The sequence below is a fragment of the Nocardia sp. alder85J genome, assembly GCF_020176955.2.
Taxonomy (GTDB): Bacteria; Actinomycetota; Actinomycetes; order Mycobacteriales; family Mycobacteriaceae; genus Nocardia.
Genome location: NZ_JAIUCZ020000005.1, coordinates 1 through 57,671, shown reverse-complemented (window position 1 = coordinate 57,671; position 57,671 = coordinate 1). Strand labels below are relative to the sequence as shown.

Annotated in this window: 45 protein-coding genes and 1 pseudogene (1 of these 46 running past the window's edge); 25 read left to right on the top strand and 21 right to left on the bottom strand. The window is 70.5% G+C overall.

Annotation, left to right across the window (positions count from 1 at the left end; all coding sequences use genetic code 11):
* A protein-coding gene (locus LBW94_RS19960) for a LuxR C-terminal-related transcriptional regulator (protein WP_416276934.1) crosses the window boundary here: on the top strand, positions 1-59 show its 3' portion. Its footprint begins 202 nt before the window's first position; only the last 59 of its 261 coding nucleotides appear in the window; the start codon falls outside the window, past its left edge; the stop codon is at positions 57-59.
* A 217-nt stretch (positions 60-276) separates the two neighbouring features.
* On the opposite strand, the gene LBW94_RS19955 is transcribed toward LBW94_RS19960, so the two are convergent.
* The 4 genes from LBW94_RS19955 to LBW94_RS19940 form a co-directional block, all read right to left on the bottom strand.
* Positions 277-3,162: a tetratricopeptide repeat protein gene (locus tag LBW94_RS19955; protein ID WP_266271632.1), complete on the bottom strand. Its 2,886-nt coding sequence runs from the start codon at positions 3,160-3,162 to the stop codon at positions 277-279.
* The gene (locus LBW94_RS19950; protein WP_225059213.1) at positions 3,159-4,019 is read right to left on the bottom strand and encodes a toll/interleukin-1 receptor domain-containing protein; all 861 of its coding nucleotides are present in this window, start codon (positions 4,017-4,019) and stop codon (positions 3,159-3,161) included. Before LBW94_RS19950 ends, LBW94_RS19955 begins: the two co-directional genes overlap by 4 nt.
* A gap of 314 nt (positions 4,020-4,333) precedes the next feature.
* On the bottom strand, positions 4,334-6,670 hold the full coding sequence (locus LBW94_RS19945) for a hypothetical protein (RefSeq protein ID WP_225059214.1): 2,337 nt from the start codon (positions 6,668-6,670) through the stop codon (positions 4,334-4,336).
* Positions 6,667-7,359 (bottom strand): GTPase family protein, encoded by a 693-nt coding sequence (locus LBW94_RS19940; RefSeq protein ID WP_266271629.1) that lies wholly within the window; start codon positions 7,357-7,359, stop codon positions 6,667-6,669. Before LBW94_RS19940 ends, LBW94_RS19945 begins: the two co-directional genes overlap by 4 nt.
* Before the next feature lie 217 nt (positions 7,360-7,576).
* Between LBW94_RS19940 and LBW94_RS19935 the strand changes: the two genes are divergently transcribed.
* The 3 genes from LBW94_RS19935 (at position 7,577) to LBW94_RS19925 (ending at position 9,824) form a co-directional block, all read left to right on the top strand.
* Positions 7,577-8,758 (top strand): helix-turn-helix domain-containing protein, encoded by a 1,182-nt coding sequence (locus LBW94_RS19935; protein WP_225059216.1) that lies wholly within the window; start codon positions 7,577-7,579, stop codon positions 8,756-8,758.
* Between the two features lie 201 nt (positions 8,759-8,959).
* Positions 8,960-9,502 (top strand): hypothetical protein, encoded by a 543-nt coding sequence (locus tag LBW94_RS19930; RefSeq protein ID WP_225059217.1) that lies wholly within the window; start codon positions 8,960-8,962, stop codon positions 9,500-9,502.
* An 85-nt stretch (positions 9,503-9,587) separates the two neighbouring features.
* Entirely contained in the window at positions 9,588-9,824 is a 237-nt protein-coding gene (locus LBW94_RS19925) for a helix-turn-helix domain-containing protein (RefSeq protein WP_225059218.1), read from the top strand.
* Between the two features lie 162 nt (positions 9,825-9,986).
* On the opposite strand, the gene LBW94_RS19920 is transcribed toward LBW94_RS19925, so the two are convergent.
* Entirely contained in the window at positions 9,987-12,599 is a 2,613-nt protein-coding gene (locus LBW94_RS19920; RefSeq protein WP_225059219.1) for a tetratricopeptide repeat protein, read from the bottom strand.
* A 157-nt stretch (positions 12,600-12,756) separates the two neighbouring features.
* On the opposite strand from LBW94_RS19920, the gene LBW94_RS19915 reads away from it, so the two are divergent.
* Together LBW94_RS19915 and LBW94_RS19910 are read left to right on the top strand one after the other, a co-directional pair.
* Positions 12,757-13,614 carry an alpha/beta hydrolase gene (locus LBW94_RS19915; RefSeq protein WP_225059220.1) on the top strand — a complete coding sequence of 286 codons (858 nt, stop codon included), beginning with the start codon at positions 12,757-12,759 and terminating at the stop codon, positions 13,612-13,614.
* A gap of 56 nt (positions 13,615-13,670) precedes the next feature.
* Positions 13,671-16,736, top strand: coding sequence for a tetratricopeptide repeat protein (locus LBW94_RS19910; protein ID WP_225059221.1), 3,066 nt, complete (start codon positions 13,671-13,673; stop codon positions 16,734-16,736).
* On the opposite strand, the gene LBW94_RS19905 is transcribed toward LBW94_RS19910, so the two are convergent.
* The gene (locus LBW94_RS19905) at positions 16,711-17,109 is read right to left on the bottom strand and encodes a nuclear transport factor 2 family protein (RefSeq protein ID WP_225059222.1); all 399 of its coding nucleotides are present in this window, start codon (positions 17,107-17,109) and stop codon (positions 16,711-16,713) included. The two genes, LBW94_RS19910 and LBW94_RS19905, sit on opposite strands and share 26 nt — an antisense overlap.
* Positions 17,110-17,384: 275 nt before the next feature.
* Positions 17,385-17,597, bottom strand: coding sequence for an EF-hand domain-containing protein (locus tag LBW94_RS19900; RefSeq protein WP_225059223.1), 213 nt, complete (start codon positions 17,595-17,597; stop codon positions 17,385-17,387).
* Positions 17,598-17,748: 151 nt separating this feature from the next.
* On the opposite strand from LBW94_RS19900, the gene LBW94_RS19895 reads away from it, so the two are divergent.
* The gene (locus LBW94_RS19895; RefSeq protein ID WP_225059224.1) at positions 17,749-18,534 is read left to right on the top strand and encodes a helix-turn-helix transcriptional regulator; all 786 of its coding nucleotides are present in this window, start codon (positions 17,749-17,751) and stop codon (positions 18,532-18,534) included.
* A gap of 229 nt (positions 18,535-18,763) precedes the next feature.
* Here the strand turns inward: LBW94_RS19895 and LBW94_RS19890 are convergent, their stop codons facing one another.
* From LBW94_RS19890 to LBW94_RS19880, 3 genes are all read right to left on the bottom strand, one after another.
* Positions 18,764-19,093, bottom strand: coding sequence for a DUF3759 domain-containing protein (locus tag LBW94_RS19890; RefSeq protein WP_225059225.1), 330 nt, complete (start codon positions 19,091-19,093; stop codon positions 18,764-18,766).
* Between the two features lie 214 nt (positions 19,094-19,307).
* Complete coding sequence (locus LBW94_RS19885; protein WP_225059226.1) at positions 19,308-19,781, bottom strand: DinB family protein; 474 nt, start codon at positions 19,779-19,781, stop codon at positions 19,308-19,310.
* Positions 19,782-20,088: 307 nt separating this feature from the next.
* Entirely contained in the window at positions 20,089-20,721 is a 633-nt protein-coding gene (locus LBW94_RS19880; RefSeq protein WP_225059227.1) for a TetR/AcrR family transcriptional regulator, read from the bottom strand.
* Between the two features lie 85 nt (positions 20,722-20,806).
* Here LBW94_RS19880 and LBW94_RS19875 point away from each other — a divergent pair, with 85 nt between their 5' ends.
* Entirely contained in the window at positions 20,807-22,288 is a 1,482-nt protein-coding gene (locus LBW94_RS19875; RefSeq protein ID WP_225059228.1) for an FAD-dependent monooxygenase, read from the top strand.
* Positions 22,289-22,397: 109 nt separating this feature from the next.
* On the opposite strand, the gene LBW94_RS19870 is transcribed toward LBW94_RS19875, so the two are convergent.
* Positions 22,398-22,769 (bottom strand): hypothetical protein, encoded by a 372-nt coding sequence (locus LBW94_RS19870; protein ID WP_225059229.1) that lies wholly within the window; start codon positions 22,767-22,769, stop codon positions 22,398-22,400.
* Between the two features lie 270 nt (positions 22,770-23,039).
* On the opposite strand from LBW94_RS19870, the gene LBW94_RS19865 reads away from it, so the two are divergent.
* The gene (locus tag LBW94_RS19865) at positions 23,040-23,339 is read left to right on the top strand and encodes an ArsR/SmtB family transcription factor (protein WP_225059230.1); all 300 of its coding nucleotides are present in this window, start codon (positions 23,040-23,042) and stop codon (positions 23,337-23,339) included.
* A gap of 152 nt (positions 23,340-23,491) precedes the next feature.
* Positions 23,492-24,412: a DUF5996 family protein gene (locus tag LBW94_RS19860; RefSeq protein ID WP_225059231.1), complete on the top strand. Its 921-nt coding sequence runs from the start codon at positions 23,492-23,494 to the stop codon at positions 24,410-24,412.
* Here LBW94_RS19860 and LBW94_RS19855 read toward each other — a convergent pair.
* Both LBW94_RS19855 and LBW94_RS19850 read right to left on the bottom strand, forming a co-directional pair.
* Positions 24,364-24,675, bottom strand: coding sequence for a hypothetical protein (locus LBW94_RS19855; RefSeq protein ID WP_266271622.1), 312 nt, complete (start codon positions 24,673-24,675; stop codon positions 24,364-24,366). The two genes, LBW94_RS19860 and LBW94_RS19855, sit on opposite strands and share 49 nt — an antisense overlap.
* A 26-nt stretch (positions 24,676-24,701) precedes the next feature.
* Positions 24,702-25,403, bottom strand: coding sequence for an NAD(P)-dependent oxidoreductase (locus LBW94_RS19850; RefSeq protein WP_225059232.1), 702 nt, complete (start codon positions 25,401-25,403; stop codon positions 24,702-24,704).
* A 96-nt stretch (positions 25,404-25,499) separates the two neighbouring features.
* Between LBW94_RS19850 and LBW94_RS19845 the strand changes: the two genes are divergently transcribed.
* A complete protein-coding gene (locus LBW94_RS19845; protein WP_225059233.1) occupies positions 25,500-26,222 on the top strand; it encodes a TetR/AcrR family transcriptional regulator in 723 nt (240 codons plus the stop codon).
* Positions 26,223-26,229: 7 nt separating this feature from the next.
* Here LBW94_RS19845 and LBW94_RS19840 read toward each other — a convergent pair whose 3' ends face one another.
* On the bottom strand, positions 26,230-26,586 hold the full coding sequence (locus tag LBW94_RS19840; RefSeq protein WP_225059234.1) for a hypothetical protein: 357 nt from the start codon (positions 26,584-26,586) through the stop codon (positions 26,230-26,232).
* A 403-nt stretch (positions 26,587-26,989) separates the two neighbouring features.
* Between LBW94_RS19840 and LBW94_RS19835 the strand changes: the two genes are divergently transcribed.
* The 6 genes from LBW94_RS19835 (at position 26,990) to LBW94_RS19810 (ending at position 31,832) form a co-directional block, all read left to right on the top strand.
* The gene (locus tag LBW94_RS19835) at positions 26,990-27,574 is read left to right on the top strand and encodes a TetR/AcrR family transcriptional regulator (protein WP_225059235.1); all 585 of its coding nucleotides are present in this window, start codon (positions 26,990-26,992) and stop codon (positions 27,572-27,574) included.
* Positions 27,575-27,630: 56 nt separating this feature from the next.
* A complete protein-coding gene (locus tag LBW94_RS19830) occupies positions 27,631-28,419 on the top strand; it encodes an SDR family NAD(P)-dependent oxidoreductase (RefSeq protein WP_225059236.1) in 789 nt (262 codons plus the stop codon).
* 73 nt (positions 28,420-28,492) lie between these two features.
* Positions 28,493-29,518, top strand: coding sequence for a LacI family DNA-binding transcriptional regulator (locus tag LBW94_RS19825; RefSeq protein ID WP_225059237.1), 1,026 nt, complete (start codon positions 28,493-28,495; stop codon positions 29,516-29,518).
* Between the two features lie 121 nt (positions 29,519-29,639).
* Entirely contained in the window at positions 29,640-30,722 is a 1,083-nt protein-coding gene (gene rutA, locus LBW94_RS19820) for a pyrimidine utilization protein A (protein WP_225059238.1), read from the top strand.
* A gap of 11 nt (positions 30,723-30,733) precedes the next feature.
* Positions 30,734-31,381, top strand: coding sequence for an isochorismatase family protein (locus LBW94_RS19815; protein ID WP_225059239.1), 648 nt, complete (start codon positions 30,734-30,736; stop codon positions 31,379-31,381).
* Positions 31,382-31,454: 73 nt separating this feature from the next.
* Positions 31,455-31,832, top strand: coding sequence for a VOC family protein (locus LBW94_RS19810; RefSeq protein WP_225059240.1), 378 nt, complete (start codon positions 31,455-31,457; stop codon positions 31,830-31,832).
* Between the two features lie 6 nt (positions 31,833-31,838).
* Here LBW94_RS19810 and LBW94_RS19805 read toward each other — a convergent pair whose 3' ends face one another.
* Positions 31,839-32,294, bottom strand: coding sequence for a pyridoxamine 5'-phosphate oxidase family protein (locus LBW94_RS19805; protein ID WP_225059241.1), 456 nt, complete (start codon positions 32,292-32,294; stop codon positions 31,839-31,841).
* Positions 32,295-32,342: 48 nt separating this feature from the next.
* On the opposite strand from LBW94_RS19805, the gene LBW94_RS19800 reads away from it, so the two are divergent.
* The 3 genes and pseudogenes from LBW94_RS19800 (at position 32,343) to LBW94_RS19790 (ending at position 34,884) form a co-directional block, all read left to right on the top strand.
* Positions 32,343-32,861 (top strand): hypothetical protein, encoded by a 519-nt coding sequence (locus LBW94_RS19800; protein WP_225059242.1) that lies wholly within the window; start codon positions 32,343-32,345, stop codon positions 32,859-32,861.
* A gap of 44 nt (positions 32,862-32,905) precedes the next feature.
* Positions 32,906-33,040: pseudogene (locus tag LBW94_RS19795) on the top strand (AraC family transcriptional regulator); the annotation flags it as partial.
* 317 nt (positions 33,041-33,357) lie between these two features.
* Complete coding sequence (locus LBW94_RS19790; RefSeq protein ID WP_225059243.1) at positions 33,358-34,884, top strand: fatty acyl-CoA synthetase; 1,527 nt, start codon at positions 33,358-33,360, stop codon at positions 34,882-34,884.
* 6 nt (positions 34,885-34,890) lie between these two features.
* Here the strand turns inward: LBW94_RS19790 and LBW94_RS19785 are convergent, their stop codons facing one another.
* A complete protein-coding gene (locus tag LBW94_RS19785) occupies positions 34,891-35,250 on the bottom strand; it encodes an SRPBCC family protein (RefSeq protein WP_225059256.1) in 360 nt (119 codons plus the stop codon).
* A 3-nt stretch (positions 35,251-35,253) separates the two neighbouring features.
* Complete coding sequence (locus tag LBW94_RS19780) at positions 35,254-35,592, bottom strand: ArsR/SmtB family transcription factor (RefSeq protein ID WP_225059244.1); 339 nt, start codon at positions 35,590-35,592, stop codon at positions 35,254-35,256.
* Between the two features lie 180 nt (positions 35,593-35,772).
* Here LBW94_RS19780 and LBW94_RS19775 point away from each other — a divergent pair, with 180 nt between their 5' ends.
* Positions 35,773-36,591 (top strand): SDR family NAD(P)-dependent oxidoreductase, encoded by an 819-nt coding sequence (locus LBW94_RS19775; protein WP_225059245.1) that lies wholly within the window; start codon positions 35,773-35,775, stop codon positions 36,589-36,591.
* A gap of 3 nt (positions 36,592-36,594) precedes the next feature.
* Here the strand turns inward: LBW94_RS19775 and LBW94_RS19770 are convergent, their stop codons facing one another.
* Positions 36,595-38,304, bottom strand: a complete 1,710-nt coding sequence (locus LBW94_RS19770) for a FadR/GntR family transcriptional regulator (protein WP_225059246.1) — start codon at positions 38,302-38,304, stop codon at positions 36,595-36,597.
* A 287-nt stretch (positions 38,305-38,591) separates the two neighbouring features.
* On the opposite strand from LBW94_RS19770, the gene LBW94_RS19765 reads away from it, so the two are divergent.
* Both LBW94_RS19765 and LBW94_RS19760 read left to right on the top strand, forming a co-directional pair.
* The gene (locus LBW94_RS19765) at positions 38,592-39,425 is read left to right on the top strand and encodes an SDR family NAD(P)-dependent oxidoreductase (protein WP_225059247.1); all 834 of its coding nucleotides are present in this window, start codon (positions 38,592-38,594) and stop codon (positions 39,423-39,425) included.
* 45 nt (positions 39,426-39,470) lie between these two features.
* Positions 39,471-40,823, top strand: coding sequence for a cytochrome P450 (locus LBW94_RS19760; protein ID WP_225059248.1), 1,353 nt, complete (start codon positions 39,471-39,473; stop codon positions 40,821-40,823).
* A 13-nt stretch (positions 40,824-40,836) separates the two neighbouring features.
* On the opposite strand, the gene LBW94_RS19755 is transcribed toward LBW94_RS19760, so the two are convergent.
* Positions 40,837-41,532, bottom strand: coding sequence for a TetR/AcrR family transcriptional regulator (locus LBW94_RS19755; RefSeq protein WP_225059249.1), 696 nt, complete (start codon positions 41,530-41,532; stop codon positions 40,837-40,839).
* Positions 41,533-41,994: 462 nt separating this feature from the next.
* On the opposite strand from LBW94_RS19755, the gene LBW94_RS19750 reads away from it, so the two are divergent.
* Positions 41,995-42,612 (top strand): TetR/AcrR family transcriptional regulator, encoded by a 618-nt coding sequence (locus LBW94_RS19750; RefSeq protein WP_225059250.1) that lies wholly within the window; start codon positions 41,995-41,997, stop codon positions 42,610-42,612.
* Complete coding sequence (locus LBW94_RS19745) at positions 42,609-43,118, top strand: hypothetical protein (RefSeq protein WP_225059257.1); 510 nt, start codon at positions 42,609-42,611, stop codon at positions 43,116-43,118. Before LBW94_RS19750 ends, LBW94_RS19745 begins: the two co-directional genes overlap by 4 nt.
* 99 nt (positions 43,119-43,217) lie before the next feature.
* Here the strand turns inward: LBW94_RS19745 and LBW94_RS19740 are convergent, their stop codons facing one another.
* Positions 43,218-44,345 carry an NDMA-dependent alcohol dehydrogenase gene (locus LBW94_RS19740; RefSeq protein WP_225059251.1) on the bottom strand — a complete coding sequence of 376 codons (1,128 nt, stop codon included), beginning with the start codon at positions 44,343-44,345 and terminating at the stop codon, positions 43,218-43,220.
* 204 nt (positions 44,346-44,549) lie between these two features.
* Complete coding sequence (locus LBW94_RS19735; protein ID WP_266271610.1) at positions 44,550-57,635, bottom strand: non-ribosomal peptide synthetase; 13,086 nt, start codon at positions 57,633-57,635, stop codon at positions 44,550-44,552.
* Between the last annotated feature and the right edge of the window lie 36 nt (positions 57,636-57,671).

Below are 57,671 nucleotides of genomic sequence, written 5' to 3'. Positions count from 1 at the left end.
AAGCCGCACTGATGGCGCGTGCGGTGCAGGACGGGCTCATCGATGTGAACGACCTGTGAATCCGTCAAACATTCCGGACGGTCGATAGATGGGCACATTGGCGCGCCCGGGAAACCGGCGCCGGGAACGGTTGTTCCCGGTTCCGGCCCGGCGTTTCCGTGCGTTACGCTTCGAAATCCCGGACCTTCTCGTCCGTGGAAAGGTTGATTGCCCGGCCTCGGCCGACGGCTGTGCCGTTCGGCCCTCAGCCGGCAAGTAGGTTCGAATGCGGCCCGTTCACGACGGCGCCGGGCCGGCGGTGGGGGTGTCCGTGGTCCCCGGCTCGGCGTCGCCGGATCGGCCCAGCGCGTCGCGGATGTCGGTGAGGGTGGTGCGGGCGCCGGCGAGGTCGGCGGTGAACAGCTCCGGTTGCGCCGTGTGCAGGCGCCGGAACCTGTCGACGGCCTCGCGGGCGATGGTGTGGGCGTCGGTGAGCCGGTCGGCGCGGTACAGCGCGGTCGCGTATCGCCACAGCGACCTCGCGAGCGCGGGTTCGTATGCGGCCGGGCTGGTTTCGGCCAGTCGGCGGCGGTGGGTGACCGCCTCCGCCAACGGGCCCAGCGCTTCTTCGTACCGGTTCATCGACGACGACAACTTTCCGAGAATGCCCAGTGCGGCGGCGAAATACGGTGTGTTGTAGGCCGGGTCGACGGCGGTCAGGCGGCGATACGATCGGACCGCCGCCACCGCGTGCGGCAGCCCCTCCTCGTGCCGCCCCGAATTCGACAGCAGATCGGCGAGATTCATCAGCGCGAAGGGGAGATCGCCGGGATACGACGCCGGGTCGGCCTCGGTGGACCGGCGGTAGAGCGCGGTCGCCTCCCGCATGGCGCGCAGGGCGTCCTCGTGCCGTTCGGCGGCCGACAGCGAAATCGCGAGATTGCTGAGAGCGGTGGCGAGTTCACGCTCGAAGAATCCCGGACTGCCCGCGGCCTGCCGGCGCAACAGCTCCACCGACTCCTCCGCCACGATCAGTCCCTGCTCCGTTCGCCCGAGATCCGACAGGATCAGCGCGAGGTTGTTCAACGACTCGGCGAGATACGAGTTGTAGGCGCCGGGATCGGCGCTCGCCATCCGCCGATACACCGCCACTGTCTGTTCGACCGCTGCCAGCGCCTCGTCCCGGCGATTCGCGGCGGCCAGCCAGTTTCCGAGATTCATCGTGGCGGTGGCGAGTTCGAGTTCGTGGGCGGGATCGGCGGCGGCCAGCCGCCGATACCACGACACCGCCTCGGTGCCGGCGCCCACCGCGTCGTCCGGCCGTCCGAGTTCGGCCAGCCGGTTGCCCAGATTGTTCAGCGCCACAGCGAGTTTCCGTTGACGGGCGGCGGGACCGGTGGCAGCCGGTCGCCGCCATCGTGCCACCGCGTCCTCGGCGGGGCCCAGCGACTCCTCCGACCTGCCCGCGCCGGCCAGTCGGATCGCGAGGTTGTGGAGCGACTCGGCCAGGGCCGCTTCGTGGGTCACCGGGTCGGTGGCGGCCAGCGCGCGCTCGAGCTCCACGGCCTGTTCCGCGGCGGCCAGCGCCTCACGATGCCTGCCGGCCCGCTCCAGCCGGCGGCTGCGGCGGGACAGGACGGCGGCCTGTTCGGCGGGCCCGGTGGCCGCCGCCAGGTGATACGGCAGCAGTGCCGAATCGACCGCGGCCGTGGCGATGTCGAAGTCGACGTGCCAGCTGTCGGGTAGTAGCGGGTCGACGGCTTCGAGGGTGGCGGGGTCGAGGTCGGGGAGTTCGGTGAGGCGGGTGAGCGCGGATCCGCCCGCGGCGATGGCGAGGTGGGGCTGTGCTCTGAGGAGCGTTTGGGTGGCGGTGGAAATGTGCGGCCAGCGGTGTGCTGTTTCGATGAGGACGGTGAGGGTGGTGGGTGTCCACGGGAGCGTGGGATCGGATTCGGTGGGGCCGATCAGCAGGCTCGCGGGTGCGGTGGTGGTCCAGGGGTCGGGTGTCCAGGTGTCGTGATGGCTGTGGCCGGGCGTCGAGAGGGCGATCATGTCTTCGCCGAGCCGGTCGGGGTGCAGTGGTTGCAGTGCGGTGGTGTCGTGTTCGGGTGGGTAGTGGTAGCGGTGGTCGTCGATGAGGTGGTCGGCGCGGGACGTGGTGGTGGCGAGGCGGACCCGGGTGAGAGCGGTGCGGGCATGGGCGCGCGACAGGGCGCCGGTGAGGGTGGCCGTGTAGGCGGTGCGGGCCATGGTCCGCGGGGGTGTCGGGCGCGGATCCTCCGACCGGGTGTGCAGCCGCACCCACTGCTGCTGCTCCCGGCGCAGCAGATATCCCGACAGCGCGTGCGGCTGAGCCGGAGCCCGGGCGCCGCGCAGTTCGGCGTCGACGGCGACCAGTGCGGCCATATGGATCGTGAGCACCGATTCGAAATCCGGATCATCCAACGCGGCCGGTGCCTGCGGCGGCGGCCCGGTGCTGTCCATGGCAGCGGCGAACGCGGCTGCGGCATCATCGAACAGCGCTGCGCGACCGAGCCTTTCGCCATCCGATAGGAGCGGTCCGTTCGTCGGGACCGGGTCGGGCGCGGGGGCCAGCGGTGGCAGGAATCGGGCCGCGGTGTCCATCCGCAGCTCCTCGTCCAGTCGCTCGGCCAATGCATGCCACCAGAATCCGGCTGAACGCGCCAGCAGCATTGCCCGTACGGTCGCACCCGACCACAGCGCCGCCCGGTACATCTCCAGCAGCAGGGCGTACAACCGCGAGAACGCCCAGCGATCGGCGTAATCGACCACCAGCAGTGCCCTGCGTGCGGATTCGGCTGTGCTGGAAAGGAATTCGTTGATCGGCCGCGGACCGGCGGCCTGCGTCTGGAGCGCCTGGCCCACCGTCCATCCGGCGCGGGCGCACTGTGCCGCAACATGTTCGGCGAGCCGGGTCTTGCCGTGGCCCGCCGGGGCGTGCCACAACCGCGCCGACACCGTGCCGACGCCGGAGTCCAGCCATTCGGCGATATCCGCCTGTTCGGCGCCGCGACCGGCGAACGGCACCACGCGGTGTCGCGACAGCAGCAGGCGCGCGGGTTGGTCCCGCGCCTGCTCGCCGGTCAGGGGCGGCGCCACGAGGGGCAGCGGTTCGACCGCGTAGGCCGTCGGCGACTTGTGTAGTTCCCGTACCGGATTCATGAGATCTCCACGTCGCCGCCCACGCCGTCGAGCTGCGTCACACCGTCGCCGACACGGGAATCGGTGACCACCTGCCCGGCGTCCGGCGAGGGCGGCACCGCGGTCATCCGGGGCGGCTCCGCGCCGGGCAGGTCGGCGCCGGGCAGGTCGCTCGCCGGGATCCCTACCGGCCCGCCGCCGCGGGTGAACCGCACGCTGCCGTTCACATTCCTGATCTGGACGACGCTGCCGTGCACGGTCGATCCGGTCACCGATTGGGCGGACGGGCCGGGCGCACGGCGTGTGGCGGGCGCGCTGCCGGGATCCGGCGGCGCGTCCGGGCCCGGGTCCCGCGCGGGTGGCAGCGCCGGAATCGTGCCCAGCGGCGGCCGCGGGTATTTGGGCTGATTCGTCAATGCCCGCAGCAGCGGTTCCAATCCCGCCGCCGTGAACGAGCGGAGTTCGTACCGGGTGCCGCCGTATCGGCCGAGAAATGCCGGAATTCCGTCGGGAGTTTCGCCGGGGAGCAGTACCGGCAGAAATCGCCGCGAGTTTCCCGGATTCTCGTAGACCAGCTCGCGCAGATAGGCGGATTCGTGTGCGACGCCGCGTCCGACGCCGCGCTCGATCCGTTGTTCGGCCCGGTCGCGGTAGGCCGTGGAGGCCACCACGATCACGTAGTCGGCCGCGTCGATCTGCCGCTGCATCCACAGCGGCCAATCCTGGCGGTTGTCCTGATCCTCCACGTCCAGGTAGGCGCCGATGCCGTGGGCGATCAGGCTGCGCCACAACCGGATCACCGCCTCCGCATGCGGTCCGTGGTCGTTGGCGTAGGAGATGAACACCCGAGGCCCGCCCGTCGGAACTGGTTCGTGCATCGGCCACCTTCCTCGACTCGGTATTCCCAGTGTCGCCCGAATGCCGATCGGTAGCACAGATGCCGCGGGCCGTTGCCTGTTGCCTGTCCGGTTGGGTCTGTGGCAACCGGTCGTGCGACCGCCGAATGGCCGCCGAGAATGGAGATATCGCGCACCGCACCGGAGTTCGCGGATGACCTCGAGCCATTTCGACTCCGCCGGCCACGACTGCACAGGATCCGGAGGGGAATCGCCGGGAGACGGCTCGCACCGCCTCCCGGCGATCACCGGTGCGGGCCCGGCTCCCTCCTTCCGGACCCGCCGCCGGTGGGGATTCACAGTCTGGTCAGCACGGCCGCGGTGGCCCGGGTCACCGCACGCGCCGCCTCGACGGCCCGATCCAGCGCCACCGCCGACGAGGCCACCCGGTCGTCGAAGTCACCGGGCCAGATCCGGCCCTTGTACGGTTCGCACAGGTCCTCGTACTCCCGGGTCACCAGTGGGCTGAACACGATCTTGTCCCGCAGCAGGATGGTGGCCGCGGCGAGCACCGACCGCATCACCGCGCTCTCGGCGGCCATCGCGGCGTCGAGGCGGGCCACCGCGTCCAGCGCGCTCTCGGTGAGCCAGGTGTAGAGCCCGGCGAGGTCGACCGCACCGGGCAGGCTCACCCGGCCGATGTCCGGGTGCGCCGACCCGTTGCGGTGCCCGGCCATGGCGAACGGAGTGTCGTGCGGCGACAGCGAATTCTGCGCATCGATGCCCTGGATGATCGGCCCGCCGACCCGCAACAGCACACTGCCGTAGGCGATGTCGATGTTGTCGATCTCGTGCAGGCCGTCGGCCAGGGTGGGCGCCACGTCACGGGCGGCGTGCTCGAGGACGCGCAGCGCCTCGCCGCCCTCGGGGACGAGTTCCGCTCCCAGCAGCGGGCGCAGCCGGTCGGCGATGTCGGAGCGCAGGGTGCGCGCGATCTCCGCCACGGACACGTCGACGGCCCGGTAGGCGCCGGTGACCATGGCGCGGGCGTCGACGAACGCCTCCTCGATCGTGCGCAGCGGCTCCTGATCGAATTTGTCGTGGTGGAGTTGCTGCCAGCGCTGTTCGCTGCCCGCGCCGAGCCCGCCGGCGACCAGGGCCCGGACCGCGTCGCCGGCCTGCCGCAGCGAGACCCCCAGGGAATTCGGTTCGTGCCGGGCCGATTCCGGGTCGTCGGCGTACTGCCGGGACAGCTTCGTCAGTTCGGTGCCGACGGCCAGCCGCAGTTGGTCGGCCCGGACGGCGAGTGTGCGCTTCTCGCTGGGCAGCGCGGCCAGACAGGCCCGCGCCGCCGTGAGCACCCGGGCGGCGTAGGCGTCGATATCGGCGCGGAGTTCACGCACATGTTCCTCGGCCTTGTCCAGCGCCTGCCGGTCCATCTCGGCGATGTGCTCGCCGAGGTGGGTCAGCAGCGGGATCAGCAGGTGGTCGTGTACCCGTTGCGGCCGCAGCGCGTCCACCTCGTAGCATTGCGCGCCCCATTTCTGGGACAGTTCGGCGCGCATATTGGCCACGGCCCGCTGATAGGCGTCGCGCTCGGTGTCGGAGGGGGTGTCGCCGAACGCGAAATTGGCGACGCCGACCAGGAAGTGCCGCAGTCGCACGCCCGCGGCCGCCTCCTCGGCCTGCACGCTGGGTGTCCAGTCCTCGGCCTGGAAGGCGGCGTTGTTGAACTGCCCGTCCGGCTTCTTCACCAGCATCAGCAGGTCGACGTCGTTGGTGAGGCCCTGGACGAGTCTGCGATCGATCAGGCCCGCCTCGCCGGGGCCGGGCAGGTCGACGATGCCGATGCGCGCGTTGCCGTCGAGGAAGTCGGTCCAGATCCGGACCTCGCGGACGGCATGGAAATACGCCCGGTCCTCCGGATGATCCTGCCGCGGATAGGCGAGGTACGGCCGCAGTTGCGCGAGGTCGACCGCGATGGTCGAGGCGCCGCGCAGCAGGGGCAGATAGTCGTCGAGCGTCTGCTGTGCGGTGCGCAGTTTCCGGAGGAACTGCTCGTACTTCAGATCGGAATCGTCGAGCCGCTGCCGGGCCGGATCCTTGTAGGGGAAGTCCCGGAACTCCTCGGGGGTCCGCGGCAGCCGCTGCGGATCGACGCCGGCGTGCTGGTGCAGCGGGCGCAGGTAGAAATCCCGGAACTGTACCCAATCATGCAGCAGCACTTGCACTTCCGGCGGTCCGCTGCGATGGAAGATGCGGCTGACGGTGGCCGTGGTCGGTTCCGCCTGTTCGGCGGGCAGCACGTCCCGGTCCAATCCGGTGATGCTGCGCAGCAGGGTCGTCTTGCCCTGCCGGGTGCGGCCGATCGCGCCGATGACGAGATACTCCCGCCGCACCCGCTGCCGGACGCGCCGCACCTGCGCGATGGTCCGATCCAATTGCACTGCGGGCGCGGTGGTTCCGCCGCTGTGAGCGGCGGCGTCGCGCAGGAACTCCCGGACCTCGCGGGGCGCCCTGGAGGTGTCCAGCGCCTCCCACGGCACCGCCGCGACCCGTTCGGTCAATGCCGTGTACTGCGCGCGTAATTCGCCGAGCGCCGCCACCAGACCGTCCACCGCCGGGCGCAACTGCCGCCGGTGCTCCAGCGCGGTGTCGATCCGTCGTTCGATGTCGTGATCCAGTGTGGTCACAGCGCGCCCTTTCGATCGATGTGCCGAACCTGGTCGACCCCGAAATCCCGATGGCTGAAGTTCTTGAGGCCGGCGAACATCCATTGCCGATTCGACGGGCACACCGTCAGCAGCGCGTGGAACAGTTGTTCGAGGTGATAGCCGTGCCGGGACGAATAGCCGATGACCGTCGGATCGGGACCGACAATGGCGCTCAAACGGACCGTTCGGTCGTCCAGTATTTTCCGGATGTTGGATTCCTGGCGTGGCGACGGACGATTCGGCGCCCGCCGCCAGTCGGCGGGCTCGACCACGTCGATCTGATTGACGCCGAACACCATCCGTTCGCTGAAATCTGTGAGTTCGGTGAGATAGTGCCGGTCCGGTGTCAGTGCGCGATTTCGTGCGGCCAGCACCCAGAGAATTGCGTCGCAGCCCGGCAGGTGCCGTCGATAGGAACATAGATGTTTCTCATCGGAATCGGCGTTATCGCCCAATCCGGGCGCATCCATCACCCGCAGCCGAACCTGCGGCGCGAACGCGCTGGGCGAGATCGCCGTGACCCGGTCGTCACCCCGCGGTGGATCGAATCGCACCGACAGGTCGACGGCCTCGAATTCCTTGGTCCGAGCAGCGGTGTCGCCGACCGGGAGGTCGGTTTTGAACAGCGCGTTAATTGTCGACGTCTTTCCGGCACCGGAAACACCCACAACCCCGATTGTCGGTGGCGCACTCTCGATATGTTGTGCAAGAGTACGAAGGATGGCATCGCCAAGGTTTTCGTCGAGTTCGTGGTTTTCCTTACCGCGGCTCACGGTTACAGGGTGCGTCGGGGGACGGTGTCATCGGAATCGGTTGCCAGTGGCCTCTGTCCGGAGGCAACGGGCAACGCGAGCCACGAACTGCCGCACCCTACAGGAAGTCGCTATGAGTGCACCACGATTCGGATTCGAACTGCGCCGGCAACGTGAGGCGGCGAAACTCTCGCTGGCTCAGCTGGCCCGGAGAATCCACTACGACAAGGGATATCTGAGCCGAGTCGAGCGCGGTGAAAGACAGCCCAGCGTGGATTTCGCGCGGCGGTGCGATGCGGCCCTCGGCACCGACGGCATGTTGAGCGCGCTGGTACCCGGCGCCGAACCGGAGACGAGCGCACCCGGCGCGGATCAGGACGACGTACCGGTCGAGCCCGATCGGATCGAATTCCAGCCGGAGAAGTTCGCGGCCCCGCTGGACGACGATGTGCTGGGCGGATATACGGCGATCTACGACGAGCTGCGCCGGCTCGGGCAGGGCACCTCGGCCTCGCATGTGCTGCCGATGGCGGCGACCCAGGCGCGCGTGCTGCGCCGTGCCGCCGAGGAGCGGGGCCTGCTGTTGCTGGCGGCCCGCTGCGCCGAGTACGCGGGCTGGATGGCACAGGAACTCGGCGATGTCGCCTCCGCGAGCCACTGGACCGACGAGGCCGCCCGGATCGCCGCGGACGCCGGTGATCACGGGCTGGCCGCGTACGCGTTGGTGCGGCACGCCGAATTCGCGCTGTACCGCCGCGATGCCCGCGCCGCCATCGAACTGGCCGCGCTGGTGCGTGACGACGGCACCGCGCCCGCGCAGGTGCGGCGGCTGGCCGCGCACCGCGAGGCGCAGGCGTACGCCCTGGTCGGCAATCCCGGCGCCTGCGAGCGGGCACTCGCGCAGGCCGGCGACTTCGATCCCGGATCCGTGCATCCCGCAGCGCGTTTCGGCTCGTCCATCGGCGGGCTGGACCGTGCCATCGCGGGCTGGTGCTATTACGATCTCGGCCGCTTCGACGAGGCCGCCGATCTGCTGGAACGGGTCACCCTCGGCATCCCGGGCCCGGCCCGGCGGGCCCGGGGCCGGCACAGTATCCGCCTCGCGCGGGCACTGGTCGCCTCCGGTCAGCTCGGCCGGGCGGAATCGGTGGTGCGCTCGGGTCTCGAGGACGTCCGCCACACCCGCTCGGCCACGGCCTACGAGGAGATCCGGATGCTGTCCGGGGATCTGCTGCGGCAGCACCATCATCCGTCCTCCCGGCGGCTGCGGCTGTCGCTCATGACGGCCCTGCACGGGGCTCCGATCACCGGGTGAGCGGCGTATCGGCCGGTGGCGTATCGGCCGGTGGCGCGGCCGGTCCGTGCGGGCCCGGCCGCGGTCGTCGTGGTCCCGCTGACCCGTTGCCCGGCAAGACATCCGGGCCGGTGCACCTCGTCACCGGCGGCGCTGTGTGGGGGCGCGCGACGGTGCTAGCGTGGTTCCGAGGAGGATCCGGCCAGATGCCGGATGCAGGGGATGGTCTACGAACAGCGGTACCGATTCGATCCGAAGACCGTGCTCCTACTGGTGTTCGCAGGGGCGATCGTGGCGGGCGCCCTACTCGCGCCGCATCTTTCGATCAGCGCCCGGACCGGACTGGTGCTGTTCTTCGGCGCCGGCGGCCTACTGGGGCTGGTGACCTCGTTGTCGCGCCGGGTGGCGTTGCGCGTCGACGCCGACGGAATCACGTTCGGCGGCACCCTGTTGCGCTATCGGGCGTCCACGCGGCGGTTCCCGTGGGCCGATGTCGAGGCGGTGGTGCTGTGGCGCCAGCAGACCGCCGCCGGGGTGCCGTGGATCGGAATCCTGCGCCACCGGTACGCACCGCCACTGCCCGGCGCCCTCACCGGCGCCGGGGGCCGCGGCCTGACCACCGCGTTCACCGCGCTGATCGGCGCCCCCGACGAGCGTCTGCTGGAGTGCGCCAAGGGAATCGACGGGTGGAGCCTGGACACCGCCCGGCTCGCCACCGTCCTGGGTTCCGTCGCACCCGGGGTCCGGTTCGTCGACCATCGCTGAGAGGCGCTGCGCCCCAAGGTATCCCGCTGTCAGCCCTCCGGATAGCACAGGAACAGCCTGCACCCGGTGGTCGTCGCCGGGGCTGGTGCCGGCCGGAGTGTGCACCCGCCGCTTCGACGACCGCCTCGGCATCAGCCCCGGCGCCCGGCTCCTGTCCCGCCGCATCGCCGAAGCCCGCACCCTCCTCGAACAGACCGACCTGCCCATCGAGGCCATCGCCACCCGAGTCGGCCTCACCTCCGCGGTAAACCTCCGCCGCCGCTTCCGCGCCCGAGTAGGCACCACCCCCGGCGCCTACCGCCGCACCTTCCGAGCCGGATGATCCGTCGCCTGCGGTTCCACGTACGGCGGCCGCCGTGCCCGGGCTGGTACCACTGCGGTGCCTTCCGGGCCGGATGATCCGGGGCACGTGGTCGCCGGGCGCTGTGGCCGCCGATCGGATGGCCGGTTCGAGCAGTCGGCACGGCTGTCCCGGGTCGTCCGATCAGTCGTTTCCGAGTTGCCCGGCTTCGTCGTCGCGGCCGAGCGTGCGGAGGGCGGCCGCGAGGGTGGTGCGGATGGCTGTGATCTCGGGTCGGTCGGTACGTGCGTGGGATTCGGCGAAGTTGCGGAACAGCGTGAGGGATTCCCGGAGCGGGCCGATCGCGTCGCCGGGGCGTTGCAGTTCGGTCAGGCGGAGGCCGAAGTCGCCGAGGGAGGCCGCGAGATCGGGCAGGTAGGCGCGTGGATTCGCCGCGGCCAGTGTGCGGTCGATCTCGACGGCTTCGGCGGTCGCCGCCAGCGCCGTGCGGTAGCGCCGCGTGCGGGCGCGGGCGGCGCCGAGGTCGCGCAGGGCGATCGCGAGGCCGGGAAGCCTTGTGGCGGGGTCGCTCTCGGCGAGGGTGCGGTACAGGGTGGCGGTTTCCTCGGTGTCGTGCAGGGCGCCGTCGGCGTCGCCGAGTTCGGTGCGGAGTATGCCGAGTGTGCGCAGGGATTCGGCCAGATCACCACGATGTGCCGGATCATGCTGTGCCAGTTCGCGATACAGGGCAACCGCCGATGCGGTGGCGGTGGCCGCCGCGTCGCGGTGGCCGAGGTCCGCTCGGTGCCGGCCCAAGGCGTGCAGCGCGGCCGCCAGCGCGGCGGTGTCCGGGTCGGCCGCGCGACGCCGGATCGCCACGGCCTCCTCGGCGGCGGCCGCCGCCGCGTCGAGCCGCCCGGCGTCATCGAGGCAGGCGGCCAGGAGGGTGAGCGCCGCCGCGAGTTCGGGGAGCCGGTCGGTCGAGCCCGTATCGACCAGTTCGCGGTATCGGGCCGCTGCTTCCCGGGCGGGGTCGAGTGCGGCCTCCGACCGGCCGGTTGCGGACAGCAGCGTCGCCAGATCGAGCAGTGCCGCAGCCAGTTCGGGGCCGCCGCCCATCGCGCCGGAGCCGGGGCGCCGGGCCATGGCGGCGCGGCGGAGGGTCACTGCTTCGCACGCCCAGTCGACGGCCTCCGCGGTGTGGCCCGCGGCGTGCAGGGCGGTGGTGTGGTGGGTGAGGAGGTCGGCGCGTTCGGCGGGATCTGCGGTGGCGGTGAGCCGGGAGGTGATCAGTGCGGTGCTCAGAGCGGCGGCCGCGACCTCGAGGTCGGCGTCGCGGGTGGTGGGCAGGGCGGCGTCGACGGCGGCGAGGATGTGGTGGTCGATGCCGGGCACCTGGGTGAGCCGGACGATGGCCGGTCCACCGGCCCGGACCGCTACTTCCGGGTGGCGCCGCAGCAGTTCGCCGAGGGTGCGGGTGCGGACATGCTCCCAGCGGCAGGCGGTTTCGATCAAGGTGGTGAGCACCGGGCGGGCCCAGGCCGTGGCCTGGGCGTCCAGCGGGTCCAGCAGTTTCTCCGGGGCGTCGGCCGTCCAGTCGTCCGACAGCCAGGCCGCCGGGTCGCTGCGGTGGGTGTGGCCCGGAATGCTCAGCGCGACACAGTCTTCGCCGAGCCGGTCGGGTTGCAGCGCGTCCAGCGCGGTGTCCGGACCGGCCGGCGGATAACAGAATTCGTAGTCGTCGACGAGTTGATCGGCGGCGGAGGCGGTATCGGCCAGTTCGAGCCGGGTCAAGGCGGCGTGGGCCCGGCGGCGGTCGAGGGTTCCGGTGAGCGCGGTGGTGAAGACCGCGCGGCGCATCACCTCCGGGCGGGTGCCGAAATGGTCCTCGCCGCGGATCCAGAGTTGATACCAGCGCGAGAATTCGCGCCGCAGCAGATGATCGGACAGCGCGTAGGGAGTGGCCGGGGCCCGGCTCCCGCGTCGCTCGGGATCGACCGACACCAGCGCCGCCATGTGGATCGGCAGGATCGAGGCGTAATCGGAGCCGTGCAGCGTGCCCGGCGCGGGCGGCAGGGTGGTGACGGTGTGGCCGAGCGCGGCCGCGAAGGCCCGTTGTGCGTTCTCGTGGAGGACCTTCCGGTCCACGTCGGCATCGAGCGGGCCCAGCGGCATCGCCCTCGGATCGACGCCGAAATCGGCGTCGAGGTGTTCGGCCAGTGCGTGCCACCAGAATCCGGCCGCGCGGGCCGCGAACAGGACGCGCACGACCACGTTCGTGCGCAGGGTCAGGCTCTGGAGATCGGTGAGCAGTGCGACGAGATGTGAAGGCGCCCACCGGTCGGCCTGATCCACGGTGATCAGCGCGCCGCCGCCGGGCGGGGTCGGCACCGCGGCGGCCGGGGTGGGGGTGGGCGTGTACTGCGCCCGCCACCGTGACCACCCGGCGGGACGGCAGCACGCGCCGAGCTGATCCAGCAGTCGGGTCTTGCCGTGGCCGCCGGGCGCGTGCACCAGGTACGCGGAGAACGTCGCCGATTCGCCGAGCCAGTCGAGCAGCCTGCGCATCTCGGCATCGCGCCCGGCGAACGGCACCACGCGATGCTGCGGTAGCAGCAGCCGGCTCGGCTGGGCCCGCGCGATGTCGACCGCCAGGGGCGTGGGCTCGCCCGGATACTCCTCGATCCGATACGGTGGCCGTCGAGTGCCGAGGGTGACATCGCCGGTGACTCCGGCGACCTGGACGACATCGCCGATGACGACGGTCCCGTGGACGACTTGGGCGATGGGAACAGGCGCAGGCGCGGGATAACTCACTGGATGCCGATCGGGGTGTCAGTGTGCCGGGAATGTGCCGAAGCGAATTCTGCGCACACCCCGGTTCGCCGTCAACCCCTGATCGGCGAGTCTGCGCGCGCAACGCGGGTAGGGTGGTGGTGGATTCGTCCGGCGACCGATCGACAGGGGGAACGCTGTGACCGAGGCGACGCTGGCATTCGTCCACGGACTCTTCTCCGGCGCCCATACCTGGGATGAATTCCTGCGGGTATTGGCGACCGACGAGGAGTTCGGCGGGTCGGTGACGGCACGGCGATTCGAGTACGCGACGCCGGTGCTGCGATCGAGTCCGCTGCGGCGGATACCCGACCTCGCCGACATCGCGTCCAACCTGCGTGAATGGCTGCGCGGCCTGCCGCCGGACCGGCCGGTCGTCCTGATCACCCACAGTATGGGCGGCCTTGTCGTACAACGGTTTCTGGCGGAGCGGGTGCGGGCCGGCCGGCTCGACGAATTGTCCGGTATCGCGGGGGTCGTCATGTTCTCGTGCCCGAATCAGGGTTCGGAGATCTTCCTGGCATTACGGCGCAACATGCCGTTCTGGCGGCATCCCCAGGAACGCCGGCTCCGGCCGCTCAGCGCGGAAGTGGCCGAGGCGCAACAGATCGTGATCGAGCGGATCGTGCACGCGGCCACCGCCGCCGCGCCCGCCCGGCGAATTCCGATCTGGGCGTTTGCTGGTGACTCGGATCGCGTCGTCCTGCCGCAGTCGGCGAAATCCGTTTTCGCCGACGAATATTGCTTCACCCTCCCGGGTGACCACTCGTCGATCATCCGCCCCGGCTCCACCGCGCATCGCGGCTACAGTGCCGCCCGCCGGTCGGTGCTGGCCGCCCTGGCGATGTATGCCGCCGGTACCCGCGAGCAACCCGCTCCGCCCGCCGTCGTACCCTGTCCGGCGGTGGGCGGCGTCGTGCAGTCCGTCCGGGATTCACTGGTGGACGGTTCGGTGTACCAGATCACCGGCGTCGGCGATGTCACCATCGAACGTTGAACGCGGTGCCCGGGTAAGCGACGGCACCGCACGGTAATTCGACGAGGAGTCGATGTATGACCACCGCGGGTGCGGCCACCGCCGGGTTTTCGCCGTACGCGGTCGAGCCGATCCCGGTCGCGGCTGTCCCGTTGACCGTCGAGCGGGCGCGAGCGCAGCCGTCGAGTCTGCTGCTGTCCCGATATCGGATCGTGCCGTTCACCGGCCGCGACGACACGATGACCGAGATCGGCGAGTGGCTGAAGCGCGATGCCCCGATGTCGGTGCGGTTGCTGCACGCGCCGGCCGGTCACGGTAAGAGCCGGCTCGCCGAGCACGTCGCCACGCGGTACGAGCTCAGGGGCTGGGCGGTGTGCCGGGTGCGGGAGACCGCCGCGGCGCCGCACGCGGGTGCCGAATTTCCTTCCGCCGCACGCATGCTGGTGGTCATCGACTATGCCGACCGCTGGACGCACTCGCACCTGCGCATGGTGATGATGCAGCTGTACTCGGCGGCGGTGGCGGCGGGCCGCGTCGTGCGGGTGCTGCTGCTGGCCCGCTCGGCCGGATTCTGGTGGCATGCGCTGGAGGAGCCGCTGGGCGCCGATCTGGGGATCGACATGGGGGCCTGGTTCCTGGAACCGCTGGCGCGGCATCCGGATTCGGCTCCGGCTCCCGGCGGCGGGCTCGACAGCGCCGCGCCGTTCACCGATGCCCTCGCCGCGTTGTCGGCATCCGGCAGCGGGTTCGACCGGAAGACGATGTTCACCGAGGCCGCGGCCGCGTTCGCCAAGACCCTGCGCGTGAAGCACCGGACGACACCGAAGCCACCCGCCGAACTGGCGGATCCGGCCTTCGAATCGATCCTCGCCATCCACATGGCCGCCCTGGTCGCCGTCGACGCGCGGCACCGGGGTGTCCGCACCGCGATGGACCCGCACGCCCTGTCCGGATATCTGCTGGATCGGGAGTACGCCGGATGGGAGTCGCTGCACGGCCGTTCCGAGGATCCGCGGCGCACGCCCCCGGAAACCATGCGCCGCACCGTCTATACCGCCACCCTGACCGGCGTCCTCACCCGTGCCGACGCCCGCGAGGCCCTCGCCCGGTCGCAACTGGCGACCACCACGTACCACGCCGACCACATCATCGACGACCACCGCTACTGCTATCCGCCCGAAGACGACACCACCGCACTGCAACCCCTGCGCCCCGACCGGCTCGGCGAGGACCTGATCGCCCTCACCACACCCGGCCATTCGTATACCTCGGCCGTGACGCCCGACCTGTGGGCCGCCGCCGTGCCCGCGTTGCTCCTCACCGACCCCGCCCCCTGGGCAGCCACCACCGTCATCGTCCTCGTCGAAACCGCGCACCGCTGGCCGCACATCTCCACCGCGCTGCAAACGCTGCTCCGCGAGCAGCCCGAACTCGGCGTCGCCGCCGGCGGACCGGCGCTCACCCGCCTCACCGAACTCGCCGACCTGGACCCGGCGATTCTGGAGGCCGTCGACCCGCTGCTGTCCTACAGTCCGAACGTCGATTTCGACGCCGCGGCCGCCGCGATCAGCACTCGATTGTTCGACCGCCGCATGGCGGCGACGGGCGACCCGGCCGAGCACGCCCTGATTCAGCTGCGGCACACCATCCGTCTCGCCATCGCCGGTCGCTACCGCGACGCACAGGCCGTCGCCGAGCCCTGTGTGGCGACGCTGCGCGGGCTGCGCGCGGTGGGCCAGATACCGGAGTGGGGGGAGGCCGGGCTGGCCCTCGCCCTGGTGAATCTCGGTGCCTGTCTGGCGTCGACCGGGCAGCGGCAGCAGGCACTGGAGTACACACAGGAGGCCGTGGACATCCAACGCCGCCTCGCCGCGGCCGATCCGCTCGGGATCGAACCGGATCTGGCCCTGACGCTGACGAATCTCGGGGCCTGGCTGGCGGAGGCGGGGCGGCACGAGGAGTCGGCGGTCGCCCTGGACGAGGCCATGATCATCCGCCGGCGGCTGGCCGCGGCGGATCCGGACGCGCACGAGCCCGGTCTCGCCGTGTCGCTGGCCAATCGAGGTTCGCTGTGGTCCCGGATCGGGCACCACCGGAAGGCGCTGGGTGCGACTCGGGAATCCGTCGCGATCCGGCAGCGCCTGGCCGAGGCCGACCCGGCCGCCCACGCCCCCGAACTCGCTCGGGCGCTGACGCTGTTCGGTGTTCAGTTGCGCGAGGTCGGGCAGCACGAGCAGTCGGTGCGCACGACCACCGAGGCCGTCGCGATGTGGCGTCGCTTCGCCCTCGGCAATTCGGTGGCCTACGAACCGGAACTCGCGGCGGCGCTGAACAATCTCGGGGTGATGCTGCGGGAGGTGGGCCGGCTCGACGATGCCCTGAGCACGACGGCCGAGGCGTTCGAGATCGGGCGCAGGCTCGCCGCCACCGACCCCCTGCGGCACAGTCCGACGCTCGCCGCGTCCGCGACCAACTTCGCCGCCTGGTTGTCGACCTCGGGCCGGGACGATCTCGCACTGGCTCCGGCCGCGGAAGCCGTTGCCATCCAACGGCGTCTGGCCGCCGAGAATCCGGTGGTCCACGAGCCGGAGCTCGTCGCGGCGCTGAATCACTACGGCAGCGCGCTGTCCGGGCTCGGCCGGACGGAATCGGCGCTGCGCGTGCTCCGTGAATCAGTGGTCATCCAAAGTGACTGGGCCGCACATGATCCCGTGGTCCACGAGCCCGCCCTCGCAGTGACGCTGAACAATTTCGCCGCCCTGCTGACCGCGGTGGGCCGCGTGGAGGAGGCGCTGGCGGTGGCGCAGGAGGCCGTCGGCATCTTCCGCCGGCTGTTCGCGGCCCTGCCGGAGGCTCACGCCGCCGGACTCGCCAAATCCCTGCGCAACCTCGGACTCGCCCAGGCGCTGGCGGGACGCCGCACGGAGGCGCTGGCCGCGGCCAAGGAGGCGGTCGAGCGCTATCGCTTCCTGGCGCGCCGATCTCCGGCGGCCTTCGACGCCGAACTGACGACGGCCTACACCGTGTTCGCCTACGCCCAGAATCTCCCGCGACGCCGAATCCGCTCGGCGGCAATGCGATTGGCGCAGAGCGCCACCGCCGGGACCCGCGCGTTGCTCAGCGGCCGCGGCCAGGAGGGATAGGTTCGGCCAGCGCCGCGCGCGCGGGCGCCGCCGGGAAAGGATCCGCGAAGTACTGGGTTTCGTGCGCGACGAACCCGTCGGCGAACTCCATGATGCTCACCGTATCGGTGGGCACGCCGTCGTAGCTGATCACGCACTCGCTGATCCAGAGCGCACCCGCGCCCAGAATGCGGACGACGGTGAAATGGCGCTCGGCCGGGTGCGCGCCGCGTTGCTCCCGGATCCGGGCCCGGCCGCGGAACCGCTCGCCGGACTGGGGGTAGTCCAAGATCGCGTCGGCGGCGTAGATCGCGTGCTCGGTGTCGATGTCCCCGCGTTCGGACGCTTCCCAGTGCGCCACGATCCGGGCCCGGATCTCGGAATCGTCCGCCATCGTTCTCCTCACCGGATCCGCCGACTGTTCGGCCACCGTAGCCGGTGATCGCGCGGTGCCGGTGCGCACGCGCCCGAATCCGGACGGCCGCGACGGTATCGGTGCGGCGGGCCCGGGGCCGGATGGCCGCGACGGTATCGGTGCGGCCGGGCCTGGGTCCGGATGGATAGGACGGTATCCGGCCGGGTGCGACCGTATCCGGCCCGATGCCGGCGGATGGGCCGGGTCCCGGCCCGCCCGCGTAGCAGTGGCCCGGCCCGGCCGCCGGGGTGGTGTCAGTCGCCCGCGATCGTCTCGAATTCGGTGAAGGCGAGCGTGCCGTCCTCATCGGTGTCCGCGGCGATGAAATCGGCGAAGACCTTGTCGAGGTCGTCGGCGGTCAGCGCGCGCCCCAGCGTCGCGCCCTTCCAGGCCGTGTACTCCTTGATGTCGATGCGGCCGTCGCCGTTCCGGTCCGCCGCACCGAACTGCTCCTCGAGGTTGCCCACGAATCTCTCCTCCACTCATACGATCTCGGTCGCAACGACCGCCTTCACCCTAGCGATCGGCGGGCGACTCCGTACCGGATGGCGGTGGCCCGCCCCGGGTGCGCGGACGATGCGCCGCACCAGGCCGCACCCGCGGATAAAATGCCACCCCATGCCCATTGCACGCCAACCTTCCGGGCCGCCGGGTACCTCCCGGCTGTGGCCGTCCGGTGGGGTGCACGCCTGGCCGTCCGGTGGCGCCAGCCCGGTGCATGCCCATCCGCGGGGGCATCTGGTGTACGCGGCCCGCGGGGTGCTATCGGTCCACACCGAGCGGGGGACCTCGATCGTCCCGGCCGACCGGGTCGCCTGGACGCCTGCCGGGTTCACCCACTACCACCGCGCGCACGGGCACACCGATATGCGGATCGTCTTCCTGTCCGCGTCGCTGGCCCGCCTGGTGCCGCCCGGCCCCGTGGTGTTCCGGGCGTCCGGCCTGGCCCGTGAGGTCCTGCTGACGCTCACCGGTACCCGCGACCACGATCGCGGCGCCCGCGCCCGCCTGCACCGGGTGCTCGTCGACGAACTGCGCGAGGCCACCGAACAACCGCTGCACCTGCCGGAACCGCGCGACGATCGGCTGCGCGCAGTCGCGCGCGTGCTGTACGAAAACCCTTCGGACAATTCCGCATTGGCCGAACTCGGGCGGACTGCCGGGGCGAGCGCTCGCACCCTCAGCCGGCTCTTCCACGACGAACTCGGCGTGACCTTCTACCAGTGGCGGACCCAGGTGCGCATCTATCACGCGCTGGTCCTGCTCGCCGACGGCCACGACACCACATACGTCGCGCACGCCTGCGGCTGGTCCAATCCCAGTAATTTCATCACCGCGTTCACCGCCGCGATCGGTACCACCCCCGGCCGCTACCGGGCCCGTGACGAATCGGCCGCTCCCTGAGCGTCACCGGCCTTCCGAGGGCCACCGGCCTCCCGGTCGCCACGCGAGCCCGGCGGTCGTCACCGAATGCGCGCGGCGCCGACGTCTTCGGCCCGTCGTGGCGGCCGATGCGGGTGGTCTGCCACCCGCCGCCGCCGAGTCGTTTCCGGCGGTCGCGCACGGGCCGCCGAATGCGGAGGGCCGGACCGTACGGTCGTACGGCCCGGCCCCGGCAAACGCTCCGCGGTGGTTACGCGTGCTGCTGGTCGTACAGCGCGACCGCCTGCTCGCTGGCGTGCTGCTTGGCGCGGTCGCGGTCGAGCCAGTCCAGGCCCTTGGACTCGAACAGCTTGTCCACCTCGGCGGCCGCGAACCCGGCGATCAACTCCTTCGCCAGCTCGTGGTGCACCGGCTGGCCCTCGCGCTCCTGATGCTTCTCGAACGCCCGCATCGCCTCGAAACCGGCGGCGCCCGCGATCAATTCGTGCGTCCAGCTGCCCTCGTGCGGTTCACCGCCCCCGTACACCTGGCCGTGGGCGTCCCCAGCGCCCTTGTGATCGAACAGACCGAACAGACCCATGACAGCTACCTTCCCGTGTCCGCTTCCCGGACAACGCGATTCACGACTATAGCCGGGCCCTCGGCCCGGTGGGGAATCGTTGCGCCAGGATTGCCGGCCCCGGGTCCGAGCTCTCGCTCGGGATGCTTCGGTGCGCCGGTCCCACCGGCCGACGGCCCGCCTCGACAGGGTCCGATCGGTGGGGGGATGCGGCGCCGGGGCAGGTTGCCGATCCTCATCCCGCGGTGAGTTGTTCGCGCAGGATGTCGCCGTGGCCGGCGTGGCGGGCGAATTCCTCGATCATGAGCAGGTAGATCCATCGGATGCTGACGGTGCCGGCGCGGGGGTGCGGTTTCGTGTCGTCGAGCTGGTAGCGTGCGGCGATCTGCCGGGATAGTGTGCTGGCGCAACGGAATTCGTCGACCACCTCGGCCAGGGTCTCGCCGGGGCCGACCGCGAAGCTGGCGGTCTCGCCCGGACGCGGTGTGTCGCCGCCGGTTTCGAGGAAGGTCTGGAACCAGACCCGTTCGGCGGCCGCGGCGTGTTTGATCAGTGCGATCGGGGTGGTCAGGGACGGCACCAGGCGGCGGCGGGCCTGTTCCTCGGTCAGCCCGTGCACGGTGTCGATGAGCCCGGCCCGGTTGCGGTCGAGCATGTTCTCCAGCAGGTCTCGTTCGGAGCCATCGGTAATGCGTTGCGGCAGAGTCATATCAGGGATTCCTTTCGCGTATCGCGAGGTGTGGTGGGTTGATTCGCTCCCGGAGCGCGGCCGTGCCCTTGCCGGCGGGACCGTGTGTGCCGAACAGGTGGCCTTCACCGCCGCGGCAGGCGTGGACACGGTCCGACCGCACGCCGGGACGCGGCGATCAGCGGGTGGGAGGTGACGCTCGGCCGCTGGAACGCGGACCGGGTACCGCGCCGGGGCCGATGCCGGAACGACGCGTGGGACAAGATTCGCACCGCGGCCGCGCCGCTGTCAACGGCGGGCCGATATGCGCCGGTGCGGCGCTGGGGAGTCAGCGCTCCGGGAGCCCGACCCCGTCGCGGAGCAGGGTGAAGGCGTGTGCGACCGCGGTGACGGCCTCGGCGTGGACGTCGTCGGCGGGTTGTCCGGCGGCGATCCGGCGGGCGTTGTCGGCCATGAGCAGCTCTTGCAGGGCGGTGAGCTGGCAGGCGGTCAGGCGTGCGGTGAGCCGCGGATATCCGGCCTGCTCCAGTTCGTCGGCCAGCAGGAGTTCGGCGCGGCCGGTGTATCGCCGCAGCCGGGCGGCCAGGCTGTCGGTGTCGAGGATCAGACGGTAGAACGTCACCACCTCGGGCAGGTCGCAGAGGCCGGTGGCGGCGTCGTGGCGGTGCAACGCGTCGAGCCAGCCCAGCTCCAGCGCGTCCAGCGGGAGCTGCCCGGCCGCCCGGTCGCGGACGTACCGGGCCAGTTCGTCCTGATGGTCGGCGAATCTGTGCACGACCAGGTCTTCCTTGCTCGGGAAGTAGGCGAACAGGGTGCGCTTGGACACTTCCGCGGCGGCTGCGACGTCGACGACGGAGACGTTGTCGTACCCGCGCTCGACGAACAGCCGGATGGCCGCCTCCGAGATGGCCCGCCGGGTCCGCTGTTTCTTCAGCTCCCGCAGCCCGAGTTCGTCACCCATGCCCACCACCTAACCAGAACATCTACCCGGGAGAAAAGTATCCCTGGTATAAATGTATACCTAGTCTACTTTTGAGGAGTTTCCGGTGGAATACCAGGTGATCATCGTCGGCGCCGGGCCGACGGGCTTGATGCTGGCCGGCGAGCTGGAGCTGGCCGGGGTGGCGACACTGGTGCTGGACAAGCTGACCGGGCCGAACCCGCAGTCGCGGGCGGGCAGCTTGCAGCCGCGCACCGCCGAGGTGCTGGACCTGCGCGGGCTGCTGGCGCCGCTGCTCGGCGACACGGCCGGAATCCGGCGGCACGGCGGCCATTTCGCGGGTCTGCCGGTGCCACTGGACTGCACGCCGTGGCAGACCCGCTATCCGACCCCCGTTCCGGTCCCGCAGGGACGGCTCGAACAATTCCTGGAGCAGCGGCTGCGCGAGCGCGGCACACCGGTGCTCCGCGGTGCGGAGGTGGTCGGGGTGGAGCGGACCGCCGACGGGGTCGCGGTCACCACCGCCGCCGGCGCGACCCTGCACGCGCAGTATCTGGTCGCGTGCGACGGCGCGCACAGCATCGTCCGCAAGGTGCTGGGGGTGCCGTTCCCCGGCACCGCCGGGACCCGGTTCTCGGTGGTCGCGGATGTGGCCCTGGCCGCGCGGTCGGCCGAAGTACCGGACAGCGCACAGCATTTCAGCAATCACATCCGCGCGGCCGAGGGCTACTGGACCGTGCTGTCCCCGCTCGACGGCGGCCTGTACCGGTTCATGTTCGGGCGCACGACCGGACCGGCCGTGCCGCGGGAGACCCCGATCACCGCCGCGGAGGTCACCGCGGCGCTCCAGGCCGTCCACGGTCCGGGCACCGAGCTCGGCGAGGTGCGGGCGGCCTCCCGATTCTCCGATGCGACAAGGCAATTGACCGACTACCGCAGCGGCCGGGTGTTCTTCGCCGGCGACGCCGCGCACATCCATCTCCCGGTCGGTGGGCAGGGTGTGAATCTCGGCATCCAGGACGCGGTCAACCTGGGCTGGAAGCTCGCCGCCGAACTCGGCGGCCGGGCGCCCGCCGGGCTGCTCGACACCTATCAGGCCGAACGTCATCCGGTCGGGGCGCAGGTGCTGCGCAACACCAAAGCCCAAGGCGTGCTGCTCAATCCGATCCGGGACCAGGATGTCGACGCGCTCCGCGAGATCTTCACCGCGATGATGCGGCTACCGGACGCCAACCGGTATCTGTCGGGCATGATCGCCGGACTGGACATCTGTTATGACCGCGCCGCCGACGACCATCCGCTGATCGGCTACCGGATGCCCGACCTGGATCTGGTGACCGACTCCGGTCCGGTGCGGCTGTCGGATCTGATGCACGACGGTCGCGGCCTGCTGCTGCACCTGGACGGCCCCGGTCTGTCCGTCGGCGGCCGGGACGACCGGGTGCGCCACGTGATCGCGAAGGCGACCGGCGACGTGGCCGCCGACGCGGTGCTGGTCCGCCCCGACGGCCACGTCTGCTGGGCCGGCCCGAACCCCACCGGGCTCGCCCCGGCGCTCGACCGATGGTTCGCAGCACCCGCCCGGTAGCCGGATCGGCAGGACCGCGGCGAGGAGGCCGAGCAGGATCGACATCACGATGTATCGGGCGTCATGGAATGTCGCGTGCGACAGTGGCGGGGGGAGTGCCGAAGGCGGGTCAGACCTCGAGGTCTTCCTCGATGGCCTTCAGGCGGTGGCGGGCCAGGGCCAGATTGCCCCGGCTGCGATCGATGGCGAGGTAGAGGAACAGGCCGCGGGAACGATGGCTGCGGGTCGGCCGGATCACGTGGTACTGGCCGCCGAGGGTGATGAGCACGTCCTCGATCTCCTGGTCCAGGCCCAGCAGTTCGATGGTGCGCATCTTGGCGCGGATCAGGTCGGTGTTGCCGGCCGCGGCGACCTCGACATCCAGGGATTTCGACGCGCTGACCGCGCCGAGTGACATGCCGCTGGTGTAGTCGACGACCGCGGCGCCGATCGCGCCGTCCAGCAGCATCATGTCCTTCAGGGCAATTTCTATCTGCGCCATGGTGTTTCCTCTCTCCGCGGGTTGACGACTCGAGCCCCCGCGCGGCGAGACGCTACCCACTGGTCCCTTCGCGCGCACGGCGAACACCGAAGAATTCCACAAGGTATGTAATTTGCAAATCATGCAATCAGCCGGAGTCCTGTTCTCGCACCGGCGGGTTCGCCCGGTTGCTAGACTTCGCGAACGCCAGGCGGTGCCTGCGCCGGTGCCGGCATCCAGCGGAAAGGGAGTTGCTGACCAGTGCCCGGAACGAGCAGGCCGCTTTACCAGATGAAAGCCGACTTCTTCAAGACGCTGGGACATCCCGCGCGGATCCGGGTCCTGGAACTGCTCAGCCAGCGAGAGCACACCGTCTCGGAGATGCTGGCCGACATCGGAATCGAAGCGGCCAGCCTCTCGCAGCAACTGTCGGTGCTACGCCGCGCCGGTCTGGTGACGGCCCGCCGCGAAGGACTCTCGGTGACCTACGCCCTCACCACCACCGATGTCGCCGAACTGCTCGCCGTAGCCCGCGCGATCCTCACCGGCGTCGTCGCCGGTCAGGCCGAGGTGCTCGAGCGACCGGCCTGACGGCTGGTCGCCCCGACGCGGCCGGACTGCTCACCACGGTGTCGGCCATCGTCGGGGCGACCGGCGGGCCGTCGACGGGTGAGAGGTATCCGATGGGCAACGATTGCCGCTCGCCCGCGGGTTGCCGGATAGCCGGAGGATAGCCTGACCGGATGTTGTCCACGTGGCCGGAATTGCCGTACGAGCGGTGGCGACCCACCTGCGACACGCTGCACGCGCACACCCAGGTGCTGGGGAAGCTGTCGGCGCGGCTGGCGCCGCCGCAGCCGCAGTTGCAGCACGCGGCGCTGCGAGTGACCACGCGCGGCTGGGAGACCGGCGCGTTGCCCGCGCCGGACGGATCGGGGGCGCTGGGCATCGTGCTGGATCTGCGGTCGCACTGCGCGGTGGTCGAGCACAGTAGCGGTGCGGCGGTACGGATTCCGCTGACGCCGCACAGATCCGTCGGCGCGGTGACCCGGGCGGTACTGGCGGCGGTGCGGGAATTGGGCGGGCCGGTCGAGTTCGACCCCACCCCGCAGGAGGTCTCCTGGACCGTGCCCCTGGATGCCGACGAGGAGCACGCCACCTACGTCCCCGAACAGGTGGCCGACTATTTCGTGGCGGCGACCCGGGCCGCGCAGGTGCTGGCCGAGTTCCGGGCGCCGTACCGCGGTCGCGGCACGCCGGTGAACGCCTGGTGGGGGTCGTTCGACCTCGCGGTGAGCCTGTTCTCGGGGGCGCCCGCGGCGCCGCCCTCGGGCGACTTCATCATGCGCAACGCGATGGACGCGCAGGAGGTGGCGGTCGGCTGGTGGCCCGGCGACGAGCGCTACGGACGCGCCGCCTTCTACGCCTACGCCCACCCCGCACCCGACGGATTCGACACCCTCACACTGGAACCCGCCGCCGCCCGCTGGGAATCCGAACTCGGTGAATATGTCCTCGACTGGGACGACGTCCGCGCCGCCGCCGATCCGGCCGCCGCCGCCCTCGCCTTCACCCGATCGGCCTTCCGGCACTCCTGCCGAGTGTGCGACTGGCCCTACCCCCTCGCCGCCAGCGCCGAGGGCAACCCGCCACCGGTGCGCTGAGACCCGCGCGCCGCACCCGTGACCGCCAGTGTCGCACCGGGTTCCAGGTCGATCGCGTCCGGGAACGCGACGGCGGTGAGCCCGTTCATCGGTAGCGTTGCGGCGGCGGCGAAGTCGCGGCCGGCCGGTATGGCGGTGACCGAATCACCGTCCAGCACCAGCGGTTCCGCGTAGCTGCCGCGGCCCCACGGCATCGAGCCGACGATGGCGGTGACCTCGTCGCCGACCGGCCGACCGGCGGCCGGATCCGCGGCCGCCACCACGCCGGCCCGCCGGTGTATTCCGTCGGTCAGTAGCCGATCGTGAAGCGGCGCTGGACGAAACGGGGGGTTTCGATCTCGTCGAGCAGCGCGACGGCGGCGTCGGCGAAGGAGATCCGGCTGTGGCCGTCGGCATCGGTGACGGGCTGGTCGCCGCCGACGCGGTAGCGGCCGGTGCGCTCACCGGGGCCGATCTGTTCGGCAGGGCTGAGGTAGGTCCACAGCCGATTCGAGGTGCGCAGCACGTTCAGCGCGTCGCGGTGGCCGCGGACCGCGGCGGCGTAGCCGCGGGGCAGCCCGAGTGCGTCCATGGCCGCGTGCAGCCGCTGCTCGTCGTCGGCGGCGACCTGGCCGGGGGCGTATTCGAGGCTGCCCGCGCCGCCGACGACCAGCAGGCGGGTGCGCGGCTGGGTGTCGAGCGCGGTCAGCAGCGCGCGGGCGACGGTGGCGTACGCGGTGGGGTCGGCGATGGATTGCGCCACCGTGGCGTCGAAATCGGTGGCCGCGTTGCCGGGCTGGTAGCAGCTGACCAGGGCGTCCAGGCCCGGTAGCCGGGCGGCGACCGCGGCGCTGTCGAACGCGTCGAGTGCGGTCCAGCGCAGCCGCTCGTGTGCGGCGCCGGCGCGGGCGAGGTCCCTGGTGAACGCCTCGACGTGATGGCCTCGGTCGAGGGCCTCCTCGACCAGGTGGCGGCCGATGTTGCCGGTCGCGCCGATGATGCCGATGAACATGGTTCCTCCGGAGCTGATAGTGACGACGTGAAGAAACTATACGCCGTGCAGAGAATGCTTGCCGTGAAGTTTTATCACGAGAGGTAGAGTGCCCGCATGGGTACCGCGACACCGACGCGGCGCGAACGCCGCCGCTCCGAGACGACCTCGGAGATCAAGGAGGTCGCGCTGCGGTTGATGGCCGAGGGCGGCCCGGGAGCGATCACGCTGCGCGCGATCGCGCGGGAGATGGGCATGACCGCCAACGCGGTCTACAGCTATTTCGCCACCCGCGACGATCTGGTCACCACGCTCATCCGCGATGTGTACGGTGCCCTCGCCGACGAACTGGAGGGCGCGCGCGACGCCCTCCCGCCCGACGCGGCCGCCGATCGAATCATGGCCTGGGCGTGTGCCTTCCGGGACTGGTCGCTGCGAAATCCGGAGGGGTTCCGGCTCGTCTACGGCGATCCGGTGCCCGGGTACCGCGTTCCCGACGGTGGCGCCGCCCCGGAGGCCGAGCACCGGGCGTGCATGGGCCTGATCGGGCTGGCCGCGGGCGCGTGGCCGCACGCCGGAAACGCCCGCGCCGACCGGGAATTCGAGTGGTCCGACTTCGAACCGGCACTGGTGGCCGCGGTGCGGCAGGAGTTCCCGGACCTACCGCCGGCCGCGGTCGCCGTCGCGCTGCGCATCTGGGGTCATCTGCACGGGCTGGTGTCGCTGGAGGTCCTCGGCCACCTGCGCACCCAGACGTCGAATCCGGAGAAGTTGTACCGCAACGAGATCGGTCATCTGGTGGGTGCGCTGGGGCTCACCGTGGGGGACTCGCGGCGGTGACCGGCGGCTATTCGCCGGTGCGCCGCTCGGGCGCCGTGGCGTCGCGCAGCCGCTCGCCGGTGGCGGCGCCGCGCCGCTCGTACTCGGCGCGGCTGATCTCGTGCGCCTCGAAGCCGGGTGTCCGCTCCCCGGCCAGGTGGCGTTGCGTCATCGCGAAATGGTCTGCCACGTAATCCGGATCCTGCATGCGATGGTCCACTTCGGAGGCCAGTTTGCCGACGGCGTCCGCTTGGTCGATGCCCACGACGTACCAGTCCTCGCCGGGGTAGTAGGCGCGCACCCGCCCGTCCGGTTGCGAGACGAAGCGCGGCTGCTGCGTGACGTGGACGACCGGATCAGGGGATTGTTCGGGGGCCTGGGGCATAGAACGTCTCCCTCGAACCGTCGTCGTGGACCACGTAGCACACGTACTGCATGCCGGGGTTTCCGACGATCGGTCCAGCGTACGCGCAATTGACGGTCGTCGCGCCAGCCGGCGTCGAGAGAACCGCCACGGGGAGCGCGGTCACCACAGCCGTGACAGCGAGCAGTACGAATCTTCGGATCATGACCGGAACCCCATCGTGACATCGCGGACTCGCAGATGATGCACCAATTCCACTCGTGCCGAAACCTTTCCGGGCCGATCGTTGCCGTCCCGAGATCTGCGGCCGGTCGCGGTGGTGACGGGTTCGGAAGTTCCTGGGGCACAGCCGGTCCGGGGAACGATCCCATCGAGTGCCGGTGGCGTGCCGCGAACGTCATAGGCGTCGGCTACCGTCGGTGCGGTGGCACTCACGGTCAAGGGGCGCGCGACCAGGCAGCGCATCGTCGAGGGCGCCGCGACGCATCTGCGTCGCGACGATCCCGCGGAGGTCACCCTCGACGACATCCGGTCGGTCACCGGCACCAGCAAGGGGCAGATCTTCCACTATTTCCCCGGTGGGAAGGAGGAATTGCTGCTGGCGGTCGCGCAGTACGAGGCCGATCGGGTGCTCGACGATCAGCAGCCGTATCTGGGGGCGCTCACCTCGTGGGCGGCCTGGACCGCCTGGCGGGACACGGTGGTCGCGCGGTATCGCGCGCAGGGGCAGCTCTGCCCGCTCGGCGCGCTGATGAGCCAGGCACGCAGCACACCGGGGGCGGCCGAGGTGATCACCACCCTGCTCGACCAGTGGGAAGACCATGTGCGGCACGGGATCACCGAGATGCAGGCCGCGGGGCTGGTGCGCGCCGAACTCGACGCCGGGCGGGCCGCGGCCGCCTTCATCGCGGGTATCCAGGGCGGGGTGCAGGTGCTGCGCTCGACCGGCGGCGTCGGCCATCTGGAGGCGGTGCTCGACACGCTCGTCGACCACCTGCGGGGAGTGTGACCCGACGCCGTTTTCTGGACTTGCCGGTCCAGAAATTGGCTCCTACCGTCGCTGGCATGGCATCACGACTCCAGGGCCGCACGGCCCTCATCACCGGTTCCACCAGCAATATCGGACGTGCCATCGCGCTGGCCTTCGCCGCCGAAGGGGCACATGTCGTCGTCTCCGGACGAGACGCGGCCCGGGGTGCGGCGGTGGTCGCGCAGCTCCGGGACAAGGGCGGCCGGGCGGATTTCGTGGCCGCCGACCTGGACGGCACCGCGGCCGCGAGCCGCGCGCTCGCCGACGCGGCCGCCGCGGCGCTGGACGGCCGCCTCGACATCCTCGTGAACAACGCCGGCATCTATCCGCCGTCGACCACCCTCACCGCCGACGAGGCGATGTTCGACCGGGTCTACGCGGTCAACGTCAAGGCGCCGTACTTCCTCACCCAGGCGATCGCGCCCCGGATGATCGAGGCCGGGGGCGGCGTGATCGTCAACCTCGGTTCCTGGGTGGCGCGGCTCGGGCTACCGGTCGGCGCGCTGTACGCCTCGACCAAGGGCGCGATGGAGACGCTGACCCGGGCCTGGGCCGCGGAATTCGGCCCGCAGGGCATCCGGGTCAACGCCCTCTCACCGGGGGTGATCGTGGATCCGGACCAGGATTGCGCCGTCGCGGCCCGGTCGGCGGTGCTGATGCACGGCACCCCGGCCGGGCGCACCGGTCATCCGGACGCGATCGCGGCCGCGGCCACCTATCTGGCCTCGGACGACGCCGCCTTCGTGCACGGGACCGTGCTGGACGTCGACGGCGGCCGCACCGGGGTCGCCGTGATCGCAGACGCCGCCGCCTTCCACCCGTAGCGGTCGGGCGGACCACCGGCCCAACGGATTTCGGCGGGCGTGCCGGTGGTCCGGCCGATACTAGAATTGCCGGGTGGGCAACAAGGCGATCACCAGCTACGACGTCGCACGCCGCGCGGGTGTGTCGCAGTCGACGGTGTCGCGGGCGATGCGTGGCGACCCCCGGGTGATCGAGGAGACCCGCGACCGGATCCGGGCCCTGGCCGCCGAGATGGGGTATGTCCCGCATCTGACCGCCCGCAACCTGATCACCCGGCGCTCCTCCTCGATCGCGGTGGTCAGCGGGGATCTGCGCAATCCGTCGTATCCCGCGCTGGTGAACACGTTGCAGGAGCGCTTCGCCGACCACGACTACCGGGTGCTGCTGATGAACGACCGCACCGACGGCACGCTGGAGAAGGACATCCAGGCGTTGCGCGGCGGGCTGGTCGGCGGGGTGGTGTTCATCTCGGCCCGGCTGGACTCGCCGATCGTGTCCGAGATGATCGACTGGAAGATCCCGCTGGTGATCCTCAATCGCGATGTCGACGGCAGTCAGGCCGGCCGGGTGGACCGGGTCACCTCGGACAACATCGGCGGCGGCCGGCTCGTCGCGCACCGGCTGCTGGCGATGGGGCACCGGCGCATCGGGCTGATCTCCGGCCCGCTGGACAACTCGAGTGTGAAGCTGCGTGAGGGTGGCTTCCGGGAGGCGTTGGCGCGCAACGGGTTTCCACTGGACGAGGAGCTGGTGCACCGGGGCGAGGTGGATGCCGCCACCGGTTTCGAGGGCGGCGCCCGGCTGCTGCGCCGGGACCGGCCGCCGACCGCGCTGTTCTGCATCACCGATTTCGTCGCCTACGGCACCCTCGACGCGGCCGCGCGACTGGGCCGCCGGGTGCCCGCGGACGTCTCGGTGGTGGGCTACAACGACCTCGACGCGTCCAGCTGGTCCATGTTCGACCTGAGCACCGTCCGCCAGCCGCTGGAGGCGATGGCCATCGCCGCCGCGGAACTGCTGCTGGCCCGGATCGACGGCGCCGCCGGGGTGCCCGTGCATCGGGCCTTCCCCGTGCAGTGGGTGCAGCGCGGCAGCGCGGGGCCGCTCGCCGAGCCCTGAAAACCGGGCAACGAGTCTGTAACCGCCGAGCCTCGGCTCGGCAACAGCCGCTGAATACATTCGAAGTCATCGCGCGGCGACGTCGCGCGCCAACGCCCTCGTCGGTCCCAGGAGCAGAACTATGGACATCGGTGTTTTCATTCCCATCGGCAACAACGGCTGGCTCATCTCCCAGAGCGCCCCGCAGTACATGCCGTCCTTCGAACTCAACAAGACGATCGTGCAGAAGGCCGAGCAGCACGGGCTGGACTTCGCGCTGTCGATGATCAAACTGCGCGGATTCGGGGGCGAGACCGAATTCTGGGACCACAATCTGGAGTCGTTCACGCTGATGGCGGGCCTGGCCGCGGTCACCGAGAAGATCAAGCTCTTCGCCTCCACCCCGATCCTCGCGCTGCCGCCGGCGATGGTGGCCCGGATGGCCACCACCATCGACTCGATCGCGCCGGGCCGCTTCGGGGTCAACATCGTGACCGGCTGGGCGCCCAACGAGTATTCGCAGATGGGGTTGTGGCCGGGGGAGGAGTACTTCGGTTACCGGTACGCGCAGGCCGCCGAATACGTGACGGTCATGCGGCAGCTGTGGGCCGACGGCGTCAGCAACTTCACCGGCGAGCACTACACCATGGAGGACTGCGTGCTCTCGCCGCGGCCCACCGGCGGCGCGGTGCAGATCGTGGCGGCCGGGCAGTCCAAGACGGGCATGATGTTCGCCGCCGAGAAGGCCGACTTCAACTTCATCCTGGGCGTCGGAATCAACACGCCCACCGCCATTTCCGAGGCCACCGCCACCCTCGTGGAATCCGCCGCCAAGACCGGCCGCGACGTCGGCGCGCTGGCGCTGTTCATGATCATCGCCGCCGAGACCGACGAAGCGGCCCTGGCGACCTGGCAGGACTACCACGACAACGCCGATCTGGCGGCCCTGGGCTACATGTCCGACCAGTCCGACGCGGACGTGTCCGCCGACGAATCCTCCACGGCCAAGACGATTTCCCTGCCCGAGGGTGCGGTGAACTTCAACATGGGCACGCTGGTCGGCTCCTATGAGACGATCGCCCGGATGCTGGACGAGGTCGCCGAAGTGCCGGGGATCAAGGGAATCATGCTCACCTTCGACGATTTCGTCGCGGGCGTCGACACCTTCGGCACCCGGATCCAGCCGTTGATGAAGTGCCGCAGCGATATCACCACCGCCGCCTGAAGGAGACACCGATGACCGGCGCCGAACGTGCCGCACAGGCAGCGGATTACGCCCGCGTGGGCTTCGGCCGGGAACTCGCGCCCGGCGCGCGCCCGGCGCTGGTCCTCGTCGACCCGGCCCGCGCCTACATCGACCCCGAGTGCCCGCTGTACGCCGGGGTGGAGGACAACGTGGCGGCGATGCGGGTGCTGCTCGGTCACGCCCGCGCCGCCGGCGTCCCCGTCGTGGTGACCGAGGTCCGGCTGCGGGCCGACGGCGCCGACGCGGGGGTGTTCTTCCGGAAAGCGGGCAGCCTGAAGGCATTCTGCGCGGGCAGCCCGTTCGCCGAGGTGATCGACGGGCTCGCACCGAACCCGGACGAACTGCTGCTGACCAAGAAGTATCCCAGCGCGTTCTTCGGTACCACCCTGCACTCGTACCTGACCGCACTCGGTGTGGACACCGTCCTGATCGGCGGCCTGTCCACCAGCGGCTGCGTCCGCGCCACCACCCTGGACGCGATGCAGTACGGATTCGTCCCGATCGTGGTCGAGGAGGCGGTGGGTGACCGTGACGCGGCGATCAACGCCGCCAACCTCTTCGACATCCAGCAGAAGATGGCGGAGGTGTGGCCGCTGGACCGCGCGGCGGCCTATCTGGCCACGATCTCCGGCCGGTGAGCGCGCCGGCCGAGCCCGGTACACGTGCCGCGGGATCGCGCCGCCGTGCTCGCGGCTGTGGTGAAGTGGTCGGATGAGACTGGATCAGGTGACGGTGGGGTCGACCGATCTCGGCCGGGCCGAGCGTTTCTACCGGTTGCTCGGGTTGCGGCTGATCGTGCGGGATACCGATTATCTGCGGTTCGAATGTCCGGTCGGGGACAGTACGTTCTCCGTCGACCGGGTCGCGCGTGTGCCGGCCGACGAGCAGATCGTCATCTATTTCGAGACCGAGGATCTCGATGCCGAATGCGACCGGTTGCGGGCGGCGGGCGTCGAATTCGACCAGGTGCCACAGGACATGCCCTGGCTGTGGCGGGAGGCCAGGTTGCGGGATCCGGACGGGCACCGGTTGTGCCTGTTCAAGGCGGGGACGAATCGGCACGATCCGCCGTGGCGGATCGAGGGCTGAGCGTCGTCATTCGCGGTCGACGCGGCGCAGACCTGTTGCGGGGGTCCACCATTCGACGACCAGCAGGGTGGCTTCCGGGTTGAGGTGGGTGTGTACCACCTCGGTGATGTCGGTGTGGAAGCTGTCGCCGGCCGGGCCCTCGGTGAGCGGACCGGCCGGGATCGCGCGGCCGGAGATCTTGGCCTCGCCCGGCCAGTCCGCCTCGGCGCCCTCGACCGGATCGACGGTGGCGCTGTGCAGGGCGAAGCGGGGGTCGCGCAGCAGGTCCGCGGCCTTGCGGGCGCCGGGCATCGAGCCGAACGCCAGGCGGCCGTCGTCGAAGGTGGCCTCGATACCGGAGATTCGCGGTGCGCCGTCGGCGCGGACAGTGGCGATGGTCTTGTGCCGGTGTGCGTCGAACAGCGCGCGGACCCGCTGTGCGAACTCCGGCACGGCCAGTTCCACGTCGTGCCATGTCGTCATGTGCTCATGATCGCATCCTGCGGGGTATTTGCCCGTAGGCTTCCGGCCATGCAGGTGTTGGCTGTCGGCCCGGGGACGGTCGGAGTAGTCGCTGTCGGACCGATGGCCGTCGGTATTTTCGGTGTGGGTCAGCATGCCACGGGGTTCATCGCGATCGGGCAGATCGCCACCGGATTCTTTGCGCTGGGTCAGGTTTCGACCGGGGTCGTGGCCGTGGGGCAGCTGGCTCGGGGCGTGTTCGTGGCGGGCCAGCTGGCGATCGGGCTGGTGGCCGTCGGGCAGGTGGCGCTCGGGGTGCTGTGGACCGGCGGTATCGGGATCGGCGCGACCCGCTGGTTCGGGCTGGTCTACGGGCTGTTCCCGGCGTCGGCGGTGCGGGACGGGCAGCAGTGGCTGCGCTGGCGCTGGAATCGGCTGCGCCGCGTGCCCGACGATCGGCCGATCGGAACACCGTTGCCGGCCTGGCGAATTCCCGTCGCCGTCGTCGGTACCGCGGTGCTCGTCACGGTGTGGTGGTTCGTGGCCGGGCGGGCGATGCAGGGCATCCTCTGGGCGCCGCCGGACTGAGGCCCGGCCCGACGGCGGCGGAGATCGGCGGCAGGTGCACCGTGGCCGGACCGGATCTGTGCCTGCGCATGATTCGCCGCGACCACGGTTCGGCCGTGGCGGCCGATACCGCCAGGCTGTCGGTCATGCCGCTGGAAAGCGAAGGGGGACAGGCGCAGTTCATCGTGCACGATCAGCCGGTGGGCAGCGTGCCCCGGGAGCCGGTGCCCGGCGTGTACCACAGGTGGTGCGCGGCGGTGCCGGGATCGTTTCCCGCCCTGCGTATCCCGCTCACGACGGCGGGGCCGGTGCGGCGTTGTGCTCCCGCCGGCCGCCGGGGGCGGTGATCTCCCGGATCGTGTCGCCGGTGTGCCGCCGACATGCGGGTCGGTCCGGAATCATCCGGCGAACCGCCGGATTCGGGGAGGGGAGTCGATACCCTGAGCGCAGCATCGGATTCCGGGGCGGCGGACGTATCGCCGCCCCGGGGTCGGAAGCCTGGCGAGAAGGAAAAACAGTGGTAGAGGCAGTTTCGGGGAATACGATCGACGGGGTGCTGCGGCGGTCGGCGGCGCGGTTCGGGGATCGGGTGGCGCTCACGTTCGCCGGGCGCGAGCACGGCTACCGGGCGCTGGACGACGCGGTGTCGCGGGCGGACGCGCGGTTGCTGGCACTGGGGCTGCGGCACGGCGATCGGGTTGCCGCGTACGGCACCAATTCCGATGCGTACGTGATCGGCTTCCTCGCCTGCGCGCGGGCCGGGCTGGTGCACGTGCCGATCAACTACGCGCTCACCGGTGGGGAGCTGAGCTATCTGGTCGGGCAGTCGGGAGCGCGGGCGGCACTGGTGGATCCGGCGCTGGCCGGGACGTTCGCGTCGGTGCGCGCCGAGCTCACCGCGCTGGACCATGTGCTGCCGCTGCGCGACGCCGACGGCTCGCTGCTCGAATCCGCCACCGCCGGACCGGTTCCCGCGATCGAATCGGCCGCGGCGCCGGGTGAGCTGGCGCAGCTGCTCTACACCTCGGGGACCACCTCGAAACCCAAGGGCGCCATGATGACCCACGAGGCGCTGGTGTACGAGTACGTATCCTCGGTGATCGCACTGGATTTCACCGACGCGGACGATCCGCTGGTCGCGATGCCGCTCTACCATTCGGCCGGCATGCACGTGTTCATGCTGCCGTATCTGTCGGTGGGGGCGACCGTGCGGCTGCTGGCCGCCCCGGATGTGACGGAGATCCTGCGCCGGATCGAACAGGACCGGATCGGCTCGCTGTTCCTCGCGCCGACGGTGTGGGTGCCGCTGGCCAACCATCCCGATCTGGCCACCCGGGACCTGTCGTCGCTGCGCAAGGCGCAGTACGGCGCCTCGATCATGCCGGTCACGGTGCTGAACCGGCTCCGGGAACGGTTCCCGGAGCTGGGGTTCTACAACTGTTTCGGGCAGTCGGAGATCGGTCCGCTGGCCACCGTGCTGCGGCCGGAGGAGCATGCGGACCGGCCCGCGTCGTGCGGGCGGGCGGTGTTCTTCGTCGAAGCGCGGGTGGTGGACGCGGAAGGGGCCGAGGTCGCGGCCGGTGAGCCGGGCGAGATCCGGTACCGGTCGCCGCAACTGTGCCGGGGCTACTGGGACGATCCGGTGGCGACGGCGGAGGCGTTCCGCGACGGCTGGTTCCACTCCGGCGATCTGGTCACCCGCGACGCCGAGGGCTTCGTCACCGTCGTCGACCGGATCAAGGACGTGATCAACACCGGCGGCATCATGGTCGCCTCGCGGGAGGTCGAGGACGCCCTGTACACCCACCCCGCGGTGGCGGAGGTCGCGGTGATCGGGGTGCCGGACGAACGGTGGATCGAGGCGATCACCGCGGTGGTGGTGCTGCGTGACGGGCACGCCGCCACCGCGGACGAGCTGATCGGCCATGTCCGGCCGTTGATCGCACCGTTCAAGGTGCCCAAGCACATTCGGTTCGCCGACGCGCTGCCGCGCAATCAGAGCGGCAAACTGCTCGAGCGCGAATTGCGCGGTGCGGCCGGATAGCGGACCTCAGAGCACCCGGGGCAGCCGGTCCAGGCTCTGACCCCAGCCCGCGGCGGCGCCGTCCTCCGGCGACAGCGGGCCGGGGGCGAGCAGGTGGAAGGTCATGGTGGTCTTGCCGTCCCCGATGTCGGCGAAGGTGACGGTGATGACCGACTCGCGATCGGCGGCGCCGTCGCCGGTCGGGTCGCCCCAGGTGAAGACGAGGCGTTCGGGCTCGGCGATCTCGCGGAAGACGCCGGCGCTGCGGTATTCGATGCCGTCGGTGTCGGACACCATCACCGACTCGTAGCGGCCGCCGACGACCGGTTCGGCGACGATGCTGTCGCGGCGGGTGGTGAAGCCTTCCGGGCCGGCCCATTCGGCGATCGGTCATGAGTCGGATTCCTCGCGTTGTATTCGGTGCAGATGCTCGTCGAGGCGATCGAAGCGGCTGTCCCAGAACACCCGGTACCGATCCAGCCAGTCGGTGGCCGCGGCCAGTGGTGCGGCCTCGAGCCGGCACGGCCGCCACTGGGCGTCGCGGCCGCGGGTGATCAGCCCGGCCCGCTCCAGCACCTTCAGATGTTTGGAGACGGCGGGCAGGCTCATCGCGAACGGTTCGGCCAATTGGCCGACGGTCGCCTCCCCTTCCGCGAGCCGGGCGAGAATCGCTCGCCTGGTCGCGTCGGAGAGCGCGGCGAAGACGCGGTCGAGTTGATCGTCGGACATGAGCGTTATTACACCATTCGGTTAATTAACTTTACGGTTAAATGCTGTGCCATGCAACGCCGCTTGTCAAGGGGATCGGATCCGAGGTGTGCGAAGATCGTCCTTCTCAATAGTAAGAATAGTATTCTTATTCGGTAGATCGTGATTACGCGGCGCTGCCGCACGGCTGGACGGGGATTCATGGAGACCGGGTTGCGGGACAAGGTGGTCGTGGTGACGGGTGCGACCGCGAACATCGGGCGGGCCACGGCGCTGGCCTTCGCCGAGGAGGGGGCCCGGGTGGTGCTCGTCGGCCGGGACGAGCAGGCCGGCGCGCGGGTCGCCGAACTGGCGGGTGAACGCGGTGCGGCCGATGTGCTGTGGCAACGCGCGGATGTGACCGTCGCGGCGGAGGTGTCCGGTCTCGTCGACGCGGTACTGGCATGCTTCGGCTCGATCGATGTGCTGGTCAACAACGTCGGTGGCAATGCCGTGGTGGCGCCGTTCGTGTCGACGACGCCCGCGCAGTGGCAGGCGGATCTGGATGTCAATCTCACCAGCACGCTGTTGTGCACGCACGCGGTGCTGCCGCACATGCTCGCGGCCGGCGCCGGGCGGATCGTGAACATCGGGTCGATGTCGGCGCTGATCGGGGATCCGTTCATGGCGGTGTATTCGGCGGCCAAGGGTGCGGTGCACGCGTTCACCCGGGTGCTGGCGCTGGAGGTGGGGCGCAGCGGGGTGACCGTGAACGCCATCGCGCCGTACGGCACGGTGCCGGAGGATTTCGCCGCCGAGACCAGTGCGGGCAGCCGCTTCCGGCCGGGGACCGGACTTTTCACCGATGCCGAGGCCAGCCGGGCCGAGGAGCGGGCCGTGTTCCGGCGCAGCACCGCGCTGGCGCGGCAGGTCGCCCGCCCGGCCGAGATCGGCGCCGCCGCCGTCTATCTCGCGTCGGAGCAGGCCGCCTTCGTGACCGGTCACGTGTTGCAGGTCGACGGGGGAGTGGGGCTGACCTGAGCCTCACTCGACCAGGTCGACCACGAGCCGCCGGCCGAGATCGGAGGGTTCGATGAAAGAGCTGTGGACGGTGAGGCATTCGGCCCACACCGTCTCGGCGCGCTCGCCGTCGCGCTCGGCGAGCGCGCCGACCAGTTCGGCGAACATGGTCTGCGCCTTGCGATTCGTGGCGGTGACCCAGGGCAGGTCCGCGGCATCGGCGGCCACCGCGATCTCGGTGCCGCCGCGCACCCATTGCAGCATCTCGGCCACGACGGCGAGGGCCGGGTTGCGCAGGCCGGTGAGGATCTCGAACACCGCCCGCCGCCAGGTCTGCACGAAGCGCGGGGTGTCCGCGATGTGCTGGGCCAGTTCGGATTCCAGCGTGTGCAGGGTCGCGAGCACGGCCGGATCCAGGGTCGCGGCGGCCGAGCGCATCAGCAGCGGCTCGATCGTCCGCAGCGTCCGGGAGAAATCGGCGAGGGTGACGTGGCGGGACTCCAGCACGGTGCCGGCCAGCTGCGCGGCGACCATCGGGGACGGATGCCGGATGGTCGCGCCGTCCCGCTCCCCGGCCCGCAGACCGAGCAACTGCTCCGTCTCCAGAATGCGCAGCCCCTCCCGCAATGTCGGCCGGGAGACACCGAATTCGGCGGTCAGGTCGGCCACCCGGGGCAGCCGCGCACCGGCCCCCAGACTGCCGTCCGCGATGCGCGTCCTGATCTCGCTCGCCACGGCCGCCGCCGCCCGGCCGGGCGCAACGCCGGAGGCGTGGCGGTTCGCCCGGCCGGAAATGCGACCCGGTGTGCGGTCGGACGGGCGCGCGGGTGAACTGGCGGAGAACCGATCGGGTGTATCGGCGGCCGTCCCGTCGCCGGCGTGGCCGGGTGGAGTGCCGGAGGTGTGGCGGGGGTGGTCGTCGAATTGGGCGCGCCACCACGGCGTGATGTCGATCGGGCGACGGCCCCGGCGGCCGGCGGTGACCAGGCGGTGAGTGCGGTCGAGGTGGTCGGTGCAGGCGCGGCGGGCGCGCGGGCCGTCGCGGCGGCGGGCCGCCTTCAGGAAGTCGTGGTGCGCGGCGATGATTCGGCGGGTCGCGGTGGCCGAGGCGGCGCCGGGGGTGATCAGCGCGGCATAGACCTGGGCCTTGTAGATCTCCCGGAGCACGCCCGCGATGACGCCGAGGCAGCGGTTGCCGGACAGTTCCACCACGCCCTGGTCGAAGACGGCCGAGGCGGTGGCGAAGGTCAGCGGATCACCCGCGGCCGCGCGTTCGGCCTCGTGCAGGGTGGTCAGATAGTCCAGGCCCTCCTCGCCACAGGTCTCGGCGAAGCGTTGGGCCGCCGGCGGTTCCAGGATCGCGCGCACCTCGCGCAGATCCGCGAGGGTGGCGCCGCGCACCTGCAACAGCAGCGCCACGTACCGGCCGGTGGCGACCAGATCCGGCCGCCGGACGACCGGGCCGCCGCCGCGGCCCCGGCGCATCTCGATCAGCGACTGGGATTCCAGGATGCGCAATGCCTCCCGCAGGGTCTCCCGCGAGACGTCCAGGGCGACGGACAGTTCCGTCTCCGGGGGCAGCCGGTGGCCGACCTCCAGGTCGCCGTTGAGGATGCGGCGGCGCAGCCCCGCCGCCAGCAGGTGCGCCGTCTTGCGTCCGCCGGGCAGGGTGTCGCGCCACGCCCGATCGAGCAGCGGACGCGCAACCTCCGGCACCGATCGTCCCCTTTCCATCCGATGAGCGTACTGCCCTCGCCCGGCCTGGCCTCCTTCCGTCAACCTGGTCAACTATATTGCACTTGCGAAAATAGAGAACGTGATTACCATAGGTGACCGGGGACACATGGCCGCCGGTCGGCCGAGTACACCGTCCGGCGCCGTTCGCCCTTCGGGCCATCCGCCGATTCGCCCCTGACCCTCTCCCGCGAAGGACAATCCGTGACTACACGCACCAGAACCGCAGCATCGCAGGTGTTCCGCCGGGACGGATCGGCCGCGAGCCGCGCGAACGGCGGTTCCCGATGAGCGCCGGCGCGAAGGTGGCGCTGGTGACCGGCGCCAGCCGCGGCGTGGGTGCGGCGACGGCCGTGGCGCTGGCTGCCCAGGGGTACGCGGTGGCGTGCGCCGCGCGCTCGACCCGGGATCAGCCGCGGCGGACGCCCGGCACCCTCGACGATGTGGTCGAGCGTATCCGGGCCGCGGGCGGTACCGCGGTGGCGATTCCGGTCGATCTCTCGAGCCGGGAACAGGTCGGGGCCATGGTGGAGAACACCGTCGCCGCGCTGGGCCGGCTGGATGTGCTGGTCAACAATGCCGCGGTCACCTTCGTCGGCGACCTGGACATTTCGCAGCAACGGCACGATCTGGTGTTCGCCATCGATCTCGACGCCCCGATGACCGCGGCCCGGCACGCCGTGCCGCATCTGCGCGCCGCGGGTGAGGGCCGCATCCTCAACGTGTCGTCGCTGGCGGCCCTGAAGCCGGTGCCCGGACTGATGTCCTACGGCATGGCCAAGGTGGCGCTGGAGCGGATGACCGTCGATCTGGCCCGGCAGCTCGCCGGGGACCGCATCGCGATCAACTGCTTCCGTATCGACGCGCCGGTCGCCTCCGAGGGCACCCTCGCCAACATGCCGACCGTGGATCACACCGGCTGGGAGCCGTCGGCGTGCGCCGCGGAGGGCATCGCCTGGATGCTCGCGCGGCCCGTCGACTATTCGGGGCAGCTGGAGAGCATGGTCCACCTCGCGCACCGCGAGGGCATCATGACCACCGTCGCCGACCGTCCGCTCACCCCGACGGCCATGTTCACCGGCGTGTTCGACGATTACACGAGCGTTTTCGTCGACGGCTGAGCGCCGGTTCCCCTCCACCACAGCCGAATACGAGGTACGACAGCAATGACCGCGGAGACCGCCGGGGCGCACCGGCAGCCGACCTACCACTTCGACCGGCACGCCCCGCAGTATCGGGGACGGTTCGCCGACATCACCGAGGACATGCAGCAGCAGTGCCCGGTCGCCTGGACCGACACCTACGCCGGGCACTGGGTGGCCGCGGGCAATCGCGAGGTGTTCGAGCTCTCGCGCTGCCCGCACCTGTCCAACGACCACGATCCCAAGGGAGAACGCAAGGGGTACAAGGGAATCTCGATCCCCGCGCCCAACCGTCCCGACATGATCCGCTCCGGAATCCTGGAGATGGACCCGCCGGAACAGAAGGATCTGCGCGCGGTCCTCAATCCGCATCTGTCCCCGGCGGCGGTGCAGCGCTGGATTCCGGTGATCGACGAGGTGGTTCGCGCCGCCATCGACGAGCACATCGAGTCCGGGCGGATCGACTTCGTCGACGATCTCGCCAATGTCGTACCCGCCGTGCTCACGCTGGCGATGCTGGGCATCCCGCTGCGGAAGTGGACCATCTACAACGAGCCCGCGCACGCCTCGGTCTACACGCCGCCGACCTCGCCGGACATGGCGCGGGTGGTGGAGATGAGCAAGGTCATGCGCGCCGACCTGCTCGCGAATTACCTGGAGATCAAGGCGAATCCGCGGCCGGGCATGATCGACGCCGTCGCCCGCGCCAGCCTCGTCGGCGTGCCGATCTCCGACGACGACGCGCTGGGCATGCTCGCGCTGATCATCGGCGGTGGCTTCGACACCACCACCGCGCTGACCGCGCACGCGCTGGAATGGCTCGGCGAGAACCCGGATCAGCGCACGCTGCTCGCCCGCGAACGCGAACTGCTGCTCGATTCCGCCACCGAGGAGTTCCTGCGCTACTTCACCCCTGCGCCCGGCGACGGCCGGACCTTCGCGGAGGACTGCGAGGTGGGTGGCCGGCAGTTCAAAGAGGGTGAGCGGCTGTGGCTCTCGTGGGCGATGGCCAACCGGGACCCCGCGGTGTTCGAGCGTCCGAACGAGATCGACCTGGAGCGGAAGGGTAACCGGCACTACAGCTTCGGGCTCGGCGTACACCGCTGCATCGGATCGAACGTGGCGCGCACCATCTTCAAGCGGATGCTGCTCGCGGTGCTGGATCGGATGCCGGACTACCGGTGCGATCCCGCGGGCACGGTGCACTACGAGACGATCGGCATCATCCAGGGCATGCGGAAACTGCCCGCGACCTTCACCCCCGGCCCTCGCCTCGGGGCGGGCCTGGACGAGACCCTGGAGAAGCTGCAACGCGTCTGCGACGAGCAGCGTCTGGCCGAACCGGTCACCGTCCGCCGGGATTCGGCCGCCGTCTGAGCGCGGCCACCACTCACCGTGCCGCGGGCCTGGTCACCGTCGACTCCAGGCCCGCGGCAAGGAAACTCACCAGATCGTCGATCAGATCCGGCAGTGCGGCCGGTAATTCGCCGGTGCGCTGGGCGGTCTGGTAGCGGGACAACGTGTGCGCGGTGGTGGTCATGATGGTCATCCACCGCTCGTGCAGCACGGCCTGCGGGTGCTCCGGCAGCAGCCGGGCCAGCAGCGCCAGGAACGTGGGGACGATGCTGGACCCGGCCACGCCTTCCAGCCCGGTGTAGCCGCCCCGCTCGATGATGTGCCGGGACAGGAACGCCAGGTAGTGGTTGTCCTCCGCCAGATGTCCGGTCAGCGAGACGACGAAGGCGCGCACCAGATCCCGGGCCTGCGGCGGCCGGTCCGCGGCCAGCAGATCCGCGAGCATCTCGGTCCGGATCTGCTCGCTGTGCGCGGCCCGGTACGACACGATCGCCTTGATCAGGGTCTCCCGGTCACCGAAGTGGTACTGAACGGCGACATTGTTGCGCTGCCCGGCGGCCACGGCGATATCGCGCAACGGTACGGCCTCGATACCGCGCTCGGCGAACAATCGCTCGGCCGTTTCGAGGATGAGTTGCCGGGTCGCGGCGCCCTTGGAATTGGAGCGGTCGCGGCTGCCCGGCGTCGCCGGCCGCACCTCCTCCGGATTCCCCTGCTGGCGTGCTGGCATGCCGGAATCCTAGGCAGCCGCGCGCCGCGGCTGCCAATTCGCCGTGCGCGACGGCCGCCACGCGGCCGGATGGGATGTCGGGATCCGCCCGCCGGCCCCTCTGCGCCCGGCCGGCGTCTGACCGATGCACACGAGAAGGAGAGCAGCGCAAGGAAACTCGACGGCAAGGTGGTCGTCGTGACCGGATCCGGCAGCGGTATCGGCTGACCACCGACGGCCGCAACTCCACCTACTCGGTGAGCAAGCACGCGGCGCCCGCTTCGGCCCCCGCGCCGGCGGCGGAGTGACCCGCCGGACCGTGCGGTGTGCCGGGGTGTGGCTGCGGGTGCGAGTCGGTATGCCCGCTCCTGGCCGTATCGGCGCTGGTGGGAGGTAGCTCGAGATTTCCCGATGAGACCCTTGTCACAGCGGCAAAACCAACCTACTGTGTGTTCAGTAGGTTGATTCGAACAAAGGAGTTCGGTGTCCGGTCAGCGGCCCACTGCACGTCCTTACGACACTCTTCTCGCGAAGGGTGAGGAACGTAAGCTGCAGATTCTCGCCGTCGCCCAGCGCCTGCTCGCGCGCAATGGGTGGCGGAGTACCACACTCGCTCAGATCGCGCGTGCGGCCGGCGTCACCCCGGCGGGGTTGCTGCACCACTTCGAGTCCAAGGAGCAGTTGCTGCAAGCTGTGCTCGAAGCCCGTGACACCGACGACGAAATGCACGCGGACCAAGAAGGCGACATCATCGTTTCCATCGAGAATGTCGCCGATCGGTTCAGGCGCTCCCCGGACCTGGTAGGCATGTTCGCCGTACTGCTCACGGAGAATCTGGAGCCGGACGCCCCGCTGCACGAACGCCTGCTCGAACGCTATCGCGCCGCCCTCGCCTCCGTATCGGAGGGGATTCAGCGCGGTCAGCGTGACGGTCGGTTCCGCACCGACATTGATCCGGCCGTCAAGGCTGTGGAAGTTGTCGCTTTTCTCAACGGGATGGAAACCTCATGGCTGCTCGACCCCTCGATTCCGCTGACCACGGTGTTCAAGGAGTACGCCCGCTCGCTCGAGCGCGAGCTCACGCCCGCAAGCACGATCTGAGATATCGGCTGGCGGTGGTGGCGCCGAGCATGGTCGACGCCGTGCGGAATGTCGGGGGATGGATGTTCGATCGGGTGATGGCCGGCTGGGACGTCACCGTACTGATCTCCGGCAGCGAGGACGCGCGGCCGTTGCAGATCCTCGGCGCCACCGTCCTGGAGCTGGAGCAGTCGCTGACCTCCCAGGCACACGGGCCGATGCCGCACGCGATCGCGGTGGCCGCCGACCTGTTCGAGGTCGATGCGCGGGTGCGCTGCGGCGTGCTCGACGCGCTCGACCACGGCACCGCCGAGGTCACGGTGTGGGGCGACACCTGCCCCAGCGAACTGGACGCTCGCATCGGCTCGGTGCAGCACGAGCTGAGCGTGGCCGCGCGGGCCTTCAAGGCGCAGGCGTTCGCGGCCGCCGCCATCGGCGGGCCCGTCATCGGCCGCACCGAGGTGTTCCGCGGAGGTCTGCCGCTGGCCCAGCTGGCCGGCGTGCGCGACCTCGTCCCCATGGGCTGACCCGTCCCGACCGGCGGTGGCACCGATCGACGATGCCCGGCGCCGCCGCCGGTCACCCCTTTTCCGCTGCCGGTCACCGGTTTCCGGTGACCGGCACGGTCACCGATCGGCGTCGGTGTAGCGGATGACGCCGCGAATGTTGCGTCCCTCCAGCATGTCCCGGTATCCGTCGTTGATCTCCTCGAGCCGGTACTCCCGGGTCACCATGTCGTCCAGGTTCAGCTTGCCGGCCCGGTAGATCGACAGCAGGTGGGGGATGTCGTAGTGCGGGTTGCCGCCGCCGAAGATGGTGCCCTGCAAGTTCTTCTGGAGCAGGGTCAGCATCGACAGGTTCAGCGTGACCGCGTTGTCCATCAGGCTGCCCATCGCGGTGACGACGCAGGTGCCGCCCTTGGCGGTGATGCCCAGCCAGTTGTCGACCTCCTTGCCCTCGGCGTGCCCGACCGTCACGATCACCTTCTTCGCCATGCCCCCGGCGGTGATCTCCGCGCACGCGGCGGTGGCCTCCTGGATCGTCGGGAAGGCATGGGTGGCGCCGAATTTCAGGGCCTGCTCGCGCTTCCACTCCACCGGGTCGACCGCGAAGATGTAGCGGGCCCCGGCGTTGGCCGCGCCTTGGAGCGCGGCGATGCCGAGCCCGCCGATGCCGATCACGGCGACGTCCTCGCCGGGGCGGATGTCGGCGGTGCGGACCGCCGAGCCGTAGCCGGTGGTGACACCGCAGCCGACCAGGCAGGCCACCTCGAACGGGATCGACGGATCGATCTTCACCACCGAACTCTCGTGCACGACCATATAGGGCGAGAAGGTGCCCAGCAGCGCCATCGGGAACACGTTCTGGCCGCGGGCCTGGACGCGGAAGGAGCCGTCGCTGACCGAGGCGCCGCCCAGCAGCCCCGCGCCGAGATCGCACAGATTGCGCATGCCGGACTGACACGACGGGCAGATGCCGCAGGACGGGATGAACGACAGCACGACGTGATCGCCGACCGCGAAGTTCTCCACACCCTCGCCGATCTCGGTGACGATGCCGGCGCCCTCGTGCCCGCCGAGCACCGGGAAGCCCATCATCGGGATCGACCCGGTGACCAGGTGATGGTCGGAATGGCACAGGCCGGCGGTCTCCATCTGGATCGTGACCTCGTGCCGGCGGGGTGCGCCGATCTCGATCTCCTCGATCGACCACGGCTGGTTGAACTCCCAGATCAGGGCGCCTTTGGTTTTCATCGCGAACTTCACTTTCTCCGGACGATCTCGGGGCGCCACCGAATCCGGACGGATGCCCGGCCGCGCTGCGAGGCATATACCGAGGATGCCTCACGACGCGGCCGGGACGCCGGGTCCGCGGCGGCGGCGAGTATTTCGTGGCCGATGACGACCATACAGAACGTGTTCTAGTTTTAGCGCCGGATTCGGCCGACGAGCAGCGTCTCAGTCCCGGGAATCCGGGCGCGGCGGACCGGGCTCGGCGGTGGCGGTATCCAGCTCGGCGACCGTGACCCGGGGGTCGTGCAGGAGCGCGGTGAGCGTCCGGACCAGTTGGGCGGCCAGGCTTTCCACCTCGGCGGCCGGGAACCGGGCGGGGTCGTGATCGAAGCGGAGCACGATCGCCGGGCCGGTGGACACCGTCACCGTCAGGGGATACGCCGGAGGCCGCGCGATCTCGACCCCGGTCACCGACATGCCGTCGATGGCCGCGTCGAGCACCGCGGTCGCTTCCACCGGATACGACTCGAACACCAGCAGCGAGTCGAATTCCGGCTCGGCCGCCGCCCGGATCCCGGCCGGGAACCGACGGCGCGCCAGCGCGAGCTGCTCCCGGTCCAGGGTGGTGATCAGGTCGGCCAGGGATCTGCGGTCGTCGACGCGCACCCGCACGGGCAACGTCTCGGCGAACGCGCCCACCATGGACTCGCTGCCCGGCAGTTCCTCGGGCCGCCCGGCGACGGTGTGGCCGAAGACCACGTCGCCGCTGCCGGTGCGGCGGCTCACCAGAATGCCCCACGCGGCCTGCACCAGGGTGCGTGCCGCCACCCCGAGTTCGGCGGCCAGGGTGACCATCCGCCGCGAGTGCTCGGCGTCGAGTTCGGCGACCACCCGCCCGGGGGCGTCCTCCAGCGCCGCGGCGAGGCGGCGGTCCGGCGCCAGCCGGGTCGGGGTGACACCCGACAACGCCTGTGCCCAGGCCTGTTCCGCGGATTCCTGATCGGCGGCCGCCAGCAGCGCGAGGTGGTCGCGATAGGACGGCAGCGGCGGCAGCGCGGCCAGGTCGCCGTGCACGGTGTACAGCACCAGCAGGTCGCGCAGCAACAGCGGGATCGACCAGTCGTCGACCAGCAGATCGTGCGTGGTGATCGCCAGCCGCCACTCGTGGGCGGGAAGGCGGTACAGGGTGAACCGCAGTGCCGCGGTGGCCCCGATGGTCTCGGCCGCCGCGGCGCCGACGGCCGCCCGCTCGGCGGCGAGCAGATCCGGCAGCCGTCGCGGGGTCGCCGTGAGATCCACGGTGCGCCAAGGTATCTCAACCGAATCGAGGACGATCTGGACCGGCTTCCCGGCGGTGTCGGCGGCGAACACCACCCGCAGGTTGGCGTAGCGGTCCAGCAGCGCCCGGACGGCGGTGTGCAGCCGGGCGGCGTCGAGGTGGCGCAGGGTCAGGATCACCTGCGGGGCAGGGATGTCCGTGCCGGCGCGGAGTCGGCGCAGCGCGTGCTCCTGGGCCGGGGACACCGGCCAGACCTCGGTCAGGGTGCGGTGGTGCTGCTCCCAGGCCGACCAGTCGACCGGATAGATCGGCAGCAGCGGGCCGCTCGGTGGCCGCGGGGTGGGCCGGTCGTCGAGAACGGCGTTGGCGGCCAGTTCGGCCAGGGTGCGATGCTCGAACACGTCGCGGATGCTCAGCCGGATACCGCCGGCCGCCGCGCGGGAGACCAGTTGCACCGACAGGATGCTGTTGCCGCCGAGTTCGAAGAAGTCGTCGTCGAGCCCGATCGGGCCTGCGGCGCCGGACGATTCGACGCCGAGCACCTCCGCGAAGATCTCCGCGAGGATCTGCTCGACCGGCGTGACCGGCACCCGGAACCGCTGCCGGGTGAACTCCGGCTGCGGCAACGCCTTCCGGTCCAGCTTGCCGGAGCTGTTCAGCGGCAGTTCCGGCAGTTCGACCAGCGCGGCGGGAATCATGTACGGCGGCAGGGCGCGAGCGGCCGCGTCCAGCACCTCCGCCCGATCCAGCAGGGCGCCCGGCGCCGGGACCACGTAGGCGACCAACCGGTCCCCGAGCTCCGACGGTTGCACCAGCGCCACCGCCTGGGCGACCCGCGGATGGGTCAGCAGCGCCGACTCGATGTCGCCGAGTTCGATGCGCTGTCCGCGGAACTTCACCTGGAAGTCGCTGCGGCCCACATAATCCAGCACGGCCCGTCCGTCGCGGCGGCGCCACAGCACCAGATCGCCGGTGCGGTACATGCGGGCGCCGGGGGCGTCGAACGGATCTGCGACGAAGCGGTCCGCGGTCAGATCCGGGCGCGCCACATAGCCGCGCGCCAGCTGATCGCCCGCCAGATACAGTTCGCCCACCGCGCCCGGCGGCACCGGCCGCAGCCGGGCGTCCAGCACGTACACGCGCGAATTCCATTGCGGCACACCGATCGGCACGCTCGGCCGCTCGGCGCCGGTGGCCGGCCAGGCGGTGATCGAGACCGCCGCCTCGGTCGGGCCGTACAGGTTGTGCACCCGCGCGTTCGACACCGCCCGCATCGCCGCCACCGTCTGCGGCGGCAGCGCCTCGCCGATCACGAACACGTGGCGCAGGGTGGTCAGCGCGGCCGCCGGCGCGTGCGCGGCGAACACGGTCAGCATCGACGGCACGAAGTCGGTGACCGTCACCCGCTGCGCCGCCATGGTTTCCGCGAGATAGGCCGGATCCCGGTGACCGTCGGGGGTGGCCACCACCAGGGTCGCGCCGACCCGCAGCGGCGCGAAGTATCCCCACAGCGAGACGTCGAAGGTGGTCGCCGTCTTCTGGAGGTACACGTCGTCGACGCCGAGCGGGTATTCGGCCAGCAGCCAGGCGATCTGGTTGTGGATCGCGCGGTGCGACACCGCCACGCCCTTCGGGCGGCCGGTGGAGCCGGAGGTGAAGATCACGTAGGCCGGATGGTCCGGACGCACCCGAGTGCGGAGTTCCGCCGGGGACACCGGTTCCGGGCCGAAGCCGGACAGGTCCGCGGTGTCGATCTCGACGGCCGGCACGTCCCGGGCAGCGGTGACACCGTCGCGGCTCGTGGTCAGCAGGGCGGCCGGGCGGGCGGTGTCGAGCACGTGCCCGATGCGTTCGGCCGGATGGTCCGGATCCAGCGGCACCCAGGCCCCGCCCGCGGTCACGATCGCGTACATGCCGATCACCAGTTCCGGTGAGCGCCGGACGGCCAGCGCCACCAGCGACTCCGGGCCGATGCCGCGCGAGATCAGCAGCCGCGCCAGCCGATTCACCCGGGCGTCGAATTCGCGGTAGGTCAGCACGACGCCCTCGAACACCACCGCCACCCGATCCGGATGGGTGGCCACCGCCCGGCGGTAGTCGTCCAGCAGCGTCCGGGGGGCCAGCGGATGCCGGGTCGCGTTCCAGCGCCGCAGGATTCGATCGCGTTCGGGCGCGCCGAGCAGCAGCTCCAGATCGCCGACGGCGGTGTCCGGCGCGGCGGCGATGCCGTCGAGCAGGTGCAGGAACCGTTGCGCGAAGCTCTGCACCGTCGCGCGGTCGAACAGATCGGTGGCGTAGGTGAACGATCCGGTCATGCCGTCGGGCGTGTCCGCGGCGTCGTAGCGGTCGGCGAGGGTCAGATTCAGGTCGAACTGCGCCAGCCCGCTGTCGACCGCGAGCCCGGCGACCGTCAGGCCGGGCAGCTCCAGCCCGGTGCGGCCCAGGTTCTGGAACGACAGCCCCACCTGGAACAGCGGATGCCGGGCCGTCGACCGCACCGGATCGAGCACCTCCACCAGCCGCTCGAACGGCAGGTCCGCGTGCGCCAGCGCGCGCAGATCCGTCTCGCGCTGGCGGGCCAGCAGCCGGGTGAACGGCTCACCGGCGTCGACCCGGCTGCGCAGCACCAGGGTGTTGACGAACATGCCGATCAGGTCGTCGAGTTCGGCCTCGCCGCGCCCGGCGACCGGGGTGCCGACGGCGATGTCACCGGTGCCGGACAGCCGGGCCAGCAGCACCGCCAGCGCCGCGTGCACGACCATGAACAGGGAGGCGCCCTCGGCCCGGGCCAGTTCGGCCAGCGCGCGATGGGTATCGGCCGGGACGGTCAGCTCGACGGTGTCCCCGGCGAACGAGCGCGCCGCGGGCCGCGGCCGGTCCGTCGGCAGGTCGAGCTGTTCGGGCACCCCGCGCAGGGTGTCGCGCCAGAACGAGATCTGCTGGGCGATCACCGATTCCGGGTCGGTCTCGGCGCCGAGTACCGCGCGCTGCCAGAGCGCGTAGTCGGCGTACTGCACCGGCAGTGGGGCCCAGGCGGGTTCGCCGCCGTCGACGCGGGCGCCGTAGGCGGCCATCACGTCCCGGGTCAGCGGGCCCATCGAGAAGCCGTCGGCGGAGATGTGGTGCACCACCAGGGCGAGCACGTGCTCGGTCGGGCTGATCTCGAACAATCCGGCCCGGAACGGGGCCGCGGCGGTGACGTCGAAGCCGACTCCCACCAGTTCCGAGAGGCGCTGTGGCAGTTCGGCCTCCGAGACAGCGACCGGGGTGAGCTCCGGGACCACCCGGGCGGTGGGGAGGATCTCCTGATAGGCGGGGCCCAGGGCCGGATCGAGGGTCCAGGACGTGATCGCCGGGAACCGGGTGCGCAGCGACTCGTGGCGTTCCAGCACATCGCCGATCGCGATGTGCAACGCCTGCCGGTCCAGCAGACCGGACAGCCGCACCGCCGCGTGGATGTTGTACGACGCTGCCGCGGCACTGGTTTCGACGCCGTCGGGGCCGGCCTCGAACCGGTTGAGGAACCACATCCGCTGCTGCGCCAGCGACAACGGGAGCAGCGGCGGACGCGGCTGGGGGCGCAGCGGGACGCGGGTGTCGGTGGCGGTGTGGGTTTCGGTGCGGGCGGCGAGTGCGGCGACCGTGGGTGCGTCGAACAGGTCGCGGACGCCGACGCGGGTGTGCAGGGCCGTCGACAGCCGGGCCGCGACCCGGGTGGCGATCAGCGAATTGCCGCCCAGGGCGAAGAAGTCGTCGTCGAGCCCGACCCGGTCCACGCCGAGCACCTCGGCGTACACGGTCGCGACGATCTCCTGCACCGGTGTCGTCGGGGCCCGGAACACCGCGGCCTCCACCAGCGGTGCGGGCAGCGCCTTGCGGTCGAGCTTGCCGGAGGCGTTGAGCGGGAACTCCTCCAGCACCATGAACACCGACGGCACCATGTAGGCGGGGACGCGGCGGGTCAATTCCTCGCGGACGTCGTCCGGATCCAGGACGCGGCCGGTGGTGAGGTAGCCGACGAGCTGGTCGCCGGTGTAGGGGTCGGTGTGCACGACCACGACCGCGCCGGTGATGTCGTCCAGTGCGGTGAGCGCGGTCTCGATCTCGCCGAGTTCGATGCGCAGGCCGCGCAGTTTCACCTGGAAGTCGGTGCGGCCCAGGTATTCCAGTTCACCGCCGGCGGTCCAGGCGACGAGATCGCCGGTGCGGTACATGCGTTCGGCGGGCCGGTACGGGTCGGCGACGAACCGGTCCGCGGTGAGGTCCGGGCGGGCGACGTAACCGTGGGCGAGCTGGATACCGGCGAGGTACAGCTCACCGGGGACACCGGCGGGCACCGGCCGCAACCGGTGGTCCAGCACGTAGACGCGGGTGTTGTACACCGGCCGTCCGATCGGGACGGTGTCGACGTCGGCGGTGGTGAGGGTGTGGTGGGTGACGTCGACGGCGGCTTCGGTGGGGCCGTACAGGTTGTGCACCGTGGTCCCGGTCAGCTCCGCCAGCACACGAGCGGGCTTGGCGCCCAGCGCCTCACCGGAGGCGAACACCAGCCGCAACGACCGGCACCAGCTCCCGTGGCCCGCGGCGGCGGGAAGTCCGGTGGCCGTGGCGATCTCGCGGTCCGTCGCGGTGCGCAGCGCCGCGGCGAACACCGTCAGCATCGACGGCACGAAGTGGGTGACCGTGACGCCCTCGGCGGTGATCAACTGCATCAGATATTCGGGGTCGCGGTGCCCGTCGGGCTTCGCGACGACCAGCCGCGCCCCGATCTGCAAGGGCCAGAAGAACTCCCACACCGACACGTCGAAGGTCGCGGGGGTCTTCTGCAACACCACATCGGAGGGGGTCAGCCCGTACCGGTCCTGCATCCACACCAGGCGGTTCACGATCGCCGCGTGCGGCACCGCCACACCCTTCGGACGACCGGTCGACCCGGAGGTGAAGATCACGTAGGCGGTGTTCGAGTCACGCAGGGGGACCCGGCGTTCCGCATCGGTGATGGGTGCGGTGGGGTAGTCGGTGAGGTCGAGCCGGTCGATGCGCACCTGCGCCGTCCGCAGCGGCAGATCCGCGCCGGAGGTCAGCACGGTCACCGGATCGGCGGTGGCGAGGATGTATTCGGTGCGCTCGGCGGGATGGTCGGGATCCAGCGGCACATAGGCGGCGCCCGCGACGACGGTCGCGTACATGCCGACCACCAGATCTATCGACCGCCGCATACCCAGTGCCACATAGGAATCCGGGCCGACGCCACGATCGAGCAGCCAGCGCGCCAGCCGATGCACCCGGTCGGCGAACTCCTGATAGGAAAGACGCGACCCCTCGAAGGTGACAGCGGTCGCCTCGGGTGTCCGCCGCACCTGCGCCTGGAACAGTGCCGCGAGGGTGGCGGGGCGGCCCGCCAGCACGCCGGCGGTGTCGAATGTCGTGGCGTTCCAGTCGGTGAGGATCGTGCGGCGTTCGGCCGCGTCCAGCGGATCGATACCGCCCACGGCCACACCGGGATCGGTGACGATCGCGGTCAGCACCCGCACCAGCCGCGCGGCGAGGGTGGTGACGGTGTCCTCGTCGAACAGATCCCGCAGATAACCCGCCCGGATCCGCAACCGGGAATCCAGCTGCGCGATCAACGTCAACGGGTAGTGCGTCGCGTCGGCGGCGTGCAGGCCGGTCACGGCCATCCCGTCGATATCGGCGGCCTGCGCGGCGATCCCGTCGGCATCCACCGGATACGACTCGAACACCACCAGACTGTCGAACAATCCACCGATACCCGCCGCGGCCTGGATATCGGCCAGGCCCACGTAATGGTGGTCCAGCAGATCCGCCTGCTGACCCTGGATCCGCGACAACAACCCCCGTGCCGGTTCGGCCGGGTCGAAGGCCACCCGCACCGGCACGGTGTTGATGAACAACCCGACCATCGACTCCACCCCGGACAACCCCGCCGGCCGCCCGGACACCGTGGTACCGAACAACACATCGTCACGACCGGTCAACCGGCCCAGCAGCACACCCCAGGCGGTCTGCACGACCGTGTTCACCGTGACACCCAGCTCAGCGGCCACCGCCACCAGCCGCGCCGTCGCAGGCTCGTCCAGCCCGAAGAAATGCTCCCCGGCCAGGCTGGTGATCTCCCGGCCGGTCTGCGGGCGGGTCAGCAGCGTCGGCTCCGACACTCCCGCCAGCGCGTGCCGCCACGCCGTCAGCGACGCCGGAAGGTCCTGGCGGGCCAGCCATTCCAGGAATCCGCGATACGACCGCACCGACGGCAACGCCGAGGTGTCACCACCGGTCGCGTACAGCATCAGCAGATCCCGCATCAGCAACGGCATCGACCAGCCGTCGAGCAGGATGTGATGGTTCGACACCACCAGTTGCCAATCCTGGATCCCGGTGCGGATCAACGTGAACCGCAGCAACGGCGGCACGGTGAGATCGAAACGGCGTCGCCGGTCTTCGGCGATCAGTTCGGCGGCGGCGGGGGACATCGTGCCGACATCGCCGACCGGGTGCAGGCCACTGGCGTGCGGAACGCGGGAACCGTTGCGGGGCAGCGGGTCCGCTGTCCGTCCGGCGAGGGTCGTATCGTGTTCGGTCCAGTCCACCTCGACGCGGTCGAGCACGATCTGGATGGGTGTGCCGTCACCGTCGGCGACGAACGCCGTCCGCAGACTGTCGTAACGATCCAGCAATGCCTGTGCCGCCGTACGCAACCGGCCCGCATCCACCCGCCCGGACAACGTCAGCACCACCTGCGCGGTGTACACATCCACCGACGACGCCGCCAACTGCGCATGGAACAACAACCCGGCCTGCAACGCCGACAACGACCACACCTCGGCCACCGCCGGGAACCGCCGCGTCACCGCGTCGATATCACCCTGCCCCAACCGCACCAACGGGAAATCCGACGGCGTGAACCCACCGGCCTCCGGCGACAGCGCATGCCGCGCCACCGCCTCCAGCGCCCGCACCCACAACCCCGCGAACACCGCCACCGACTCCGCATCCAACAACGTTGCCGGATAACCGATCTGCGCCGACAACCGATCACCGGCCACGATCGCGTTGATATCGATCGGCGCCATCGCCGGCATATCCGCGTCGTAGTGCGCGGCCAGCGTGCCGAGAGCATCCGTCGGCACCCAGCCGAGTCCGCGAACCGATTCCGGGACAGCTGTTTCCGAGATCCGGCCGAGGTAGTTGAAACTCACCTGGCCGGGCAGTCGGACCGGCAGGTGCGCGGCCGTCTCCGGATTCAGATGGCGGAGTACGCCGTAGCCGATGCCCTTGCCGGGCACGGCGAGCAGTTGCTCCTTGACCGCCTTGATCGCCGCGCCCATCGCCGGGCCACCGGCGAGCGCCTGCTCGACGTCGATTCCGGTGAGGTCGAAGCGAACCGGGAAGATCGAGGTGAACCAGCCCACCGTGCGCGACAGGTCCGCACCCGGCACGGCCTGCTCCTCGCGGCCGTGGCCCTCCAGCCGGACCAGCACCGAATCCTCGGCCACCGCACCGTCGCTGCCGGTCGCCGCGCCGCGGGCCCGCCACGCGGCCACCGCCAGCGCCAGCGCGGTCAGCAGGCCGTCGTTGACACCGCCGTGGAACAACGCCGGGACCGTCGTCAGCAGTGCCCGGGTGACCTCCGCGGACACCTCCACCCGATGTTCGACGATCGAACCGGTCACGTCCACGGCCGGATCGAGCGCCCGGGTCGTCAGCAGCGGGTCGGGGCCGGTGGCGGTCGTCTGCCAGTGGCCGAGTTCTCCGGTCCACTGGTCGGCTCGATCCGTCATCGCCTGCGCCCAGGTGCGCATGCTCGTCGGCACCGGTGCGAGTTCGGGGGCATGTCCGGCGGACAGCTGTGCCCAGGCGGAGACGAAGTCCGGCACCAGGATTCGCCACGACACGCCGTCGATCACCAGGTGGTGCGCGGCCACCAGCAGCCGGCTCGGCCGGCGTGGATCGCCGGACCGCAGCCAGGCGAACCGGATCACCGTGCCCGCTTCCGGATCCAGGCGGGCCACGGCGGCATCCAGTGCGGCCGTGGCGATTGCGGTCGTGCGTGGGGTGTCCGCGTCGGCGTCGACGACCACGTGGTCGATCAGCGCGTCGACATCGACGGTGCCCGGCTCGGCGGTCTCCACGATCCAGTCGGTATCGGTCCGCCGCAGCCGTGCGCGCAGCATGTCGTGACGGTCGATCACCGCGGTCACGGTGGCCACGATCGCGGCGCGGTCGATGCCGATCGGAAGTTCCAGTGCCAGTGACTGATTGAAGCGCCGCCACGAGCCCGGACGGTCCACCATGAACCGCACCACCGGGGTGAGCGGGAACTCGCCGATGCCGCCGCCCGGCAGTTCCGTCAGCACGGGCCGGGCGGCCGTGGTGTCGACGGTCCGGGCGATCGCCGCGAGGCCCGCGATGCTGCGTCGTTCGAAGACGTCGCGGGGGGTGATGCGGATGCCGCGGGTTTTGGCGCGGGAGACGAGTTGGATGGACAGGATGGAGTCGCCGCCGAGGGCGAAGAAGGAGTCGTCGAGTCCGATCTGGTCGGTGCCGAGGACTTCGGTGAAGACCTCGGCGAGGATGGTTTCGATCTCGGTGGCCGGTGCCCGGTACTCGCGGGGGGCGAGGACGGGTTCGGGCAGGGCGCGGCGGTCGAGTTTGCCGACCGGGGTCAGCGGGATCTGGTCGAGGACGGTGATCGCGGTGGGGACCATGTGCGGGGGCAGGATCGTGGCGACGTGCTCGGTGAGCGCGACGGTGTCGATCGTGTGCCCGGTGACGGGTGTGACGTAGGAGGCCAGGATGGTGGCTCCGGCGGTGGTGTCGCGGCCCATGGTGAAGGCGAAGTCGACGTCGGGGTGGCGGGTGAGGACCGCGTCGATCTCACCGAGTTCGATGCGGAACCCGCGGATCTTCACCTGGAAGTCACTGCGCCCCACATAATCCAGCTCCCACGCGGTGTCACCGGTGAGGCGCCCCGCGTCGTCGCGTTCGGCTGTCGCGTGCCAGCGGACGATATCGCCGGTGCGGTACATGCGGGCGCCCGGAGCGCCGAAGGGGTTCGCGAGGAATCGTTCGGCGGTGAGGCCGTGGGCCCCGCGGTAGCCGCGGGCGACCGCGCCGCCGGCGAGGTACAACTCGCCTGCCACCCCCGGGGGTACCGGGTTGAGGCGGTTGTCCAGCACCAGCGCGGACATGCCGTGCACGGGGGTGCCGACGGTGATGTGGTCCCCGGGATACAGGCGGGCGTAGGTGGAGATGATCGTGGTTTCCGTGGGCCCGTACGCGTTGAAGTACCGGCGGCCGGGCTGCCACTTGGCCAGCAGTTCCGGGGTGGTGACGTCACCACCGACGGAGGTGACCAGTAGCTGGGCCTGGTCGCCGGGGTCCATGGTGCCCAGCACCGCCGGGGTGATGATGGTGTGGGTGACCTGCTCACGACGCAGCAACTGCGCCAGGTCGGGGCCGCCGATGATCTCCGGGGGTGCGATGACCAGGGTCGCACCGATATAGAACGCGCACACCCATTCCAGCACCGACGGATCGAAACTCGGCGAGCAGATGTGCAGGAACCGGTGATGCGGTTCCAGCCCGTACAACCCCGTCGCGACATCGGCGAGGCCACCGATACCGGCGTGGGTGACGGTGACACCCTTGGGTTTCCCGGTCGACCCCGAGGTGTAGATCACATACGCCGGATGGGTCATCCGCAACGCGGTGATCCGGTCCGCGTCGGTCACCGCGGCCGCGGACTGTGCGGCGCAGGCGATGTCGGTGGCCGGGTCGTCGAGGACCAGCCAGTCCACGTCCGCGGGCAGCCCGCCGACATAGGCGCCGGCGGTGATACCCAGTACCGCGGCGGAGTCGGTGAGCATGTGCCGCACCCGGTCCCCGGGGTAGGCCGGGTCGACCGGGACGTGCGCGCCACCGGCCTTGGTGATCGCCAGCACCGCCAGCACCATCTCGAACGAACGCGGCAGCGACACCGCGACCAGCTTCTCCGGACCCACCCCACGACCGATCAGCACCCGCGCCAACCGCGAGGACCGGTCATCGAGCTCACCATAGGTCACCGAACGACCGCCGTACCGCACCGCAACACGATCACGACCGAGGTGCACGCCGTTGCCGAGCAGATCGGGCAGCAGCGTCGTGGCCATCACATCGTCGGGTTCGACGTGGGTGAGCCGCTGGAATTCCGCGGTGGTCAGCAGCGGCAGCTCACCCACGGGCTTGTGCGGTTCGGCGACGATGCCGTCCAGCAGGCGGGTGAACCGTTGCGCGAACACCTCGACGGTCGCCTGGTCGAACAGGTCACGGGCGAAGGAGAACACGGCCGTCAGGCCGTCCGCATGTTCCCGGATGTGCAGTGACAGATCGAATTTCTCGGTGGCTCCGTCGACATCTATTGCGGCGACGCGCAATCCGGGTAGTTCGAAGCTGCTCTCCGGCAGGTTCTCGAAGGACAACGCCACCTGGAACAACGGATGCCGCGCGGTGGACCGCTCCGGATTCACCAACTCCACCAACCGCTCGAACGGGATATCCGCATGCGCGAACGCCGCCAGATCCCCCTCCTTCGTCGCCGCCAGCAACTCCTCGAACGACCGGCCCCCCTCCACCTGCGACCGCAACACCAGCGTATTCACGAACATCCCCACCAAGCCATCCAACTCGGCCTCACCCCGACCGGCCACCGGCGTCCCCACCACGATATCGCCGGTCCCCGACAACCGCGCCAGCAACACCGCCAACGCCGCATGCACCACCATGAACAACGTCGCACCCTGCTGCCGCGCCAACCCCGCCAACCCCGCATGCGTGGCCACCGACACCGGGAACACCACCCGCCCACCGGCAAACGACGGCACCACCGGACGCGCCCGATCCGCCGGCAGATTCAACTCATCCGGCACCCCCGCCAGCACACCCCGCCAGAACCGCGCCTGACCCGACAGCAAACTCGCCGGATCATCCTCCGAACCCAGCAACTCCCGCTGCCACACCGCGAAATCCGCATACTGCACCGCCAACGGCACCCACCCCGGCGCCTGCCCCGCCGACCGCGCCGCATACGCCACCATCACATCCCGCGTCAACGGCCCCATCGACCAGCCATCCGCGGCAATATGATGCGCCACGAACACCAGCACGAACTCACCAGCAGTATCGGTGACCTCGAACAACCGGATCCGGAACGGCACCTCCACCGTCACATCGAACCCCGCCGACACCACCCCCGACACCGCCTCCAGCACCGCCTCCCCAGCCACCGGCACCGCCGTCACAACCACCGGCACCTGCGACACCGGCAACACCCGCTGCACCGGCCCATCGGCCCCACCGGGATACACCGTCCGCAAAATCTCCTGCCGCGCCACCACATCCGCCACCGCGGCCCGCAACGCCCCCACATCCAGCACACCCGACAACCGGATCGCCACCACGATATTCTCCACCGCCGACCCGGTATCGAACTGGTTCAAGAACCACATCCGAGACTGCGCCAACGACAACGACACCCGCTCCGGACGCACACCCGCCACCAACGCCGGACGGGTGGTGCTCCCCGAGGCCGGCAGTGATTCCAGCTGTCCGGCAAGGGATTCCACGTCGGGGGTCTCGAACAGCGCACGCACCGCGACGGTGGTGCCGAGGGCGGCGCCGATCCGCGACGCGACCCGGGTGGCGATCAGCGAGTTGCCGCCGAGGGCGAAGAAGTCGTCGTCGAGGCCGACCTCCGGCACCTCGAGAACGTCGGCGAACACACCGGCGACGATTTCCTGCACGGCTGTCCGCGGGCTCCGGAATTCCCGGGTGACGGCCGCCGGTGCGGGCAGCGCGCGGCGGTCCAGTTTTCCGTTGACGGTCAACGGGATCGCGTCGACCACCACGAATGCCGAGGGCACCATGTAGGCGGGCAGCAATGCCGCGGCGCCTTGCCGGAGTGTCTCCGGATCCACCACGAACGCAGTGGGATCGGGGGTGGCCGGGGTCTCGAAGGCCTCCGGATCCCGCACGGCCGCAGCGGGATTCGCGGTGGGGGAGGGCACGAT

Excerpts from the sequence above, each read along its gene's own strand:
- LBW94_RS19775 (WP_225059245.1), top strand. The coding sequence starts at position 35,773 with ATGGAGACCGGGTTGCGGGACAAGGTGGTCGTGGTGACGGGTGCGACC.
- LBW94_RS19830 (WP_225059236.1), top strand. The coding sequence starts at position 27,631 with ATGGCATCACGACTCCAGGGCCGCACGGCCCTCATCACCGGTTCCACC.
- LBW94_RS19880 (WP_225059227.1), bottom strand. The coding sequence starts at position 20,721 with ATGGGTGACGAACTCGGGCTGCGGGAGCTGAAGAAACAGCGGACCCGG.
- LBW94_RS19865 (WP_225059230.1), top strand. The coding sequence starts at position 23,040 with ATGAAAGCCGACTTCTTCAAGACGCTGGGACATCCCGCGCGGATCCGG.
- LBW94_RS19840 (WP_225059234.1), bottom strand. The coding sequence starts at position 26,586 with ATGCCCCAGGCCCCCGAACAATCCCCTGATCCGGTCGTCCACGTCACG.
- LBW94_RS19805 (WP_225059241.1), bottom strand. The coding sequence starts at position 32,294 with ATGACGACATGGCACGACGTGGAACTGGCCGTGCCGGAGTTCGCACAG.
- LBW94_RS19905 (WP_225059222.1), bottom strand. The coding sequence starts at position 17,109 with ATGGCGGACGATTCCGAGATCCGGGCCCGGATCGTGGCGCACTGGGAA.
- LBW94_RS19740 (WP_225059251.1), bottom strand. The coding sequence starts at position 44,345 with ATGAAAACCAAAGGCGCCCTGATCTGGGAGTTCAACCAGCCGTGGTCG.
- LBW94_RS19800 (WP_225059242.1), top strand. The coding sequence starts at position 32,343 with ATGCAGGTGTTGGCTGTCGGCCCGGGGACGGTCGGAGTAGTCGCTGTC.
- rutA (WP_225059238.1), top strand. The coding sequence starts at position 29,640 with ATGGACATCGGTGTTTTCATTCCCATCGGCAACAACGGCTGGCTCATC.
- LBW94_RS19770 (WP_225059246.1), bottom strand. The coding sequence starts at position 38,304 with ATGGAAAGGGGACGATCGGTGCCGGAGGTTGCGCGTCCGCTGCTCGAT.
- LBW94_RS19760 (WP_225059248.1), top strand. The coding sequence starts at position 39,471 with ATGACCGCGGAGACCGCCGGGGCGCACCGGCAGCCGACCTACCACTTC.
- LBW94_RS19955 (WP_266271632.1), bottom strand. The coding sequence starts at position 3,162 with ATGAATCCGGTACGGGAACTACACAAGTCGCCGACGGCCTACGCGGTC.
- LBW94_RS19895 (WP_225059224.1), top strand. The coding sequence starts at position 17,749 with ATGCCCATTGCACGCCAACCTTCCGGGCCGCCGGGTACCTCCCGGCTG.
- LBW94_RS19780 (WP_225059244.1), bottom strand. The coding sequence starts at position 35,592 with ATGTCCGACGATCAACTCGACCGCGTCTTCGCCGCGCTCTCCGACGCG.
- LBW94_RS19890 (WP_225059225.1), bottom strand. The coding sequence starts at position 19,093 with ATGGGTCTGTTCGGTCTGTTCGATCACAAGGGCGCTGGGGACGCCCAC.
- LBW94_RS19860 (WP_225059231.1), top strand. The coding sequence starts at position 23,492 with ATGTTGTCCACGTGGCCGGAATTGCCGTACGAGCGGTGGCGACCCACC.
- LBW94_RS19885 (WP_225059226.1), bottom strand. The coding sequence starts at position 19,781 with ATGACTCTGCCGCAACGCATTACCGATGGCTCCGAACGAGACCTGCTG.
- LBW94_RS19815 (WP_225059239.1), top strand. The coding sequence starts at position 30,734 with ATGACCGGCGCCGAACGTGCCGCACAGGCAGCGGATTACGCCCGCGTG.
- LBW94_RS19930 (WP_225059217.1), top strand. The coding sequence starts at position 8,960 with ATGGTCTACGAACAGCGGTACCGATTCGATCCGAAGACCGTGCTCCTA.
- LBW94_RS19935 (WP_225059216.1), top strand. The coding sequence starts at position 7,577 with ATGAGTGCACCACGATTCGGATTCGAACTGCGCCGGCAACGTGAGGCG.
- LBW94_RS19755 (WP_225059249.1), bottom strand. The coding sequence starts at position 41,532 with ATGCCAGCACGCCAGCAGGGGAATCCGGAGGAGGTGCGGCCGGCGACG.
- LBW94_RS19850 (WP_225059232.1), bottom strand. The coding sequence starts at position 25,403 with ATGTTCATCGGCATCATCGGCGCGACCGGCAACATCGGCCGCCACCTG.
- LBW94_RS19870 (WP_225059229.1), bottom strand. The coding sequence starts at position 22,769 with ATGGCGCAGATAGAAATTGCCCTGAAGGACATGATGCTGCTGGACGGC.
- LBW94_RS19910 (WP_225059221.1), top strand. The coding sequence starts at position 13,671 with ATGACCACCGCGGGTGCGGCCACCGCCGGGTTTTCGCCGTACGCGGTC.
- LBW94_RS19810 (WP_225059240.1), top strand. The coding sequence starts at position 31,455 with ATGAGACTGGATCAGGTGACGGTGGGGTCGACCGATCTCGGCCGGGCC.
- LBW94_RS19950 (WP_225059213.1), bottom strand. The coding sequence starts at position 4,019 with ATGCACGAACCAGTTCCGACGGGCGGGCCTCGGGTGTTCATCTCCTAC.
- LBW94_RS19845 (WP_225059233.1), top strand. The coding sequence starts at position 25,500 with ATGGGTACCGCGACACCGACGCGGCGCGAACGCCGCCGCTCCGAGACG.
- LBW94_RS19765 (WP_225059247.1), top strand. The coding sequence starts at position 38,592 with ATGAGCGCCGGCGCGAAGGTGGCGCTGGTGACCGGCGCCAGCCGCGGC.